Below are 57671 nucleotides of genomic sequence, written 5' to 3'. Positions count from 1 at the left end.
TCGGAAGAGGGACCGCAAGCAGGGGAAAAGCTTGCCATGCAGAGTTGCCTGTCCTGTCACTCCATCGACGGTTCCAAGTCTGCCGGTCCGTCCTGGAAGGGGTTGTACGGGTCCGAGAAGAAGCTGACGAACGGTCAGATGGTGAAAGTGGACGACGAATATATCAAGGAATCGATTACGAATCCGGGAGCGAAAGTTCCGGAAGGATATTCTCCGATGCCGCCTGTTGCCAAGTTTGACGAGAAGCAACTCAAGTCGATCACCGAATATATCAAGACTCTGAAGTAATCAATCAATTCTGAGAGGAGTGAGCAGGTTCATGGCTACTGCTGCAGTTGCGGGAACCGTGCGCCCCAAATCGTTCTGGCGTGATTGGGTGCTGACGGTTGACCATAAAAAAATCGGTATTATGTACGCAGTTACCGGTTTATTCTTTCTGATCTTTGGCGGTCTTGCCGCTTTGGCCATCCGTACCCAGTTGGCAATGCCTGGGGCCGAGGTGCTGAAACCTGATTCTTTTAACCAATTCTTTACGATGCATGGGACGATCATGATCTTCCTGTTCGTGATTCCTATGCTTGCGGGTGCTTTTGCCAACTATCTGGTGCCCATTATGGTGGGGGCTCAAGATATGGCCTTCCCGCGGATGAATGCCTTGAGCTACTGGCTGTATCTCCTGGGCGGTATAGGCTTGATGATCAGCCCTTTGTTGGGGGCCATGCCGGATGTGGGTTGGACAGCTTATCCGCCCTACAGTATTGAATCCAAGGGGATAGGACTTGATCTCTGGGTAACCGGGGTCCATATTCTCGGTCTTTCCTCCATTCTTGGTGCAATCAACACCATCGTAACAATTTTCAACATGCGGGCACCGGGCATGACCCTGAACAGAATGCCTCTGTTTGTATGGGCGATGTTGGTAACTTCTTTCATTCAGTTGTTCGGTGTGCCGGCTTTGGCAGGCGCAGTGACCACCCTGCTGTTTGACCGTCATCTGGGAACCGTCTTCTACAGCGTGGCTGCAGGCGGTGACCCGATGCTTTATCAGCATCTGTTCTGGTTCTACTCTCACCCGGCGGTTTACGTAATGGTAATCCCGGCAATGGGGATCGTGTCCGAGATCATTCCGGTATTCTCCCGGAAACCGATTTTTGGTTACCATGCAATCGCTTACTCTTCGGTAACCATCGGTTTGCTTGGCTTCCTTGTATGGGCGCACCACATGTTCGTTGCGGGCATGCAGGTAGAAGCGGGGATTCCGTTCATGGTTACCTCGTTGATCATTGCGGTGCCCACGGCGATTAAAATCTTTAACTGGCTGTCCACTCTGTGGAAGGGCTCCATACAGTTTACAACACCGTTACTATTCTCTGCTTTTGGTTTTATCTTCCTGTTTGCCATCGGCGGTCTGTCCGGTCTGTTCCTGGCAGCAGTTCCGATTGACATTCACCTGCACGACACCTATTTTGTTGTGGGTCACTTCCACTATGTAGTGTTCGGCGGAACCATGATGGCGATCATCGCAGGTTTGTTCTACTGGTATCCGAAAGCAACAGGGCGCATGTACAATGAGAAACTGGGCATCTGGACTTTCTGGATTTACTTCTTCGGCACAAACCTGACGTTCTTCCCGATGTTCCTGGCCGGATATCTGGGAATGCAACGGCGGGTATACGACTATATCCATACTCCGGAGATGTTCCTGTGGAACAAGCTGGCAACTGCAGGTTCTTTTATCATTGGATTTGCAACGATTCTGGTGTTCTACAACATTCTTGTTTCCCTTTGGAAGGGTGCCAAGGCTGAAGCGAATCCGTGGGGAGCGCAAACTCTCGAGTGGACCGTTTCCTCGCCACCGCCGGAGCACAACTTCCATGAAATTCCTGTTGTTACGGCTTATCCGTACAACTTCGGGGTTTCCGGGAAAGACCACAAGCGTTTCTCTGATGACGACGCCGTAAGAGTATAAAGATTTTTCGGTGCACAAAAAATTTTGGGTCCCCATCATAACACTCGGCATATGCTTCGAAGCTTCCAGGATGCAGCTAAGCGGCGAGCCGCTAAGTCGAATTTTAGATGGACCCGTTTAAGGAGGGTAGGAAGAATGTTAAGCCGTCTGCCTTTGCTCACAACTGTTTCAACGTATGTCCTGATCATTCTCGGGGTTCTGGTGGTTGGATTCGACGCGGGGCTTGCCTGTTCGGACTGGCCGCTTTGAAACGGCAGAATTGTCCCTCCGTTGGAGGGTATCATTCTGGTGGAGTTCACACATCGGACATTTTCTTCGTTAACTGGCATCTTGATTCTGGTCAATGCTGTTGTATTATGGAAACAAAATCGAACAGATCGTCTGGTGAGGATTCTTTCCGTTATGTCGGTTGTCCTGTTGGTTCTGGTCGGAGTGATGGGCGGCGTTAACGTTCTGCATAAACTGCCCTCCGGCCTGACGGCGATCGATATGAGTTTTGCCCTGTTACTGCTTGCAGTTCTTGTGATTCTGACAGCCAAGGCAAGAAGCAAGGATGGGTCCGTTCGTGCAGGTTCCATGCAGCGGAGCAAGGTGCAGCAGCCGCCGGTACAAGCAATGTACAAACCTGCGCTGTTCACATCTGCCGCTGTATACCTGGAGTCGGTGATCGGGGGATTTTTCAAGCACAGCAGTGCTTCCCACACTTATGTTCATCCGGAAACACCGCTTGCCAACGAACTGATCACTACCTTTAAGACAGCTGAACTGGTTATGTACGTTCACATGTTTTCGGCGTTTCTGGTTGTGCTGTCGCTGTTCTGGTTGTTGGTTTACGCCAGGAGATGCAAGGTGTATTGCCGGCAAACCCTGACATTGCTGATTCTGTTGGGACTGCAAGGATTTCTTGGATTTTTCTCGCTGATCACGAAGCTTGAATTGCTGACAACAACAGTCCATATGGCTGTAGCAGCCATGATGCTCTGGATCAGCACGGAAATCGCTTGCCGGATCAAGTTTGCCAAAGCGCCTTCAGCAGCAGACTTGCAAGATAATGGTAGAATTCCGCTAAGCCGGACGGTTGTAACTAACGGATAGGGGGTATATCGGATGGAACAACAACTGTCATATGCAGCTTCGACAAACCGTGCCATGGAGCCGGGGCCCTTTTCCGAACTAAACCGGACGGGAACTTGGCGTGATTATGTAACGGTAACAAAATTGGGGATTACGGTCGGCAACATGATTGCCGTTTTTGCGGGGTATTGGTTGGGCACGAAAACGGCCATCAAAGCCGGAATGATCCCGTCCTTGGACATCTGGACGATGATTGTGGCGATGGTTGGAACCGCTCTTGTCATTATGGCGGGTACCAGCCTGAACAACTATATTGACCGGGATCTGGACCAGCAGATGGAGCGGACACGCAAGCGTCCGTCCGCCACAGGTGCGTTGACACCCCGAAAAGTATTGATTTTTGGGTTTGTGTTGGCGATTCTGGGCACTTCAATGCTGCTTTTTGTTAATGTATTGACAGCAGTCCTGGGATTGGCCGGACTCTTCGTGTACGTGGTTGTTTATACCCTGTGGCTGAAACGGACCTCCACGCTCAGTACCGTAATTGGGGGCATTTCAGGCGCTATCCCGCCGATTATGGGATATGCGGCCGCTTCCAATACGTTGGATGCCAGCGCATGGGCTGTCTTTGCCTTCATGTTGTTGTGGCAGCCGCCTCACACCCTGGCATTGGCCATACGCCGGGTAGAAGATTACCGTGCCGCCAACATTCCATTGTTGCCGGTGGTTCGTGGTTTTGAAGCGACCAAGCGTCAATCTTTGCGTTATGTGGCGGCCATGGTGCCGGTTACCTTCATTCTGTACGGCTTGGGTACCGTTGGCTTCAGTTATTTGATTGCTGCCGTAGTTTTGGGAATCGGATACCTATATATCTCCGTTGAGGCGTTTTATGCCAAGGATGACATGAAGTGGGCAAAGAAGAGCTTTGTATACTCTCTGTTCTATTTGATTACGTTGTTTGTCATGATGATCGTGAGCGCGAACTGAAGATCTTCGATTGATTGAAAGGAGTGACTTTCATTGGCCATGCAACATCATCAAATCCATATGCCGGAGCCGGGTCCGGGTGCAAAGGACAACGGTCAGCTTGCCGCCTGGCTCGCGCTGGTTTCTTATACCTTCTTCCTGGCAACATTCGTTGCGGCAAATGTCTATCTTCGCGGCTGGCGCCCCGACAAGTTCGGCGTCAATTTGCCCGGTGACGTAACCAACCTGCACTATCTCAGCACGGCTGTACTGATTCTTACCGGTATTGTATTGTTGGTTGCCGGAATTCTGTTCCGAAACAGCGAATACAAAAAATTTGTCGGAACCATGGGGATTGGGGCCGTACTGTACTCCGCCTACCTGGTCATGCAGATTCAGCTTTTGGTAAAGTACGTTAAGCAGGGGGCTGCCATCGCGACAATCAATGCCACAATCACCGGTTTCGAGATTCTGATTACCTTGACCAGTTTGGCATTGATCGCTGCCGTCGGTTGGTATGGGGACTCCAAGAACGGAAAGGTCTTGCGTCGGCTGGTGCCGGGTGCAATGGCTGTATGGATGTACGCTGTTGTTGTCGGAATTACTGTGATGATTGTAACTGATGTAGTTTCCATCTCCGAGTTCGCAGAATGGTGCGGTACACGGATCAAGGAAATTGTGAAATAACGGGAGGGATATCGAATGGGAATGATCATGTTTGCCTTGGGGCTGTTTGCTTTCACGGGACTCCTGGGACTGATTTTCTGGTATTCTTCCTCGATGACCACAAAGGAATAAGCTCGGCGATTGCCCGAGTGTGCAATCTGGTACAAACGAGATAGCGGCACTGAGAGTGCCGCTATTTTTGCGTTGGGGGCTGGATGGCTCTTCTACGACTCCTCCTGCTGCAATTCTTGCTGAAGCTGCCGCTTGCGCATGTAAAGGAAAGCGGCCACGGTTATGACAAGAAAATAGGTTCCAAAGATGAGGAACGACATCATTTTGTTTTCCGACAGGGTGCTGCCTGCCAGGTTAAACACCAGGTTGGCCGGGAGTTTTCCCAAAGTCGTCGCCAGCAGGAAGGTAAACCAGGAAACCAGACTGACACCGGACAGAATATTGACCGCCTGGGATGGAACCACCGGTACCAACCGGACGAACAAAATACTGGCAAAGGCGTTTTTTTCAAAGATGGATTCGTATTCCTTCACTTTTGGATATTTGGCCAGCTGCACTTGTGCCCAATCCCTGAATCCGAAGCGGGACATCAGGAACATAACCATGGCGCCGAAGATGGCACCCGCCAGGGTAATGGCAGTGCCCATCATGGCACCAAACACACCGCCCACAACACCTGCGACAATGACAAAAGGAACAACGGGGAAAAAGGCGGTTATGGCAACAAACACAATGCTTACGGCTATCGATAAGGAACCGCCGGCCCGGATCAATCCCAGAAAGAGATCTTTCTGCCAGTATCCGACAGCAATAATCGCAATAAACGTGAAGATTGTAAAGAGTTTCTTGACCACCTTTTTCCCCTCGCTTTTCTCAAGATGCATTCTTAATGGCTCTTGCAGCCGCCTCCGCAGCCTCCGCCGCAACCGCCTCCGGAGGATTCCTCAAAGATTTCAGCCTTGACGTCCGGTGACAATGTATTGATAATGGTGCGGGTAATGCCCTGCAGCAGATCGTTCAATTCCTCCTGATAAACTTTGTATTCTTCCACCAGGGGAATCTCGGAAATTTGCCGCAAAACTTCGTCATATTCGCGCTTGGCCTGGACTGAAGCCGGGTGATCATACCCATAGCGAAGCGACGTTTTGGAATACTTATTGCGTTTGGCTTTGGCCACAAACACAAGCGCTTGCGCATCCGGGTGGCGATTCAATTTATCTTCGGCTTGCTGAAAACGGGCGAATGTATCGGTTGACCGGATCATATGAACCAGCTGCTCCGCTTTCTGCAATATGCGTACACGATGTCCAGAACCCATGGGGGTTCGATCCTCCATTCGCAGGCACCTCCTCATAAAAAATCCTGTCAAATAAAAGGATATAATGACATTATAACCGAAATCCTAACCGATTGATATTTCCTTTCTTTAGTGAACCCGTGCGGATAAAGGGGGATGCGGGGTTGGAAACTTTGGAACAAGGGATTCGCCGGATTGCACTCGACATGAGAAATGCGATGGGAGAAAGATATCCGGAGGAGGATTTCATCGAATTGGTGACGTCCGCGATGAGCCACACGAGTCCCGCACCCAAGAATGCGGAGGAAGCGGATGCCCTTGCACGGGAAGCGATCCAATACATGGAGGACTACCGGAAGGGACATGCCAAGTCAATTCAATATTAATGCGGTTTTTTGGTATCATCAAAAACAGGACATCCATTTTCGGAGGGATTGGAATGAGTGAAAGAATCGGCCAGGTGGTCAAAGAGTTTCGGGCATACACCCGGCGGATGAAAGATTATACAGAGACCATCGGGGTCATGAGTTGGGATATGCGAACGGGTGCCCCCAAAAAAGGGCTGGGGCAAAGGTCGGAAGTCATCGGCACCCTGTCCGGAGACCTGTTCAAGATGAGTATCTCTCCGGAAATGAAGGCCTTTCTGGATGTGTTGGCAGAACCTGATACATATGGGAAGCTCGACCCCATTACCAAAGGAATCGTGCGGGAATGCAAGAAGGAATATGAGAAAAGTCACGCCATCCCGCCGGAACTATATCAGGAGTACGTGGTGTTGACGAACAAATCGGAATCGGCCTGGGAGGATGCTCGGAAGAATAACGATTTTGCCTCGTTTCGTCCCTATCTTGAGAAGATCCTCGAATACACCAACCGGTTTCTTGAGATCTGGGGGTACAAAGGGCACAAATACAACACACTGCTCGACCATTATGAACCCGGGATGACCGTGGAAACCTTGGACTCCCTGTTTGACGGCCTGCGCCTCAAGACTGTCGACTTGCTGAAGGAGATTCAAGAGAGAGGCCAAGCCACAAACCCCTCTTTTCTCGAACAGCACTTCCGGAAAGAGGAGCAACGTCGTTTCAGCCATTTGGTTCTGCAACGAATCGGCTATGACTTTGACGCGGGACGGTTGGATGAAAGCGCCCATCCCTTTGCAACAGGCCTGAATCCGGGGGATGTGAGGATCACCACCCGCTACGACGAGAATGACTTCCGAACGGCAATCTTCAGCACCATCCATGAAGCGGGACATGCAATTTATGAACAGAACATTTCCGCCGAACTGATCGGCACCTTGTTGTCAGATGGAACCTCGATGGGAATTCACGAATCCCAATCCCGGTTCCTGGAGAACATCATCGGCCGCAGCCATGAGTTTTGGTCCTGTTTCTTTGACGATCTGCTCAAGTTCTTCCCCCGGCAATTCCAAGGAGTGTCGTTGGAACAGTTCTTCCGGGCGATCAACCAGGTGCAGCCTTCCTTGATCCGGGTGGAAGCGGACGAATTGACATACAATCTTCATATCATGCTTCGTTATGAGCTGGAGAAGGCTCTGATTGGCGGAGATTTGACAGTGGCGGAATTGCCGGGAGCATGGGAGGAGAAGATGAAAGATTATCTGGGGGTCGTGCCGCCGAATGATGCGGACGGCGTTCTGCAAGATGTCCACTGGTCTTTCGGCGCCTTCGGGTATTTTCCTTCCTATTCGCTGGGCAATATCTACGCAGCTCAGTTCGAAGCTGCATTGCTGCGGGACGTCCCTGATTACAGGGAGGCGGTTAGAAGCGGCGAATTCGGGGTCGTTAAGAAGTGGCTGACAGACAACATTCACAAACATGGCAAACTGCTGGAACCAAAGGAGATTTTGGAAAGTGTTACAGGGGAAGCGATCAATTCGGGGTACCTGGTAAGGTACTTGGAAGACAAGTACACGCAGGTATACAATTTATAAACACAAATCCCAGGCATCCGGCGGTTGCCTGCCGGAAAGGATTTTCCGGAATGAATCTCGAAGGATAAAGTAGAATCTTTATGAGTCAAGTCACAGATAAGGAGAGAACAAGGTGAGTATTGTAAAAGTATCCAACAAGGGAGTCTTCGGGGAAGGAGAAGTGACTTTTGGCGGCAGTTATGTGCCGGAGCCGCTGCAGAAGGCGCTCGATCAGGTAGAAGCCGCTTTTTACCGGTACAAGGACGATCCGGATTTCGAGCAGGAATTCCAGTATTATCTCAGAGAATATGTAGGTCGCCCCAATCCCTTGTATTTGGCGGAGCGGCTTACCAGTGAGCTTGGGGGAGCCAAGATCTACTTGAAACGGGAAGACTTGAATCACACAGGGGCCCACAAGATCAACAACACCATCGGACAGGTGCTGCTGGCCAAACGGATGGGTGCCAAGCGAATCATCGCCGAGACCGGAGCGGGTCAGCACGGCGTGGCAACCGCTACAGTCTGCGCTCTGTTTGGCATTCCCTGTACGATTTATATGGGAGAAGTGGACACCCGGCGTCAGGCGTTGAATGTGTTCCGCATGGAGATGCTTGGCGCCAAGGTGGTGGCAGCCAAATCGGGCAACCGTACCTTGAAGGAAGCGGTCGATGAAGCGCTGATGGATTTTGCGCAGAACCATGAGGATACCTTTTATTTGCTGGGTTCTGCAGTAGGACCGCACCCGTACCCGCTGATGGTGCGCCATTTCCAATCGGTGATCGGGCGGGAGGCAAAACAGCAGATCCTTGAAAAAGAAGGACGCCTGCCCGATGTGGTCATGGCATGTGTAGGCGGCGGTTCCAACGCCATCGGCCTTTTCTATCCGTTTGTCGATGACGCTTCCGTCAGGATTATCGGCGTCGAACCGGCGGGCAAGGGGCTGGAAACGGGGATTCATGCGGCTCCCTTGAATGTGGGGAAACCGGGTATCATTCACGGTTTCAAATGCCATGTGATGGACGAAGCGGAGAACTGTCACTCGATCGCCGCAGGGCTGGACTACCCGGGTGTCGGACCCGAACATTCCTATTACAAAGAAATCGGCCGGGCCGCTTATGTGGCAGTAACTGATGACGAAGCTTTGAACGCTTTCCTTCATCTATCCAAAGTGGAGGGAATTATTCCCGCACTGGAAAGCTCCCATGCGATCGCGTACGCCATGAAACTGGCACCGACCCTGTCCAAGGATCAGTCGATCATCGTCAATCTGTCGGGACGCGGCGACAAAGACGTGGCCCAAGTCTACGAAATGCTCAAGGGGAATCAATCCTAAATGAAGGTTATTGAAATCGAGGGTGTATCGTGGACCAGAAATGACAAACCGATTCTCAAACAAGTGGATTGGACGCTTCAAGCAGGCGAACACTGGGCGATCATCGGCTTGAACGGCTCTGGCAAAACGTCGTTGCTGAAGATGATTACCGGGTATGAATGGCCGAGCCGGGGCAGCATCCGCGTTCTGGGACACACGTACGGACGGTGTGAAATTCGGGAAGTACGCAAGAAGATCGGCTGGGTCAGCTCTGCGTTGAGGGATGAAATGTATCCCTCCGATACCGCTCTTGAGGTGGTGATCAGTGGAAAGTTTGCTTCCATAGGTCTATGGGATCAGACAAGTGAAGTGGATCGGGACAAGGCTGGGAATCTGTTGGAACGGTTTGGCATGGCCCGTTTGAAGGACGAAAGGTTCGGCACCCTCTCTCAGGGTGAAAAGCAGAAAGTGCTGCTTGCGCGAGCGTTAATGGCGGAGCCAAAACTGCTGATTCTGGATGAACCCTGCTTTGGTTTGGACATCAAGGCCCGGGAGGAAGTTCTGACCGACCTGGAACAAACGGGAAGACTGGAACAGGCCCCGACCATGCTTTATGTCACACACCATATCGAAGAGATCCAACCTGTCTTTACCCATGCGTTGGTGCTAAGGGACGGAGAGGTGATTGCCGCAGGGGAGAAACACCGGACGCTGACAAGCGCCAACCTCAGGGATGCATTTGGCATCGACGTCCAGGTGGAATGGTCGGACGACCGCCCTTGGATAAAAGTAGGCAATCGTGTGGAATAGTAAATTTAACACTGGAAAAAATTTCGGCAACCATGTAATATATTGTCGGATCATTTGACGGATGGGTCCAATTATGAAGTGAAGGTGGAGACAAATAATGAAAACCACAACAATGGCAAAAGTGTTTCTTGCCGGTACATTGTCCGCATCCTTGCTGCTGGCAGGCTGCGGCGGTGCGGCAAAGAATCAACCGGCTCCGGCCCCCGGCGGCGGCGCAGGCGGTGACCAAAAGCCGAAAATCAAAGTGGCAATGGTAACTGACACCGGCGGCGTTAATGACAACTCCTTCAACCAATCCGCTTGGGAAGGATTCCAAAAACTCCAAAAGGATACCGGTGTAACGGTAAAATACCAGGAGTCCAAGAAAGAATCCGAATATTTGCCGAACCTGAATGGTTTTGTCAAAGACAAGTGGGATTTGACCTGGGGTATCGGATTCAAACTGGCTGAAGACATCAAGAAGGTTGCTGCCGACAATCCGAACGCCAAATTGGCCATCGTTGACGATAACCTGGGCGGAGAAGGAAAGATTCCTTCCAATGTAACCGCCGTTACCTTTAAAGAAGAAGAAGGTTCTTTCCTCGTAGGTGTAATTGCGGGTCTTACTACGAAATCCAATAAAATCGGTTTTGTCGGCGGTGTGAAAAGCCCGCTGATCCAAAAGTTTGAGTACGGTTTCCGTGCAGGTGTGGCTGCGGTGAATCCGAAGGCGGAAGTTACTGTTGCTTACGCAGAAGACTTCGCAAACGCCGCGAAAGGAAAAACTCTTGCAAGCTCCATGTATCAGAACGGCGCAGACATTATTTACCATGCTTCCGGCGGAACCGGTGACGGCGTATTCCAGGAAGCAAAAGAAAGAGGCAAAGGATTCTGGGCGATCGGTGTGGACCGGGATCAAGCATATCTGGCTCCCGACAACACTTTGACCTCCATGATCAAACGGGTAGATACCGCTGTCTATACCGTTTCCAAAGACCTGGCTGAGGGCAAATGGAACGGCGGCAAGAATATCCAACTGGGACTGAAAGACAACGCCATTGGATATGCAAAGCCTCACAGCGCGGTATCACAAGATACCATTGCGAAGGCTGAAGACTTTAAGAAGCAATTCATGGATGGAAAACTCACTGCGCCAAAAACCAAGGAAGAGTTTGAAAAGTTCCTGACCACCGTAAAAAAATAACGCAAATCTCCAGAAAAAGGCGAGTACTACTCTCGCCTTTTTACATAATCCCGCCAAAGTGACGTGAAGCAAGGCAAATACCCCACCAGGTGGCAAGCACTTGGCGGGGACCCGAAAAGATCATAGCCATGGGGGGGAATGGTGTGGCGGCAGTAGTGGAAATGTTGGGAATCACAAAGCGGTTCCCCGGTATCGTGGCCAACGACAAGGTGAATTTGGTTGTGGAACAAGGAGAAATTCACGCGTTACTTGGTGAGAACGGGGCAGGAAAATCTACATTGATGAACATATTGTTTGGCCTCTATCAGCCGGATGAAGGGATCATTCGCATCAAGGGCCAAGAGGTTAAAGTCACAGATCCTAACATGGCGAACCGTTTGGGAATCGGTATGGTTCACCAGCACTTCATGCTTGTTCAGCCCTTTACCGTCACGGAAAATATTGTTCTGGGAAGCGAAGTGAAACGCGGGCCTTTTCTCGACATGGAAACAGCCGAGAAGAAGGTAATGGAGCTTTCGGAAAAATACGGTTTGGATGTCGATCCCAAAGCAAAGATTGAAGATATATCGGTCGGGATGCAGCAGCGTGTGGAAATTCTGAAAACGCTTTACCGGGGCGCGGATATTCTGATTTTTGACGAACCGACCGCTGTTCTCACCCCGCAAGAGATTGCCGAACTCATGCAAATCATGCGCAATCTGGTGAACGAAGGAAAATCGATCATCTTCATCACTCATAAACTGAAGGAAATTATGGCCATTTCTGACCGTATAACAGTCATACGCCGGGGAAGGTACATAGGAACGGTTACGAAAGCGGACACGAATCCCGATCAATTGGCCAATATGATGGTAGGCCGCGAAGTTATATTCAAAGTGGAGAAAAGACCTGCAAACCCGGGGTCTCCGGTATTGGAAATTAAAGATATCGAGGGAATGGGCAATCGCGGAGTTCGTGCGCTTAACAAAGTGAATCTGGAAGTTCATGCAGGGGAAATTGTTGGAGTGGCGGGTGTTGATGGCAACGGCCAAACAGAACTGATTGAAGTTCTCACGGGTCTTCGGAAAGCGACATCTGGTACAGTAAAGATAAACGGGAAAGACATTACAAATCAAACTCCTCGTAAGATCGCTGAATCGGGGGTTGGACATATCCCGGAAGACCGGCACAAGCGCGGGTTGGTTCTCGATTATTCGGTAGCGGACAACCTGGTACTGAATACCTACTATAAGGAACCTTATTCAAAATCGGGAATTCTGCAGTCCCAGGCCATCGCCGAACATGCAAGGAATCTCATCGGATTGTTTGACGTTCGAACTCCCAGCGAAACTACACTTGCACGGTCTTTGTCCGGTGGAAATCAGCAGAAGGCGATCGTTGCGAGGGAAGTGGATCGTGATCCCGATGTGTTGATAGCAGCGCAGCCGACAAGGGGCCTTGATGTGGGAGCCATTGAATTTATCCACAAAAAACTTGTGGAACAGAGGGACAAGGGGAAGGCGGTGCTATTGTTCTCTTTGGAACTGGACGAAATCATGAGTTTATCAGACCGCATTGCCGTGATATACGAAGGGCGCATCGTCGGCATCGTGAAACCCGAGGAAGTCACCGATCATGATCTGGGGCTGATGATGGCAGGCGGTACCTTGGAGAAAGAAAAAGGAGGAACGGACTAGATGGACGACACAAACAAACTTGAATCCGTATTGGTTCCTCTTTTATCAATTGCATTGGGACTGATGGTGGGTGCGGTTATGATGCTCGCCATGGGGTACGATCCGATTGCCGGATATGCGGCTCTTTTCCAAGGAATCTTCGGCAATGCCTATAATTTCGGAGAAACACTGCGAGCGTGGGCGCCTTTGGTATTTACCGGGATGGCGGTTGCCTTTGCGTTTCGAACAGGCTTGTTCAATATCGGCGTGGAAGGTCAGTTCATCATCGGTTCGCTGACGGCCGCTTATGTAGGAGCAGCATGGAATTTGCCTCCGGTATTGCATGCGCTGGTTGCAATTCTGGCAGCCATGGTTGCGGCAGGCTTGTGGGCATCCATCGCAGGATATCTGAAGGCCAGATTGCAGGTTCACGAGGTTATTACGACCATTATGCTGAACTATATCGCGATGTACACCTCCAACTACCTGATCCGAAATTATTTTATCGGCCACCAGGAGAATACACCTCCCATCCAACCAAGCGCTTCTCTGGAAATGCCGATTCTGTCGCAAGTGTTTGATAATGCGCGGATACACTGGGGAATCTTCTTGGCAATTGTCTTTGCGGTTCTGGTATATTGGTTGCTGTTCAAAACCACGAAAGGCTATGAGTTGCGGGCTGTCGGTTTTAACCCGTTTGCCTCCGAATATGCGGGGATGAATGTGCAACAAAACATTGTGTGGTCGATGGCAATTTCCGGCGCTTTGGCAGGCGTAGCCGGTTCTGGCGAAGTGTTGGGAGTTTACGGTTATTACAGCATTCAAAGCGGCTTTAGCGGGATCGGCTTTGACGGAATCGCCGTAGCTCTGATCGGCAATAACCATCCGTTTGGCATATTGCTGTCTGCCCTGTTGTTTGGCGGGCTTTCTTTCGGCGCCACCAGCATGCAGCGGCTTGAGGACATTCCATTTGAGATCATCCGCGTTGTGATCGCATTGATCATCTTCTTTGTTGCGGCCAACATGTTTGTAAAATGGCTGATCGGATTGTTCCGCCGCCGGAAAGGACAGGTGAGCCAACAATGACATGGACAGTGTTCCTGGATACGGTGCTGAATAACACTTTGGTATTTGCCACCCCTTTGATCCTGGCGGCACTCGGCGGAGTCATCTCGGAACGGGCCGGAGTCGTCAACATAGCTCTGGAAGGTTTTATGATTATGGGCGCCTTTGGAGCGGCCATCACCGCCTTCTACCTGGGAGATGAGATGGGATTGGGCGCGCTGGGGCCCTGGTTCGGATTGATTGCGGCATTTTTGCTGGGAATGTTGTTCGCGGTCCCGCACGCGGTAGCATCGATTCATTTTCGGGCTGACCAAGTGGTGTCCGGAGTGGCCATTAACTTCCTGGCTGCAGGATTTTCCATTTTCATGGTCAAGATCCTGTTTGAAGGCTCCGCACAAACCAAAACCATTCAGAATACGTTTACTAAGGTCCAAATACCGGGACTGACGGACATTCCGATCATCGGCAAAGGAATATTAATGTCCTATCCGACTACTTACATCGCGGTTGCATTGGTCATTTTCCTATACTATCTTCTGTATCGCACCGGATTTGGCTTAAGGTTGCGTGCAATTGGCGAACATCCTCACGCGGCGGCTTCAGTCGGGATCAGCGTTTACTATTATCGCTACATTGCGGTACTATTGGCTGGGGGATTTGCGGGTATTGGCGGTGCTGGCATGTCAACCGCGATCTCGAACAATTTCTCGCACAATACGATTGCCGGCCAGGGCTTTATGGCTCTGGCGGCGATGATCTTCGGGAAGTGGCACCCGGTCGGCGCCATGTGGGCAGCTTTGTTCTTTGGATTTGCCAACGCTTTGGCAGCCAACGGTCAGGTATTGGGACTCACAAAGTATGTTCCGGCCGAATTCCTGAATATGCTGCCCTTTGTCCTAACCATTCTGGCCTTGGCCGGAGTGGTTGGCAAGGCTGTCGCGCCTGCGGCGGACGGAAGACCTTACGTGAAAGGCCAGAGATAGGAGAATGGCCGACTGTCTAAAGAAAACTAGAATTTTGCAAGTGCAAAGGAGAAGCACGTTCTTTGGGACGTGCTTCTATGTTCTTTATTTTTGGCAACAGGCAACGGGTTCCGGTTCTCGTGGGCGACACCCGCAGGCAAGGAATGGAGAATACAAAAATCCTCATGATTCGGCAAATGTTCGGGTTTGACATAAGAATGCAATCCTGTTAGAGTAAACAAGGGATTTTTGCCCCCCTAAAACCGAACAATAGAGACATGCCCAACGATGGGCGGGAACTGACTATGGATGGCTGCCAAATTTTCAAAGGGTGCAGATTGGGGGAGTAGCTGGTGAAATATGACGTTATCATCGTCGGAGCAGGACCCAGCGGAATCTTTGCCGCTTATGAACTGACTGTGTTGAATCCGAACCTGAAAGTATTGATGATCGATAAAGGTCATGACATATTCCACCGGAATTGCCCGATTCTGGAGGAAAAACTGGTGAAGTGCCCACCGCCGACCAGGATGAAAGAATATGCAGGCTGCCTGCCCGCATGTTCCATCACCGCAGGGTGGGGCGGTGCCGGGGCATACAGCGACGGAAAGTTTAATCTGACGACTGAATTCGGCGGATGGATGCAGGATTACCTGGCTCCGTCCAAGGTATTGGAACTGATTGAATATGTGGACCGCATCAATCTGGAACACGGGGCAACGGAAATCATCACCGATCCAACCACCCCTGCCGTAGCCGGCATTGAGCGGAAGGCGGCGGCAGCCGGGCTCAAGCTGCTGAAAGCAAGGGTTCGTCATTTGGGTACGGAGGAGAACCTCAAAATCCTGGCAAACATTTTCCGGACTCTGGAAAATAAGATCGAAACACGGTTTAAAACGTTTGTTGAAGACATTCTGGTGGAAGAAGCACCGGGAGCCGAAGCCGGGGCAGGCGGCAAAGGGGTCAAGTCCCTACGGATTGCCGGGGTTCGTTTGAAAAATGGGGACGAGCTCTTCGCGGACCATGTGATTATCGGGCCGGGCCGGGATGGCTCCGAGTGGCTGGGAACCATTCTGAAGCGGCGAGGGGTCACCATGACCAACAACCAGGTGGACATCGGCGTCCGGGTGGAAACCTCCGATGTGATTATGCAGGAGATCAATGAACACCTGTACGAAGCGAAGTTTGTGTACAACACTTCTGTTGGGACCCGTGTGCGCACATTCTGTGCCAACCCCAGCGGCCACGTGGTTGTTGAGAACCACTCAGGGGTAATGACGGCCAACGGACATTCCTATAAGGACCCGAAGCTGGGCAGCAACAATACCAACTTCGCGTTGCTGGTGTCGCACACCTTTACCGATCCCTTTGACAAACCGATCGAATATGCAAAAGAAATCAGCCGCCGGGCCAACGACCTGTCCAACGGCTCCGTGATCGTGCAGAAATATGGGGACATTCTCAAAGGACGCCGTTCCACAGAGAAGCGGATCCGCGAAGGGTTTATCGAACCCACTCTGAAAGAGGCGGTTCCGGGCGACCTTGGCCTGGTGCTGCCTTACAACACGATGAAGTCCCTGATTGAGATGATGGAGGCGCTGGACAGAGTGACTCCGGGGATTGCCTCGGAACACACGCTGTTCTACGGTGTGGAAGCGAAATTCTACAGCGCCCGTCCGAAACTGACCGACAAGTTCGAAACGGAGATTCAAGGGTTGTTTACGGTAGGAGACGGCGCAGGCATTACCCGCGGTCTGGCTCAGGCTTCCGCTGCAGGTGTGCATGTGGCGCGGTATATTTGCGGGAAGTAGAGTATCCGACATAATTTGTTGAAATTTCGCCCTTTACAGAATTTATTGTTTTTTTGGGGTGAAAGGGTTTACATTTTTTAGAACAGTTGTATACTCTAAGCAACAAGTTTATCCATAATGCTGTGAGATTCTGAGAACAGCCAATATTCGAGAGAATTATTCTTTCTCTCGCAATATTGGCTGTTTTTGATTAGAGGGGGGTGATCATGTCCGAGTGGTAGATGATGACCGGATTGAGAAAACGGTTACATGATGAGGAGGAATAAGAATGACCCCTTTTTTGGCAGAAGTTATTGGTACCATGTTATTGATTGTTTTGGGTGACGGTGTGGTTGCGGGAGTTTTGCTCAACAAGTCAAAAGCGCAAAACTCCGGATGGATTGTGATTACCTTGGCATGGGGATTGGCGGTTGCCGTAGCAGTTTATGCGGTGGGAAGGATAAGCGGGGCGCATTTGAATCCGGCCGTGACTGTCTCGCTTGCAGCAATCGGAAAATTCCCTTGGAGTGACGTTCCTTCCTATCTACTTGCCCAAATGATTGGAGCATTTATCGGAGCCGTATTAGTGTGGATTCATTATTTGCCGCACTGGGCGGAAACTCCCGAGAAGGACCTAAAACTTGCGGTCTTTTCCACTGGTCCGGCCATTCGCAGTGCAGGAGCCAATCTGTTGAGCGAAATTATTGGAACTTTCGTGTTGATAGTAGGAATACTTGCCATCGGAGCCAATAAATTCGCTGATGGCCTTAATCCTTTAATTGTAGGTTTCCTGATCGTCAGTATTGGCCTTTCACTGGGAGGCACCACAGGTTATGCATTGAATCCGGCACGCGATCTGGGACCAAGGATTGCTCATTTTGTACTTCCCATAGCAGGGAAAGGATCATCTGATTGGGGATACTCCTGGATCCCGGTTGTGGGACCGATTATTGGAGGAGTATTGGGAGCGCTCTTCTTTACATCATTTTTTGGTGCTTAAGGATTAGAATTGAAATGGTCAAGAGATTATAAAAATGTAAATAGGGGGATATAAAAATGGAAAAGAAATATGTTCTCGCGTTGGATCAAGGAACAACCAGTTCACGGGCAATTTTGTTCAACAAATCGAGGGAAATCGTGGGGGTTGCTCAAAAAGAATTTACGCAGATTTATCCCCAGCCTGGTTGGGTCGAACATGATCCTATGGAAATCTGGGGAACGCAAAGTGGCGTTGCGAGAGAAGTTTTGGAAACCACAGGCATCCGCCCGCAAGAGGTGGCTGCCATCGGGATCACAAACCAGCGTGAGACCACAGTTGTATGGGATAAAAACACAGGTAAACCGGTTTATAACGCCATCGTTTGGCAAGACCGCAGAACGGCCGGAATTTGCGATGATTTGAAAACCAGAGGCCTGGAATCTTATATCCGCGATAACACCGGCCTGGTGGTAGACGCGTACTTTTCCGGAACAAAAGTCAAGTGGATCCTGGACAATGTGGGAGGTGCAAGGGAGAAGGCGGAGCGGGGCGACCTGCTGTTTGGTACGGTGGATACCTGGTTGATTTGGAATCTGACCCGTGGCAAAGTGCACGTGACAGATTATTCGAATGCTTCCCGGACGATGCTATACAATATCAAGGAACTCAATTGGGACGAGAAACTGTTGGATGAACTTGGGATCCCGGCTTCGATGCTGCCGGAAGTCAAGCCATCAAGCGAACTCTATGGAGTCACTGATGAACATACTTTTGGCGGAGCGCAAATTCCCATCGCCGGAGTAGCGGGAGACCAGCAGGCGGCATTGTTCGGGCAAACATGCTTTAAACCTGGGCAGGCCAAGAACACGTATGGAACCGGGTGCTTCATGTTAATGAATACCGGAGAAAAGAGGGTTGCTTCCAAGTCGGGGTTGCTTACCACCATCGCGTGGGGAATCGATGGCAAGGTGGAATATGCTTTGGAAGGGAGCATTTTCATTGCGGGGGCAGCCATCCAGTGGTTGCGGGACGGTCTGAAAATGATCGACTCGGCTGCCGATTCCGAACACTATGCCCGCAAAGTGGAAGATTCCGGTGGTGTGTATGTGGTTCCCGCCTTTGCCGGTCTGGGGGCTCCCTATTGGGACATGTATGCGCGGGGTGCCATCTTTGGATTGACAAGAGGTACGTCCAAAGATCAACTGATCAGGGCTACGCTGGAGTCTCTGGCTTATCAGACAAAAGATGTATTGGGAGCCATGGAAAGTGATTCGGGGATCCAACTGCAAGCGCTTCGTGTGGACGGTGGAGCGGTAGCCAACAATTTGCTGATGCAGTTCCAGGCCGATATCCTGGGTGTGAAAGTGGAGCGTCCAAAGGTTACAGAAACCACCGCATTAGGAGCTGCCTATTTGGCGGGAATTGCGGTCGGATTCTGGAACCAGTCGGATCTTGCGGACAACTCCCAGTTGGATGCGACATTTGAACCCCATATGGAGGAAGCAACCAGAGAAAAGCTGTACAAGGGATGGAAGAAAGCGGTCAAACGAACGATGGACTGGGAGAAGGACGAAGACCAGGACCAGGACTAAGACAAAATTTCGATCACATAATATTTATAAATGTCAGTTGTCCGTTATAATGGTATAATGAATACACCAATTAAATGCATGCAAACGGTCTGAGATCAGGAGAGGACCACGACACTGGAACTATTTGCTTTTAATAGTTTCCTTTGTTGTGGTCCTTTTAGTTTTAAAGGGAGGCTCCAGACACATGAACGCAAACAGCATGAACACCATCAAAGAGTTTTCATTTAAGGGTAGGACAACAAGGCTGGAAGAAATGTCCTGTGCACCATTGGATTTGCTGGTGGTCGGTGGAGGAATAACCGGAGCGGGAATAGCCCTTGATGCAGCTTCCCGGGGATTGAAAGTGGGGTTGGTGGAAAAGCAGGATTTTGGGGCCGGTACAAGCAGCCGCTCAACCAAACTGATTCACGGAGGGCTTCGTTACCTTAAGCAGGGAGAGATCCGATTGGTGCAGGAGGTAGGCCGTGAAAGGGATATTCTGTACCGAAACGCACCTCATTTAGTCATTCCCGAAAAAATGTTGTTGCCGCTGGTGGAAGGCGGTACTTTTGGGAAATGGGCCACCTCTTTCGGGTTGTGGGTATACGACCGGTTAGCGGGGGTGAAAAAAGAAGAACGGCGTGTTATGTTGTCAAAAGAAGAGACGGAAAGACTGGAGCCTTTGCTTCGCAAAGATATTCTTAAAGGAAGCGGGCTATATATTGAATATAGAACCGATGACGCCCGATTGACCATCGAAGTGATGAAAACAGCCAATTCCCATGGGGCTTTGTGCGTGAATTATGCCGAGGCAGCCGAGTTCATTTACGAAGATGGGAAAATTGTTGGAGCAAGAGTAAAGGATTTGATCCATGGCACAACGTATGATATATACGCAAAAAATATCGTAAATGCTGCAGGTCCCTGGGTTGATAAACTAAGGGATAAAGACAAGTCCCTTTATGGCAAACGCCTTCATCTCACGAAGGGGGTTCATCTGGTCGTTCCTCACCGGAGATTGCCTTTGCGGCAGTCGGTGTACTTTGATGTGCCGGATGGACGCATGATCTTTGCGATTCCAAGGGATGAATCCACCTACATTGGCACCACCGATACGACATACTCCGGCAATCTGGAGAAACCGAGGGTTTCCGCCACTGACGTAGAATACTTGTTGGAGGCGGTTAACAATATGTTCCCTTCCGTGCATATAACGAAGGATGACATCACCTCGAGTTGGGCAGGACTTCGGCCCTTGATCCACGAGGACGGGAAATCACCTTCCGAACTGTCTCGCAAAGACGAAATTTTCCACTCGCCGACCGGATTGATCACCATAGCCGGAGGCAAGTTGACAGGGTTTCGCAAAATGGCGGAGCGAGTGGTGGACTATGTTGCCAATGTACTTGCACAGGAAGAAGGCCGAATTTTCAAACCCTGTTTTACGGACCGTATTACTCTTTCCGGGGGAGACTTTTCGTCCCCCGATCAGATCCCGGATTTTGTAGCTAAACTGACCGAAGTGGGACAGAGATTCGGATTGGAGGAGAATCACATTCGTTCCCTGGTGGGGAAATACGGATCCAACACCGTCAGAATCCTGCAAATTGCGGAAGAGCAGTATGACGAAGGGAACTCACAACCTCCTCAAATGCTCATGACATTAGCTGAATTGACCTACGGAATCGAACATGAAATGGTTGCCCATCTTACCGATTTCTTGATTCGGAGAACAGGGAATTTGTTTTTTGAGAGAGATGCATTGGCAGATCGCTATGTGGCGGTTTTGGAAGAAATGGCCCGTAATTTTCAATGGGATGACGGGGAAAAGAATGTCCGTTTACGGGAATTCATGGAAGAATATGAGGCTGCAATTGAATTCGTGTAGAAGCTGAAGTCCCATGTCAGAACATAGGATCATTCTATTCGTGACTATTATTATGGAATAGGTAAAGGTGGTCCGGCTTATGAATAAGAATGCAGTCATTCCGGCGGTAAGAGGTTTTAAAGATCTGGAAAAAGCCATAGCGGCCCCTTCCGACACGATTTTTCTGTTGGAAGGGGAAATCATTCATCTGCGAAATATTGTTGAGAGCGTAAAGAAAAACAAAAAAAAGATCTACCTCCACATGGATTTGATCAAGGGAATAAAAGAAGATGAGGCATCCATCCATTTTCTGGCCAAAGAGATCAAGGTGGACGGAATCATTAGTACAAGAACCTCCAGTCTTCTGTTTGCAAAAAAATACGGTCTGACAACTGTACAGCGGGGATTCTTGCTGGATTCCCATTCGTTAAAAACTGTTGTAAATACAGCCATTAACTGCAAGCCGGATTATATTGAACTGCTCCCAAGTTTCTCGTATCCCAAGTTAAGGCACATCAAAGAAGAAACCGGGACGGAAGTCATTCTGGGAGGTTTTATCGACCGCACGGACGAGTTGCCGATGTTGTTTGAGGCGGGAGCGATTGCGGTTTCCACCAGCCGGCCGGCATTGTGGAATTGGTCAAAAGACTCGATAAACTGACTTGCCGTCTCCTAGCGAGGAGGTTCATTCATGTCAGTTTTGGTTACGGGAAGAGCGGGTTATATCGGCAACCATACAGTGGCGGAGTTGCTGGCCTCCGGTGAGGATGTAACCGTATTGGACAATCGTTCCACCGAGAAGCGGATCCGCGAAGGGTTTATCGAACCTACTCTGAAAGAGGCGGTTCCGGGCGACCTTGGCCTGGTGCTGTCTTACAACACGATGAAGTCCCTGATTGAGATGATGGAGGCGCTGGACAGAGTGACTCCGGGGATCGCCTCGGAACACACGCTGTTCTACGGTGTGGAAGCGAAATTCTACAGCGCCCGTCCGAAACTGACCGACAAGTTCGAAACGGAGATTCAAGGGTTGTTTACGGTAGGAGACGGCGCAGGCATTACCCGCGGTCTGGCTCCCAGGCTTCGGCTGCAGGTGTGCATGTGGCGCGGTATATTTGTGGGAAGTAAGTTGCCCCTGGATTTAAAAGCACTTTCTCATTTGAGAATGTGCTTTTTTTGCATGAAATAACCGGAATTCATTAAATGAGATTTTAGATCGAAACGGGAGGCGATACATAAACATTTCGGATTTTTTATTAAGGTTGGCAGAATAACTTCTCACAAACGAGGTGTCTATGATGGCAAGAATTAAATCCTGATGTGGAAGCAGAATTCAAGGAGAAACTGGTGGCGGAAACACACAAGCTGAAACTGGGCGATCCTTACGATCCGGAGACGGACATCGGGCCGATGATCAGCGAGAAAAAAGCGGCTGGAGCGAGGAAGGGCCGAAGTATGCAATTGAGAAAATGACGGAAGAGCGGATTGTGGTGTTTAACCTTTAGGACCCGGATTCCGGGCTGTCTCACAGTGAGGCAGCCTCTTTTTTGGGGGAGATGGCCCCTTTTTCCCCGCAATCCATGTTAATCGGGCAGATCGGGAATCCGGCTGAGGATGTCATTCATGGTGAAAGATACGCAGGGCAAGCGTTCGGATCGAACCGGTTCCTCCCCGGTGAATACTTCCACCAGTTCGTACTTGGTATCCTTCAAGACATATTGCTCCAGATAAGTACCGGATGCTTCCACGATCCAGAACTCGGGGATCCCATATTTTTCGTAGGTTTTCAGCTTGCCCACCTTATCCCTCTTGACTGAGTAGGGAGACAGGATTTCCACCACCAGATCCGGCGGACCCTCAATGCCCCTTTTGGAAACGATGGAGATGCGGCTTCGATGAACCATGATAAGATCCGGCTGCCGAACTTCATAAGGGGACAAGATTACGTCCATCGGTGCATCGAGAATAAGATAATCTTCATCGCAAGTTTGGGTCAGGAGAAACTGCATACGGGCACTGATCATCTGATGTTTTGAAGTCGGGCTGGGGGTCAGGAGTTCCAGGACTCCATCCACAAGTTCGTAGCGAACCCCTTCCACATCCGGAAGAGCGGCGTAGTCCTCGTAGGTAAGACGTTCTTCCTTAACGGTTTCTTCAGGTTTTTCTTTCTTCATTTTTCATTACCTCCTTTCGTACCTTCATTATATCAAACTTTTCAGTCTGTTCACTTCCAAACACACCAAACACTCCGGTGGTTGTCCGGCAATTGCAGGGAAGATATACTCAAAGAAGAAATGGACGTATTTGAATGCTGTTACCTGTCAAGGAGGTCTGTGCATGTCAGTTTTGGTTACGGGGGGAGCTGGGTATATCGGCAGCCACACAGTGGCGGAGTTGCTGGCCTCGGGTGAGGATGTAATCGTATTGGACAATTTGCAAAAAGGGCATTCCGGCGCAGTGCTGGCCGATACATTTTATCAGGGGGACATTCGCGATCCGCAACTGCTGGATCAGATCTTTACGCGCCATGACATTGACGCGGTGGTGCATTTTGCGGCTGATTCCCTGGTTGGCGAGAGTGTGCAGGATCCCTTGAAATACTACGACAACAATGTGGTGGCGGCACAAAGATTGCTGTCGAAGATGAAGGAACACAACGTGAAAAGAATCGTGTTCTCCTCAACGGCGGCCACCTACGGGGAACCCAAGCGGATCCCGATCCGGGAGACAGACCCGACAGAACCTACCAATCCCTATGGCGAGACCAAACTGGCGATTGAGAAAATGCTGAAATGGTGTGAACAGGCATATGGGACCAAATCCGTTTCCCTGCGGTATTTCAATGCGGCGGGCGCCCATCCGGACGGACGAATCGGGGAGGATCACGATCCGGAAACGCATCTGATTCCCATTATCCTGCAAGTTGCACTCGGGCAGCGGGAACATGTTTCGATTTTTGGCGATGACTATCCGACCGAGGACGGAACTTGTATCCGGGATTACATTCATGTCATGGATTTGGCCAACGCCCATTGGCTTGCCTTGAAGCGGTTAAGGGAGACCAACGAAAGCGGCATCTACAACTTGGGGAACGGAACCGGTTTCTCGGTCAAACAGGTCATTGAAACGGCTCGCCGGATCACGGGCCACCCCATCCCGGCACAGATGGGCCCGCGCCGGGCGGGAGATCCCGCTGTCCTGGTGGCCTCTTCCGGCAAGGCGAAGTCCGAACTGGGCTGGAAACCGAAGTATGACAGTCTGGAACAAATAATCGAAAGCGCGTGGAATTGGCATAGGAACCATCCGGCTGGCTACCGCAGCCATATATGATGAACTTATTTCAAATTTAGAATAAACGCACCGAAAGGTGCGTTTCTTTTTTTGGAGTAATCGACTGATCGGTTTCATTCCAATCGGTGTGATCGTTTTATGAACGATGAGAATTGAGTGACTTACGTCACACTTGGGCCACAAGCCCCTTTTTATTATAAACTCAACAACTCTAACAATGGTTGCCAACTACGATACAGGGAAAGGGCAAGCGAAATCTGGTTGCGGAGGGGACTGACCATGTACAAAAGTATGATGACCCGTCGATTGAGAAGATGCACACAGGTCCTGTTTCTGATCGCATTGGTGCTGATACCCGTCTTTGACCTGTTTCGCATGGATCTTGGGGAAGGGTACTTTGTGTTGTTCCGGCAGTACTTCTTTGTCAACCAGCTTTATCTTGTGGTGGTTGCCTTTGCCCTCAGCGTGGTAATGCTTGCCATGTTTGCCAGGAGCTTCGGGAGGCTGTTCTGCGGCTGGCTCTGCTTTCAAACCACCTGGTCGGAGTTTGGCGGGACTCTGGTAAACGTCATCAACAAGTTCAAAAAAGAAAAAATCACGGGAAAGAAAGCCAAACTGCTCACCAATCTCCTGTTTCGTTTCCTGGTGGTAATCCCTGTCATGTGGGCGTTTTACGCGATGCTTGTCTCCTATTTTGTCGCTCCCTCAACCATGTGGGGCTGGTTGACAAAAGGGGCGCCGGTTTGGTTCTGGGTCCTGGGGATCAAATTCAGCGTATTCGGTTTGCTTGATCTGCTGGTGATCCGCCACAGTTTCTGCCATTCGATTTGCCCTTACGGGATGCTGCAGAAGTGGGCACAAAAAAACAATGCGCTGCGAATTACCTTTGATCCCGACCAGTGCATAGACTGCAGACTGTGCGAGAAGGCATGTCCGATGAAACTGGCGCCGAGGCAGCTCACCAGGACGGATTCCTGCATCAGCTGCATGGAATGTGTGGTGGCCTGCGGGGTGAAAGCGGAGAAGCTGGCGGCCAAGGGTGTTGCAAAGGGCTCCGTCAATTCGTTATCCATGAACTTTACTCCCATCGAAAAAGACAAACCGTCCACCCGGCTATTTGACGGCATGTCAGGCATTTTTGCCGGGATATGTGCCTCATTGGCGCTGGTTATGGCTTACGGAATCGCAACAGACAACGGCGTGGAACTGTCAGTCACACCGTTGAACCCGGGCGCGGTGGCGGCTGCTTCCGGCTCAACAGCTTCGGGAAATCCGGTTAATGAATATAACATCAAAATTACAAACCGGACCAAGGAATACCAGGAATTCACCCTGATTGTGGAATCGATGGATCAAACAGGTCCCATGCCATATCCAATCACTCCGAGCAAATTTTTGGTGGGACCCATCAACCGGCACGAGGAAAAAGTGACCGTTCAATCTCCGGAAACTGCGGCAGACAGCGGACGCCGGATGATTTTGATCCGTCTTCTGGATGAGGAAGGGAGGGAACTGGAAAAGACAAAAAGCGTGTTCTACGTAAACCAATAACAACCAGCATAAAAAGGAGGTCTATGTGACATGAAGAATTTTCTGATTTACGTCGGCGGCGGTGTGTTGTTTCTGCTCTTGTTCTTTGTAACCGCTTTCACAACCGTTGATGCCGGACTCCCGGAAAATCACGGGGCACCGTTCTGGGGCAATTCGGAAATTGAAAAGAAGGGCCATGTGCTGTTCCAAACGGCAGGCTGCTACTCCTGCCACAGTTACCGGGGACAGCAAGGGCAAGTTACGGGACCGACGTTTGACAGTGTCGGCCTGCGTTTGAATGAACAGGCCATTGAGATGTTCATCCGCAAGGGCACGGCCATCATGCCTGCCTATGAAGGAAAACTGAAAGATGAGGAAATCAAAACCCTGGCCAAGTGGCTGAGCGAGATGAAAGTGCAGGAAAAACGGTAGATTTTGCATATGAATTCAAGAAAGGCGGGGATGTTATGGAAAACGTGATCCGCTATACCCATGCGGACAATGTTGCGAAAAAATTTCTGCTGACCAGCGCTTTCTATCTGATCGTGGTAGCGTTGGCCGGTATCATCATGAGCATTGCGTTGGTGTCACCCGATTCTGTGCCGAAGGCGCTTAACTTTGTGGCATTGCGGGGAATCCACCTGCAGGTCATAATCTTCGGTTGGTTGTCCATGGCCCTGATGGGAGGGATGTATCACATTATCCCTCGAATCGTGAAACGGGATTTGTACAGTCAGAAATTGGGCAATCTGCATTACTGGCTGATGCATGTGGGAATTGCACTGGTGGCTGTGACCCTGTTAATGGGCATGACCACAGGCAAGGAATACATGGAACCGATTCTTCCCATCGATCTGGCGGTAGTTGTCATCTGGGTCATCTTCTTTGCAAATATTATCATGACCGTTTTTAAAGGGGATATTCCCCATTTTTCACCGGCTCTGAACTTTATGGTCCTGTCGATTCTGTATCTGGGACTGACCTTTGTCTGGTCGAACCTGATTCCCTGGACCGGTGTCCGCGACAATCTGTCGATCTGGAGCTTTGCGCACAATGAAGTCAACGGCTGGTTCATGTTCGGGCTGCAAGGGATTTTCTACTATATCGTACCGAAGATGACCGGACTCGAAGGCAAGAATCAGCCTTATCCGGAAATATTGAGCAAGATCCATTTCTGGTGTGTGGCGTTCTTTATTCCGCCGTCCGTTCTTCACCACCTGCTTTATAAAGAAGCTCCGGTAAACGAGTTCTGGAAGACCGCCGGCGAGTGGACCAGCGTCGGCATGTTGATCCCGACATTCATCTGGTTCTACATTATTACGGTAAGCATCCGCAACAGCAAGAAACCGATTGGCGTTCCCGGCAAATTCATCATCGCCACAATGATTTTCTATGTGATGAACTGTTTGCAGGGCTCTGCCCAGTCCATTCGCGTCATCAACGATTTCACGCACGCTTCCCAGTGGGTAGTGGGTCACGCTCACCTGGCGCTGCTAGGATTCATCTCTTTCGGCTGCTTCGGATTCGTCTACTGGCTGGTACAGTCGTACTGGGGCAAAGATTGTTATAACGCCAAGATGGCAAACCTCCATTTCTGGCTTGTCATGATTGGCTTCCTCGGCATGTTTGTTCCGCTCACCATTGCAGGATTGGTGCAGGGCTCCATGGAAGGGGAGAATTTCTACAGCATCCGGGAAGCAATCCGGCCGTACCTGGTCATGCGCGGATGGGCAGGGGGCATAACTGTTCTTGCCACAATCGTGTTCGCGCTAAACATGTCCAAAGTAATCAAAGTGGCTCGCTTGCAGCCAGTGGACCTGACGGAGGCAAGAAATGCGTAAGTTTGCGCATTGGGGAGGCATTGATGAGGCAGTTTCGCAATACTCTGTTTACCTGGAATGGGGAATTATCATCACCGCTTTCATCCTGATCGGCATTTTCGCGTTTCGCAAGAAAACGGAATAACCAGGAAAACCCATGATCTTCTTTTGTGGAGATCATGGGTTTTTTCGGGTACACTATAGAAGTCTGTTATGTTTGAGAACAATGGTTGAGGAGTGTTTGAATGCCAGCAGCAATTGAACCAGGAAGTATCATTGAGGGTAGCGTGGTATCAGTCAAACCTTTTGGCGTTTTCGTACAAGTGGACGAAAACCGGCAGGGACTGGTCCATATCTCGCAAGTGTCCCATTCGTATGTGAAAGACATCAATGAGCACATTAAAGTGGGCGAGACTGTAAAAGTAAAGGTGGTATCGATTGACCCGGATACCGGCAAAATTTCGTTGTCGATCAAAGAAGCAACACCAAAGCCGGCAGCAGAAAGAACGGGGCGCCGGCCGCAGAAACAAACGGGGAAACAACCGGGATTCAACTCGTTTGAGGATCAGATGAAAAAGTGGTTGAAACACAGCGAAGAGAACCTGGCGGCTTTAAACAAAAAATTAAACCGGTAGCAAAAGTTTGAGATCGGAATCCCCCGATGCATGACAAGTTCATGGTCGGGGGTTTTCTTTTTTTTACCTTGAAAGAATAAAATGTTGTCAGGGAGGGGATCGGCATGAGATGGCTTGGCGGCAGGAGGAGCAAGAACCAGATTCATGTTCCTGAGGATTTGGCCAACTTTATTGTAAATACGGAAGCGGACGGACAACTGTCGAAGACGGGAATTTTTCAGAGTTCGGAGGGACAGTTGAAACGCATGGTTCAGAACATTGTTGCTTTCTTTCGGCAAAGGCCTGCGCCTCACCGGCTCATGTTTTACTGTCACGGAGGGCTGGTCCCGGAAACGGTGGCGTGGGAAGGGATTCGGGAACGGTATCGGACGTTTCTTGCCAATGGCATCTATCCCGTTTTTTTCATATGGGAGTCATCCCTTCAACAAGCTTTGGAAGACCATCTGCAAAGGTCGGTGGCGGAAAATTTCCGGCAGATGGCGGTCATGGATAAAGTCGTGGACACGATTGTGGATGAACTGATTGAAGAAGCGGCAAAGTTATTCCCGGGACCATGGGAAGCCATGAAACGCAGGGGGATGCAAGTGTTTGCCAGTCATGGTGGCGGCTGGCACTTTGTGCTTCTGCTTTCAAAAGCATTGAAAAAAGCGGGTCTGCACGCGGAGATCCACCTGGTGGGCCACAGTGCCGGATCCATTGTGTTGTACACCTTTTTGAAACAGCTGCTGGAAGGAAAAGGGGACTTCTATCCTTATCTCAAGGGAATCACCTGCACATTGTATGCGCCAGCCTGTACGGTGCAGCAATTTGAAGATGCCTATGTACGGGCCGTTGACCATTACCTATTGAAACGTTTTTTCCTATATACTTTAAGTGATAAGCTGGAAAGATCGGATGCCTCCGTCCCCTATTACAGCAAGTCGATTCTGTATCTGGTAAGCCGCGGTCTGGAAGCGCAGTCGGGGGAAAAACCGATCTTTGGAATGGAAATTTATGCAAAAAACAGCCCTGCCCTGAAACGGATCATGGACAGCGGCAAAGGGGCGTGGGTGGTGGCCGACGAGGAAAGCCGCCCTGTCTGCTTCGATGCGGGCCGGGAGGTACTTGAACTGATCAGTCTTGCCAAACAGCATGGAGGTTTCAGTTATGACCCGGCAACCCTGAATTCAACAGGCAAAACCATCATCAGCAGAAACTGGCTGCCCGAGCCATTTCAATAAAGAGAAATTTTAATAAAGAGAATTTGAAGGTTGAAGGTGAAACTATGCATGTCGTGACTTCCCGCGAAATGCGCGAGCTTGACCGGTATACGATCGAAACCATTGGCATCCCCTCGATTGTGTTGATGGAGAATGCGGCACAGGCGGTGGCAAAGGAGGCGCACGCCCATGCTCAAGGGCAGTTGAAGAACTGGCTGATTCTTGCGGGAAAAGGGAACAATGGGGGAGATGCGGCCGCCGTCGCCCGGCACCTCTCAGAATGGGGCCACCATGTTCACGTCGTTTATGCCGAGTCCCCCCAATTCTTGACGGGAGACGCAGCGATTCAACGGGACATTCTGCAGAAGCTGGGAATCTCTGTTACGAAGTATCAGCCAAACACATTGGACTGGCGTTCCTATGACGGGGTTATTGACGGTCTGTTGGGAACGGGGACGAAAGGAGCTCCCAAAGAGCCTTACGCTTCACTCATCAACGAAGCGAATGCAAGCGGACTGCCAATCCTCTCCATTGACATCCCAAGCGGTTTGGATGCTGACACGGGTGCAGTTGGCGATCCCTGTATCCGAGCTGTACGGACTGTTACCATTGCATTTATGAAAAGGGGACTTGTCCAGTACCCGGGAACCGGGGCGGCGGGGGAGACTACAGTTGCGGCAATTGGAATTCGCCCCGAATTTGCGGACAGACTGGGGGTTCGGACATTTCTGATCACCGAAGGCACACTGAAGGAGCGTCTGGGGGTGGACCCGACGCTTCCGAGGAATAAGGATACGCACAAAGGCACATACGGCCATCTGTTGGTTGCGGCAGGTTCACGGCGAATGACAGGGGCCGGGCTGCTTTGCTCGAAAGCAGCGCTTCGCACCGGTTGTGGCCTTGTTACATGGGCAGTTCCCGACAGTTTAATGGGACCATTGACTGGCCATTTGCCGGAAGTGATGCTGTCAGGGTTGCCCGATGCCGGGACGGGACAATGGGGCTCCGTTGTTCCGGAGGCGCTGCTCTCCCTTGCGGATGGAAAAGATGCAGTGGCCGTCGGTCCCGGACTCGGGCAGTTTGAAAAAGGGGCGCAGTGGCTTCAAACCCTTTGGGAAGGGGCGGAGTGTCCGCTGGTTCTGGATGCGGATGCATTGAACATGCTGGCGGGCGTTATTAACCGTTGGCCCGTCCGCAAAGCGCCCACTGTCTTGACACCGCATCCCGGGGAAATGGCCAGGCTTCTGAACGTGCCGGTTCGCGAAGTGCAGGCGAACCGGATTGAGGCGGCCCGGCAATTCGCTGAAGCTCATCAGGTGACCCTGGTTCTGAAAGGAGCCCAAACGGTAATAGCCACTCCCGAAGGAGCGGCTTACATTAATACTACAGGCAATCCGGGCATGGCCACCGGCGGGGCCGGTGACGTGCTGACCGGTATGATTGGCAGCCTGCTGGCCCAAGGGTATAATGCGACACAAGCTGCCTGTGCGGGAGTCTATCTGCACGGGCAGGCAGGTGACCAGGCGGCCTCCCGCCGGGGCATGAACGCCCTCATCGCCAGTGATATCATTGATGCATTGTGAAAACAGGCTGGTGGTTACCCTACCTGATCTTCGATGGTAAATTTCGGACTGGCTACGGGTTCTCTTGCTTTCACCGGCACTCCAAACACCATGTAGTTCAGTACCTGGGATACATACCGCTGACCGGGGATACCCGACGCGTAGCGAATCTGGCCGGTTCTCGACCAATCGAAGGAATGCATCTTCCACACCAGTTTCTTCACTTCGCCTTCATCGATCCATTCCTTGTCGGGGTGCCAGGCTGCTTCCAGGATGTTGCGGCCAACCATGGCACAGCTCATTAAGCCCATAACGCTGCGCAATTTGAAGGCGGTTTTGGAATTCCAGGCTTCCTCGAACACGCGGGCAATCTCGCGGAAGTAGACCATAATTGCAAGACGTTTTTTCTCCAGACTCAATTCTTCCAGAGGGGTTCCCTGAATCATAAGCTCAACTGCCCGCTTCAAATGATCAAGGGTGAAGGGACGATCCGTTGTTTTCTTTGTAACCACCACGACCAGATTATAGAAGGGCGAGTCGGACCGTTCCGCCAGGTCGATGGCAATACGGGCATATTCCTCCCTGTCCCGCTTGAGATAGACAAGCAGGGATTTGGTAAGTCCCACCTGATTGGTGTTGATCGTGTCAAAAATGGATACTTCCTCTTCCGGATACAACACATGAAATGCGAGGAACGGCACTGGCAAAGGCTGGTTGTTGTTCAGTTGCCGGTGATACTTGTCAATTCCCCCCAACCTGTGTTGTCCGTCAATCACTCGAGCGGGGCCTTGGCAGACCAGTCTCCCAAAATCAGGTGAGGCATTGTCATAAGGTTCGAACGTCCATTTGCCATCCGCATTCAAAATGATCGGGGTCAAACAGGCGTCGTCCTGCTGCAGGTACTCTGCGTAAGATAAAGCCCGGGCACTGTCAAATGGTCGCTGATATCCTGTCCCGTCCGGGTTGTTGTACAGGGGAATGGTTGACAATGCATCCGCATGGTGTGACATAAGATTTCCTTGGTAGATGACGCGGCCCTTTTGTTCCGACCTCACTACGCGTTCAATCGTCACCATTTTGGTTACTCCTTTCCGTCTTTCATCCTGAGTGTGTAGTTTAATATATGTGTGCTGGGCGCATTTATCATTTTGTCCAATAAGTAGTAGTATAAACCTTGCTTTGATTAGGAGTTTGGCGATGACAGAATGTAGACTCGCACATCCTTTTTCACGCCAAATTGAATCGCTTGTCCAAGGTTCTCCATGTAGACATCAATCCGGTTCCCCTTGATGGCTCCACCCGTATCTTCCGCAGTCCGGATTCCCACTCCTTCAATGTATACTTTGGTTCCGTAAGGAATGACACGCGGGTCAACCGCAATGGTCCGTCCTTCTGTGGCGCGTTTACCCGATGATGTAATCCCGTATGCCGGATGTCCCGGATACTTTCCTGTGGATTCCGGACCTGCCGTATAGGCAGTCAGGTGAAAAGTCAATACCTTGTCCACGCTCATGGGGGTGGAAGACTCGGCTTGTTTCCGCTCTTTGGGTATGGTCAGGATCTGGCCGATTCGCAGCGTTCGCGGATCCGCAATGTTATTGAAGGCCATTAGCGAATTCACGTCGGTTTGGAATTGCCGGGCCAGTTCAAACAGGGTATCACCTGCTTTTACCTTGTATGTCACAAAAAAATGATCATTTTTCAAACTGCCCGAGCGGGAAGCAAGTGCCGTGCCAGATGCCTGGGATGATGCCTCCCTGCCGTCTTCCTCGCCCATTGACAAGGGTTTTGCATAAGAGACAGAAACAAACGGTTGAAACAGCATTAACAACAGAGTCAGTAATCCCGGAAACAGAAAACCTTTCGATCTCAACATTTCAGTTTCTCCTCCCAAATTGGTATTACAGGAACTAGAATTGACCAATTTGGGAAAATATAAACCTCTCAGATCCAAAAACCGGGAATGATAGGGGATTGCATGCAAAAAACGAGGACCTCAAAGGAGACCTCGCTTTGCAATGGATACCTGTTATTCTGCAAATACGTTCTGAAGAATGTCCAGATTGGCAGACACTTCCCGTGCTTCCCGGGCCAATCTGCGAACCACATCGGCGGCACTGTCAATAGTATCAATCAATCCCACGCCTTGTCCGCAATTCATCCATCCTTCCTCAATCCGTCCTTCTATGGCCGCCACCCGGTTGTTCCTTCCCAATATGTAGGGGAGGAGTTCTTCCACGGTGGGCCGGGTCTTTTCAAATTCCAGAATCTTTTGCGCGAAAGGGGATTTCAGGACTCGGGTGACCCGCCCGATACTTCGTTCCATTACCATGGTGGCATCGTCTTTTGCCTCGATCAGCAGCTTCTTGTAGTTGTCATGAGCTTCACATTCCTTTGTCGCCACAAACAGGGTTCCCAACTGCACCCCTTCAGCCCCCAGTGCGAATGCGGCAACTACGCCCTGCCCATTGGCAATACCGCCAGCCGCCACCACGGGAACCTGCAATTCCCTGGATACTTGCGGAATCAAACTGAAAAGTGTCATCTCCAGGGGGCTGTTGTGCCCTCCCGCTTCAAATCCTTCGCAGATGACCAGATCAGCGCCAAGTTCCTGCGCTTTTAACGCATGTTTGACAGATGCGGTCATGATCATGATTTTCAGTCCGGCCTGTTTGAACAGGGGAACCAGCGGCTTCGGGTTGCCGGCAGACAGGCTGATGGCGGTCAGTTTGTCCTTCACCTCAAGGATTGCTTCAATGTAGGGCGTGTTGTCGGAATGCTCACTGACCGGAAGGTTGACTCCAAAAGGTTTGTCGGTCGATTCGGCAGCAATGCGAACCTGTTCCTTGAAGTTCTCGGGAGAGCGCCCAGCCGTTCCTACCTGGCCGAAGCCGCCCCCGTTGGACACGGCGGCGGCCAGCGCTCCATTGCCCACGTAGGCCAATCCCCCCTGAATGATCGGATACTGAATTCCCAACAGTTCACAAACCCGGTTTCTCATTGTCCATCCCCCTTGAAATACCTTTTTCTGTCCATTCGTTTCACTTCCGCTTTCGGAGTGCGCTTCATTCTTTGATTATAAAACATATGGAAGGGGAGTGGGGAAGGATATAAGATCGGCATTGTAGAATATTCAGAAACATAGAATGATAATGAATGAATATTCATTTTAGAAGGCGGTGGAAGAGTGGGCCAAGACAGGCGGATCTGGCTGTATGTGATAACTGGAATTCTGTTGAATGTAACCGCGTTGGGATTTGCAAGAATGGCATACGGCATTGTTATGCCGTTCATGCGGGATGGTCTGGAACTGAGTTATTCCCAGGCAGGCATGCTGGGAACTTCCACCGCCCTCGGGTATCTGGGTGTGGTAGTGTTTGCAGGACTGCTTGCCGCCCGTTGGGGAGCAAAGAAGGTCATTGTCATTGGCGGGTTTTTGATCACGGTGAGCCTGCTGTGCCTTTCCTGGGTCCCTTCTTTCGAGGGGGCGCTTGTGATGATGTTTGTTGCGGGTGCGGGAACGGCTCTTATCTTTACCCCCCTGATTGCGCTTTTGGTCGCCTGGTTTCCCCGGCGCAGAGGGACGGTAATCGGGTTTATGTCCAGCGGTGCCGGGATTGGTACACTGATCGCCGGCAGTGTCGTTCCCATTGTGATTGAAATGGTTCCCGGATCAGGTTGGCGTGCGGTTTGGGCCCTGTTTGGATTTTTTGCGCTTGTGACAACCGTTTGGGCATTCGTGATTTTGAAAGACCCGCCCCAGTCTGCCGTCACCACTCAAAGACCCCAGCTTAACTCCATCGATCTGGTATACAAGAACAAACAGGTACTTCTTACCGCTGTTGTGTACTTTTTTGCAGGCACTTCCTATATGATTCCCATGACATTCCTGCCGGGCTTTATGCTGGAATATTCAATGGATCCGGTTCTGGCCGGCTGGGTGGTTGCGTTGGGGGGCTTCTTGTCCATTTGGAGCGGTCCACTCTGGGGAATCATTTCGGACCGGATTGGAAGAAGGTTGGCGCTGTTGATGTCATCCGGGGCGATGATTGCGGGGATCCTAATCCCTGTGGCAACTCCCAGCGCCGCGGGTTTTGTTACAGGTCAGTTCGTTTTGGGAGTAACGATAGGGGGAATGCTGTCCTTGATTCAAGCCACTGCCACTGAACAGGTTCCGCCACCACTGATCAGTGTGTCCTTGGGGTATGCAACGGTGTTTTTTGCGGTTGGACAATTGATTGGACCCGGGGCGGCCGGATGGATCATTGACCATCTTGGAGGTTTCCGCAGTGCATTCCTGTTTGGGGCGATTGCCATCGCAGCGGGAACACTGATTGCCTCAAGAATCAGGAAAGAGACGGAGATTGGCGCCCCCATTCACCACGTTGAGTGCAATACAAAAGTGATGCGATAGAAAATGATGAACTGCTTTCCAGAGGTGGTGCGTTAATGTTAATCCAGCAGTTGATAAACAACTGCACGAAATAACCTTCCAAGATTGCCTTACTTCTTAATAGTGCTGCGGGGATGGAGATAGTTGCAGCAGTAGCCTATTATTTGTTCAACGGGGATTGACAGTTGAAAACACAAACGAAGGCTGCCATATAGGAAGCTTGTTTTGTTGAACGGGGCATTTTGTTGAACAATTTAGGGGAAATCCCTTCGAGCTAACATCACCCGCATAGGTAAAAAGTAATGAACATATGTATAAACCCTGATTTTGTGAAGAATGTCCTTTTGCTGTTTTCGGTAGATACCTATTTACTTGTAGAAATCCTAAGACAAACGGAGAACGGCTCCGTCGCAAACGATGCGAACAGAGCCGTTTTATTGCATTATTGATGTCCCTCAGTGTAAATTTGGAAGGTTACACCGAACTTGTCGGTTACAATACCGTAAGCAGGGCTAAAAAATGTTTCTTGCAGCGGCATGTTCACTTGACCGTCTTGCTGCAAGGCTTCATAAATTTGTTTTGATTTTTCCATGTCGTTAGTTGAAATACAAATGGTAACTTGATTTCCCTGTTGATGGGGTTGACCTGGAAACGTATCAGAAAGCATAAGGTCCGTTTCGCCAACTTTTAACATTGCGTGTGCGACACGATCCTTTGCATCTGCTGGTAAAGGAAATTCGGGGTTTTCCGGCATCTCTCCGAAAGTTTGGAGAAAGAGAACTTTGGCATCCAATGCTTTTTCGTAAAATTGGATAGCTTCCTTTGCATTTCCGTCCATCATTAAATAGGGGGTCAATCGCAATGTCATAATGAATCAGCTCCTTGGGTCCTAATTATTTTTTCGTTTCTGCTATGCTCGAAAATCGTACTGTCCACCGTTTGACACTTGCCAACGAAATCAACCACCCCCCATTATTACCCATAATTCGATTATATATCACAGAACATAAGGGACTGCCTCAAGCAGTAAAAACTACTTAGAGAGGCAGCCCATCTATCGTCAGGAAGCAAAATGATCCTGGAACTGGGAGCGAAGCGCCCGTTTCAGGAACTTGCCCACGGATGTCTTCGGAATCTCATCGAGGAAGATCACATCGTCCGGCACCCACCACTTGGCAAATCGTTCTTGCAGGTAGGTGAAGAATTCTTCTTTCGCAACTTTGCCTTTGAATCCTTCTTTCAGGACCACGAAAGCGATCGGGCGCTCATCCCACTTGGGGTGGGGCACGCCGACAACGCTGGCCTCAAATACGGCCGGGTGAGCCATCAACGCATTTTCCAGATCCACGGAAGAAATCCATTCACCTCCGCTCTTCACCAGATCCTTCGTGCGGTCCACAAGCTTGATCGTTCCTTCTTCATCGACGACCGCCACGTCACCTGAGTGGTACCATCCGTCAACGAAAGTATCTCTCGATCGTTCGTCCCTGTAATATTCATCGGCAATCCAGGGGCCGCGAAGCAGCAATTCGCCCATTTCCTGTCCGTTCCAGTTCACATCTTCCCCCGTTTGCCCCACTACCCTCATTTCAAGCCCCGGTACCAGCAGACCCTGCTTGGAACGAATGTCGAGCATTTCGTCGTCTGACAGTCCTTTTTGGTAGCTCTTCAAGCGGGATACGGTCACCACCGGGCTGGCTTCTGTCATGCCGTATGCGTGCAGGAAGGGGATGCCATATTTTTTCTCATAAGTGTGAATCAGGCTGCGGGGGGCTGCCGATCCTCCGCAAACAATTGCCCGGATGCTGGACAGATCGTAGTTTCCTTCTTCGATGGCTTTCATGACACCAAGCCAGACGGTGGGAACGCCTGCCGTAAGGGTTACTCGCTCTTGTTGAATCAATTCCAGCAGGACATTGGGAGTCGGCATGGGTCCGGGCAGGACTTGTTTGGATCCAAAACAGACGGCTGCGAAGGGCATTCCCCAGGCGTTCACATGGAACATGGGAACGACAGGCATCAGACAATCGGCCTCCGACAGCCCCAATGTGTCAGCAAGGCCCAGGCACATGGTATGGAGATAGGTGCTTCGGTGCGTGTAAACAACTCCCTTGGGGTTCCCGGTAGTGGCGGATGTGTAGCACATTCCTGCGGGAGCATTCTCGTCCAGATCTTGCGGGAATTGAAAGTTCGGATTCCCCTGAGCCAAAAGCTGTTCATAAGAATAAACAGGCGAAAGTGTGGTAGGAGGAAGTTCCGGCTTGTCAGTCATGACTACGAACGCCTTTACAGTCTTCAATTGGTCCTTGACCTTTTCGATGGCGGGAAGCAAATCTTCATCCACAAACAAAACCTTGTCCTCCGCATGATTGACGATATAGGCTATATGTTCGCCGGACAAACGGATATTGATAGTATGCAAAACCGCGCCCATGCAAGGAACTGCGAAATATACCTCCAGGTGACGGTGATGATTCCATGCGAAAGTCCCCACCCGTTCTCCCCGTTCAACCCCGAGTGATTCCAGTACACTGGCCAGCCGGCGGGTACGATTGCCGTATTCCGCATAATTGTAGCGGAATATGCCTGCACTTGTACGGGATACGATCTCTTTCTTCGGAAATACTTTTTCCGCCCTTTCCAGAAAAGAGCGGAGTGTCAAAGGAAAATTCATCATGGCAGATTCCTCCCCAAAAATTCGTAATCGAAACAATAGAAAAAATATTCAATCATAATTATACGCCTTTCCAGTCAACTCAGGTCAAAAATTTTTCGGACATGGCATTGAATGATCATTCATTTTTCAATTCAATTTTTTCTATACATGTTGTAGAATGAATTCATATAAAAACCTAACGACCGTTCGGTTCAAAAACAGGACGAAAAGATTCTGGGGAGGGGTGCCTGTGGCAGGGATTGTTTCTTACGGGGCGTACATACCTTACTACCGGCTGGAGCGGAAAAAGATGGCAGAGGCGTTTGGCGAACGTGCCATGGTCGGCGAGAGGGCAGTGGCCAATTTTGACGAGGACAGCGTGTCCATGTCGGTCAATGCGGCATTGGATTGTCTGCAGGAGTTCGCCGGAAGGGAAGTCGATGGGGTATTCTTTGCGACAACAACGGCTGCTTACGAAGAGAAGCAGGCGGCAGGCACAGTTGCGGCAGCTCTTGATCTGAAAAGCAATGTACGGGTCGCGGATGTAACCGGGTCGCTTCGGGCTTCCTCAGCCGCCATGTTATCTGCTCTTGATATGGTGCGGGCGGGGGCGAAGGGAGCGCTGGCCGTAACCGCCGACTGCCGACTGGGAGCGCCCCAGGGGCAGAATGAGCAGTTGTTCGGGGATGGCGCAGCCGCGTTTCTGTTTGGCTCCGGCGACGACGTTATTGCAAAGGCTGTTGCCGTTCACAGTCATAGCCGGGAGCAAATCGGCGGTTGGAGAAACAAGGGAGACAAGTTTGTCCACTCCTGGGAAGAGCGGTTTGTTCAGACTGTGTACGGGGAGACGGTGGGTGCCAGCGTACGGGGTGTCCTGGAAACCGCCGGTATGCAGCCGGGCGATTTTTCCAGGATTGTGATGGCGGGGCCGGCTCCCAAGGCGCAAATGGCCATTGCAGGGATGCTTGGATTCCAGAAGGAGCAGTTCCAGGACCCGTTGACGGACAGTGTGGGCATGACAGGGACGGCACATGCTCCCATGATGCTGGTGGCTGCACTTGAACAAGCCAGGCCGGGCGACAAGATTCTCTTTGTCAGCTTTGGGGAGGGCAGCGATGCCATTGTATTTGAAGTCACCGCTGCCATCGAACGTTTGCCCAGGCGGTTAGGTATCTCCGGACATCTGGCGTCAAAAAGCAACCTCATCCGATATGCCGATTATCTGAAGTGGAGAGGCGTTCTTCCTGCAGAACCCCCTCGAAGGCCGGAAACACCCAGACCCTCCGTGACCGCCATGCAGCGGAATTACCACCAAAACCTGGCCCTGTACGGTTCCAAATGCCTGGAGTGCGGCACACCGCAGTTTCCGAAACAGCGTGTGTGCGTGCAATGCCAAGCAAAAGACAGGATGGAAGACTACCGTTTCTATGGAAAGACTGCAAGAATTGCGACTTACACGATTGATTACCTGGCTGCAAGTCCCGCACCTCCCACAGTTGTCGCGGTGGTGGATTTCGAAGGCGGAGGACGGATCATGTGTGAAGTGACCGATTGCGACCCGGCTGAGGTGCGAATCGGAATGGAGCTTGAAATGACCTTCCGCAGATTGTATCAGGCAGGAGGAATTCATAACTATTTCTGGAAGGCGAAGCCGTATAGGAGGGTTGCAGAGCATGAGCAAAGGAATCACAGATAAAGTCGCGGTTATTGGAATGGGGTGTACCCGGTTTGCCGAGCACTGGGACAAGAGCGCGGATGACCTGCTGGTGGAAGCGGCTTACGAAGCGTTTGCCGATGCCGGGGTGGAACCGAGCGACATTGACGCCTGTTGGCTGGGAACCTTTGCGTCGGGGTTGTCCGGGTTAACCTTGTCCGGGCCTTTAAAGACGCAGTACATTCCGGTAACACGGGTCGAGAACATGTGCGCCACCGGGTCGGAAGCGTTCCGCAACGCTTGTTACGCGGTAGCTTCCGGGGCTTATGACATGGCGCTTGCCATTGGGGTTGAGAAGCTGAAGGATTCCGGCTACAGCGGATTGGCGGTGGCGGAGCCGCCCAATGACGGGACAACACCTCCGATTACCGCACCGGCTGCCTTTTCGTTCCTGGCACCGGCCTATTTTTCCAAATACGGATTGGACCCGGAAAAAGGGAAGGAAGTGCTGACACGGATCGCCTGGAAGAACCACCGGAACGGGTCGCTGAATCCGAAGGCCCAGTTCAGAAGTGAAGTACCCCTCGAGGCGATTGCCAAGTCGCCAATGGTGGCGGCTCCCCTTGGCATCATGGACTGTTCGGGCGTGGCGGATGGTGCGGCCGCCGCGATCATCGTGAGGACGGAGGACGCCCCTAAATACCGGAAAGATCCGATGTATGTAAAGGCGCTGACAATTGCGGCTGGTCCCGGAGATGGCGTGCTTCGGCAGGATTTTGATTTCACGTCGATCCGGGAAAATGTGATGGCCGCCAAAGAAGCCTACAGGCAGGCGGGCATTACAGACCCGCGCAAGCAGATCGATATGGCGGAGGTGCATGACTGTTTCACTCCGACAGAACTCGTGATCTACGAAGATCTGGGTTTCAGTGAGCGAGGCAAGGCTTGGCAGGATGTGCTGAACGGCGTGTTTGACCTGGAAGGGGAACTGCCGGTCAATCCGGACGGCGGGCTGAAATCCTTCGGCCATCCCATTGGGGCCAGCGGATTGCGGATGCTCTACGAAATGTACCTGCAGTTCCAGGGCAAAGCGGGCAAGCGGCAGCTTCCGAATCCCAAGATCGGATTGACTCACAACCTGGGCGGCTTCCCGTGGCAGTGCGTGTCGTTTATTTCCATTGTGGGAAAAGAACTGGGATAGGGGGTATATCCATGAGTCACCTGTACCTCAAGGAGGAACACAGGATGTTCCGCAATACGCTGCGAAAGTTTCTTGAGAAAGAAGCGGTGCCTTTCTACGATCAATGGGAGAAAGAGCGGATCGTGCCCCGTTCTTTCTGGAAAAAGATGGCCGATCAAGGATATCTGTGCCCCGGAATTGATGAGAAGTACGGCGGTGCCAACGCCGACTGGGGGTATTCGGTCGTAATCATCGAAGAACTGGATCGGGTGGGGGCAGGTCTCGGCGGTATTTCGCTGCACAATGAAATCGTGGTTCCCTATATTACCGCTTATGGAACGGAGGAACAAAAACAGCGCTGGCTTCCCGGTTGTGCCAACGGCGACACCATTACCGCCATTGCCATGACCGAACCGGGTGCAGGTTCCGATTTGGCAGCGATCCGAACCACAGCGATCCGTGACGGTGACCACTATGTGCTGAATGGACAGAAAACGTTTATTACCAATGGAATCCACGCCGATCTGGTGATGGTTGCCTGCAAGACCGATCCAAAGGCCAATCCGCCGCATAACGGCATCAGCCTGATTTTTGTGGAACGGGGTACACCCGGTTTCAGTCGTGGACGGAAGCTGGACAAAATCGGCCAACACAGCCAGGACACCGCCGAGCTGATTTTCGAAGACTGCCGGGTGCCTGTGGACAACCTGCTGGGACAGGAAGGAAAAGGGTTTTACTACATGATGGAGAAGCTTCAACAGGAGCGGCTGCTGGTTGCCATCGGGGCGGTTGTCGGTTCTGAGCGGATGCTGGAACTCACGATTGACTACGTCAAGACACGGGAAGCTTTCGGCAAACCGATCAGCAAGTTCCAGAACACCCAGTTCAAGGTGGCGGAAATGGCAACCGAAATCGCCGTCAGCCGGGCCTTCGTAGATCAGCTGATTGCCGATCACATGGCGGGGAAAAACGTGGTGACGCAGGTTTCCATGGGCAAGTGGTGGACCACCGAAATGGCCAAGCGGATCGCCGCACAATGTCTGCAGCTGCACGGCGGATACGGCTATATGGAGGAGTACGAGATTGCCCGCCGTTACCGCGACACGCCGGTTGCCGCCATCTATGCGGGCAGCAACGAGATTATGAAGACCATTATCGCCAAAAACCTGGGACTCTAGAGTACCTCAGAATCCCTTATTGGGAATAAGCAGTAAGATGGGCTGAAAGACAGGCAAAAATGAGCGAGGTGGAAAAATGACGAAAGACATTGAGAAGTTTATCGGGCAAGAGTTTGAACCGTATACGTTTCAGGTGGAACAGGGCAAGATCAAAGAGTTTGTGCAGGCGATCGGGGATGGCAATCCGATTTACACCGACCGGGAGCAGGCTGTTGCAGCAGGGTTCCGGGATGTGACCGTCCCTCCCACGTTTGCGACAGTGATTGACTTGTGGGGCGGCCGCGACTTTTTTCAGATCTGTGAGGCCTTGGAGCTGAACCCCTTGAAGGTGCTGCATGGAGAGCAGGAATACGAATACCTTGTGGAAATCAATCCCGGAGATGAGATCACCGCAAGGTCGAAGGTGACCCATGCCGTGTCCAAACCGAGCTCCAGCGGTGGAATGAACCTGCTGACAATGGAAACCGTTTACACCAATCAACGGGGTGAAACGGTCCTGATTGCACGTTCTACCGTTATTGAACGCTTTTGATAAAGGGGGTAAGCAGGATGAGCCAAGAGATGCAAGCAATTGGGGTCGGACAGGAACTGCCGTCCCTTGTAAAGGAAGAGATTACCCATGTCCAGTTGGTGAAGTATGCGGGTGCGTCCGGTGATTTTAACCCGATTCATACGGTGGTTCCGATTGGGGAAAAAGCAGGCTTGGGCGGTGTCATAGCCCATGGCATGCTGATCATGGGGTTTGCCGGTCAGGCGATTACCACTTGGTTTCCCCGTAAGAACCTGCGGCGTTTCAAGGTGCGTTTTGTTGCCATGACCCGGCCCGGTGAGGAGATCACAGTGAACGGCAAAGTGATGGAAAGAATCACTGTTGGCGGGGAGTCCCGGCTTCTGTGTGAAGTTATGGCGCAGAATTCCAACGGAGAAGTCAAACTGAAAGGCGAGTTTGAAGTGGCAGAGGAGGAGAAGGGACAATGAGAATGCTGGAAGGAAAAGTTGCGATTATTACGGGGTCCGGGCGGGGAGTCGGCCGGGCAGCCGCTGAAATGTTTGCGGAACACGGAGCAGCTGTAGTGATAAACGATCTGGATGAGGGGCCTGCTACGGAAGTGGTGTCCGCCATTAAGGAAAAAGGCGGTCAAGCCATCGCCGTAGTCGGCAGTGTAACCGATCCCGGGTTCCCCAAGCGGGTGTTTGAGGAAGCAGTCGGTGCCTTCGGACGTGTGGACATTCTGGTAAACAACGCAGGCTATACATGGGACAGCCTGATTCACAAAATGACAGACGAGCAATTCCAGGCCATGCTGGATGTTCACCTGATTGCTCCTTTCCGTTTGATTCGGGAAGCGACCCCCTATTTCGTCGGGGCTGCCAAAGAAGAAGCCGAACAGGGGCAGACTCCATCCGTCCGAAAGATCATCAATGTGTCCTCCGTGTCCGGCGTTATGGGAAATGTGGGGCAGGCCAACTATTCTTCTGCCAAAGCAGGTGTAATCGGTCTCACCAAAGCGGTTGCCAGGGAGTGGGGGCAGTTTAACATCAATTGCAACGCTGTTGCTTTCGGCCTAATCGATACCCGTCTGACCCAGGCCAAGGAAAAAGGGGAAAACATCGACGGCATTGCCCTCGGAATTCCGGAAAAAGTCCGCCAGATGATCGAAATGCAGATTCCCCAGCGCCGTGCGGGTACTCCGGAAGAAGCCGCAGGAGCGATCTTCTACCTGGCATCTCCCCTGTCCAACTATGTAAACGGCCACGTACTGAACATTACCGGCGGATCCTACACTTGATCAACGGGGGGTGCCGGGGTGGAAAAGCAGCTTTCGAAGCAGGGTCAAACCGGGGAACAGAGTCAATTCCTCAAAGGTGTTCGCGTTGTTGATTTCACCCGTTATCTTCCGGGTCCTTTTGCCACATTGCGGCTGGCGGATATGGGAGCGGAAGTGATCAAAGTGGAACCGCCGAAAACCGGCGACCCTTCCCGTTTCATGAGCGAGCAGATGGGCGGAACCGGGCTGTTGTTTCAAGCCAACAACCGGAACAAGAAAAGCGTGACCCTGGATCTGAAGCGGGAAGCGGGCCGGAAGCTGGCGTTCGATCTGGCGGCAAAAGCGGATGTGGTGATCGAAGGATTCCGTCCGGGAGTGGCTGATGCGCTTGGGATCGGGTACGAGGCCCTGAAACAAGTTCGCCCCGACCTGATTTACTGCTCCCTGTCAGGGTTTGGCCAGACAGGGCCGCTGCGGGAACTGGGGGGGCATGACCTCAACTACCTGGCTCTCAGCGGCGTTCTTGCCCAGTTGAAAGATCTAGAGGGGCGGCCGGTGCAACCAAGTTTTCAATTTGCCGATCTGATTGGCGGGTTTGCCGCATCGGAAGCGATTCTGGCCGCTCTTGTCAAAAAGAGCCTTACGGGAGAAGGCAGCTATCTGGACATTGCAATGACCGATACGTTGATCGGAATGATGCACACCCACGTCGCGTACCAGCTTGCCATGGGGTATGGCCATGGGGTTCCAATCCTTGGCGGTTCGCTTGTCTGTTACCGCATCTATCAAACATCGGACAACAGGTTTGTAACACTGGGAGCGCTGGAAAAGAAGTTTTGGGAGAACTTCTGCCGGGCTGTAGGGCGGGAGGAATGGATCCCCGCCCACTTCTCCCGGGCTGCCGATGACAATCCGGTGTTTGCTGAGCTGAGGGCCCTTTTTGCAAGCCGGACATTGTCCGCGTGGTCCCGGTTTGCCATTGAGGTGGATTGCTGCATGGCCCCCGTTCTTGAAACCGCTGAAATGATGGATCATCCCCATGTACGGGAGAAAAGGCTGATCCCGGATCAGAACACTGCAACCGCCCTGGCCCCATCCCTTGGCCAGCATACCCGCGAGGTGTTGGAGAATTGGCTGGATGCCTCGTCTGAACAGATTGACCGATGGGAACAAGAGGGTATTGTATAGAAGAAGTCATTCGTGGTCCGATCTTCTTGAGACGAAGCCGATTTTCCGAAGACACCCGGAACCTGCCACCATGACGCGACTGTTCGAGCTGAAGATGGTGGAGAAGCACATTGAAAGGCTGGTTCGAGAGGGACGGGTCAGACGGGAAAATGATTGGAACGAAATTGCATGACCGGTTTCGGTCGATAAGGGCTTTTTTACTTTCTAGGAGCTTGAACTTATGTTTCGTATTAAGTTTCATCTATTTCTGATAGATATCCATATCCACTAAATCAATGACGAATCTCCCGGAAAGAAGAATATCCAGGCCGATGATTCCGTTGATGCCGTAGTCTTTGTTGAAATAACCGAAATCCAAATAAAACTCATCTGCTTCAAATCCGTCGAATTGAATCCTGTCTATCATTTTTCGAAACGCATAGTCTTCCCCGCCAATACCGTACATCGTGGTAATTTCCGCATCCGTTGCGAAAATGCCCAAATCAAAAACAGCGTCTGACGAAATGAGAGTTTGTGCGGCTCCGGTATCAACGACTAACCGGTCAATTGACTCCGTTCGTCCACCATAGGTGATTATTAAAGACGTGTGAAGTAAGTGGTTGACTAAATCTATTTTCATTGTGGGTTATATCCTCGGTAAATGGGTTTAATTACGATAGGCATGGCAATTTCAGGTTTGGAGGTATGATAGACGAAGGTGTCCCCTTTAGATCTTACCAGCACTCTCGTGGCTTCCTGTTCGTCAGGGATTGGACGAATCACAGCCACTTCTTCCACATACTTCTTGTTTTCTTCCACGCGCGATTTGAGTGCCTGTACCAAGACAAACTGATTGGGGTATAATTGACGAACTTCCTCCCACAACATTATGTTTCACCCTCCTTCTATTTCATACCATTATTCTAGCACCGATCTCCTAGCAATGGGAATCAAAACAAAAAAGGCTGTTAACTGAGATACTTGCCTACCCGGGCTTCTGGAGACTGGCGGCCGATTATTGGAGGAAAGGAATGGAAGAGATGATTCGCTCTTTAATGCACCTTCCCCAGCAGCAACAGCTTCCATCGAAATCGGGAGAGCGATAGCGGATCGAATACCTGAGCCTGACTATCGAAAACTGATCGCTGCTTCAAGATCGAAACAAATTTCAAATTGTGAAGGAATTTTGAACTTTTGATCGAATACAATATGTAAATCTAAGTAAATAAAAGTGAACTGTTACATTCGTAGGACTTCCTGACCGGAAGCCAAAGCACGGGTGATAAGCCAGTTCAATCGTACAGCCAGAGGTTTCTTTTGTTGTGCGGTTGGGTGGCTTTTTCTTTTTCACAAAAGGAGGGGGATTCATGTCGAAGAACAAAGATCTGGTTTCCGAATACTCGAAGGATATTGATACGGATGCCATTATGCGGGAAGCGGACGCGGAATTCCGTTTTCGACGATTGACCGGAAAATGGGCGGTTGTCATTTCGTTCATTGCGGTGCTTTGGTCGTTGTTTCAGCTATACACTTCGGGATTCGGACTGTTTGAATCGATCATTCAGCGGTCAGTGCATTTGATGTTTGTACTGGTCCTGGCGTTTCTCCTGTATCCGGCCCGCAAGGGAGCCCCAAAAAGAAGGCCCAGTGTGGTTGATATCCTTCTTGTTTTGTTCAGCTTGTTTGTAAACGCTTACTTGGCGTTTCAATGGAATGAGATCGCTCAGCGCGGCGGACGGTTAAATGAGTTTGAATACTTGATCGGCGGAATCGGAATTCTGCTTGTCCTGGAAGCAAGCAGACGTGTGTTGGGGAAAGAACTGACCATCATGGGACTGGTCTTTCTGTTGTATGCTTATTTCGGCAACTATGTGCCTGGCCGGTTTCATACAAGAGGCTATTCGCCGGAGCGGATTTCTGAGCATATGTTCTGGTCGACTGAAGGGATTTTCGGTATCGCATTGGGGGTTTCGGCTACCTACATGTTCCTGTTTATCCTGTTCGGCGCTTTCCTGGGGGGCACCGGTTTGTCCAAGCTGATTAATGATGTATCACTTTCTGTTGCCGGTCACAAGCCGGGGGGACCTGCCAAAGTCGCTTTGTTGACGACAGGCTTCATGGGAATGATTAACGGGAGTGCGGTTGCCAATGCGGCCAGTACGGGAGCCTTCACCATTCCAATGATGAAAAATGTAGGCTATCGCCCGACATTTGCTGCCGGTGTGGAAGCGGCAGGGTCGACGGGAGGACAGATCATGCCGCCTGTGATGGGAGCTGCCGCTTTTATCATGGCCGAATTCCTGGGGATCCCTTACAGCCAGATCATCATTGCTGCCGCACTACCCGCGATCCTCTATTATGCATCGATCTGGATCATGGTGCATGTGGAGGCGGTAAAGACCGGTCTGAAAGGACTTCCGAAAGATCAACTGCCCAGTGTCGTCGAATCTTTGAAGGCCAGAGGTCACATGTTGATCCCGGTCGGGGTGCTGCTGTTTTTGATGTTCAGCGGAAAAACACCTCTGTATGCAGCGTTTTACGCGACCATTTCCGTATTGATTGCGGGCGCTTTCAGAAAAGAAACACGGATGGGGTTGAGACAGATCCTCAAAAGTTTGGAAGATGGCGCAAAAGGGGCCATTGCGGTAGCGGTGGCATGCGCAGTCGTGGGATTCGTCGTGGGTACCGCTTCCCTGACCAGTCTAGGCCTCACTTTCGGATCGGCGATTTTGGATATGTCAGGTAACAATCTGCTTCTGGCCCTGTTTTTGACGATGATCACTTCTATCATAGTGGGTACGGGCGTACCGACTACCGCCACCTATATCATCGTGGCCACCGTGTCCGCGCCCGTTTTGATCAAGATGGGGCTTCCTCCGCTGGTGGCGCATATGTTCGTGTTCTACTACGGCGCACTTGCGGATGTAACTCCTCCTACCGCACTTTCTGCCTATACAGCCAGTGCCATTGCAAACTGCGATCCGCAAAAGGGAACCTGGCAAGCCTGGAGATTGGCTCTGATCGGATTCCTGATTCCCTACTATTTCGCACTGCGTCCTGAAATGATGCTGATCGTGGTGCAGTCGACAATTCCGGAGATCGTATGGGCGGTGTTAATCACCACAATTGCCGCTTTGTCCCTTTCTTTTGTCATTCAAAACTTTCAGCGCCGTAAATTGACGGTGATGGAAAGTGCAGGGTTTCTATCGGTAGTGGCTGTTACACTGCCTGCCCAATTTTATCTGGATTTGCTAGGAATGGGAATCTTCATCGTTCTTCTGGTGGTGCAGCGGGTTGTCGGTATTCCTGCCAAATTGGATCGTACCAAAGCCTTGTAACGAGTTTTCTCGTGCAAGATATACACGTTTTATAGAAAAAGGGGGTAAACATTCATGAGAAAATGGTTGGTCTTGCCCGTGATTTTCACATTGGCGACAAGTATGTTTGCAGGATGTTCCACACAGACGCAAAGCGGAGGTGAAAACAATTCCCAGTCGGTCAAAGGCGAATTGGTGAATGTTGCGACAGGTACAACAGGAGGTGTCTACTACCCGCTTGGGAACGCATTGGCCCAGCTGTGGACCGATAAACTGGGGGTAAAAGGCTCTGCCACTTCAACTGCCGCTTCCCAAAAGAACATCGAGCTGTTGGAGAAGAAAGAAACGGAGGTGGCGTTTTCCCAGAATAACGTTGTCACGCAGGCTTACAAAGGGGAAGGACAGTTTAAGGACCGGGCACAGAAAGACCTGCGGGCTCTCACCTATCTATACCCGAATGTTATGCACTTTGTGGTGCGGGGTGACAGCAGAATCAAATCGATCAAGGATTTGGAAGGCAAGAAAATCGTTCCCGGAGCTGTGGGAAGCGGAACGGAAATCAGCACCAAAGAGATGATCGGCGAATACGGGCTGGACTATACAACCAAGAAGAATGTGAAAGCGGATTTCGTCGGTTTCAGCGAAGCTGCCGAGCTGATGAAGAACAACCAGGCGGATGCGGCCATGATCTTTGGCGGACTGCCAACCGCCTCCGTACTGGATATGGCAACTTCCTTCAATGTGAAATTACTGTCGTTTGAACCGGACATGATTAAGAAAATCACCGAGAAATATCCTTGGTACTTTGAATATGTGATTCCCGCAAACACCTACAAGGGGCAAACGGAGGAAGTTCATACGCTAGCGGTTGCGAATGTGCTCCTGGTACGCAAAGATCTCAGCGAAGAGCTGGTCTATCAGTTAACCAAAACTCTTTACGAGAATACAGATCGTTTGGTCATAGCTCATGAAACGGCAAAGGCGATCAAATTGGAAACAGCGCTAAAAGGGTTGACCATCCCGTTGCATCCCGGTGCCGAAAAATATTATAAAGAAAAAGGGTTGGATACAAGCAAAACGGTCAAACCATAACCACATCTGCCTGCTCCCCGCTGTGAAATTCATGGCGGGGATGTTACTATCCACCATCAAAAGCTTTTCGGGAGGCTTGACAATGAATCGGCAAACCATCCAGGAACTGATTTATTTGGAGATGTGGCCCATTATAAAGACAAAGATTTCGGTGTCTTCCTTTTCAATGTAAAGGGAGACGAAGCAGTAGCAAAATTTCATTTGTGGGTAAAAAATGTACTGCTTCCTTTACGGGATTCCGAAAATTAGGATGAGAAGATACCTCTTTACAACGAAGTGAATTCTGAATATTATTGTAGTAAGTTAATAGTGACTGTTGCATCTGTTGGACTTCCCGACCAGGAAGCCAAAGCACGGATGACAAGCCAGTTATTCCGCAGCGGGTACGTTTGGCGGTTTGGCTGGCTTTTTTATTGCCAGTTTTCGCGAAACAGCCAGGTGCGCAATCGAGATTCGAACTGGGGGAGGTGAAGCAATGGGAGCGTTAGAGGGGCTTAAAGTAATCGATCTGACACGGGTGCTGGCCGGCCCTTTTTGCACAATGATTCTGGGCGATCTGGGGGCGGATGTGATCAAGATCGAAGGGCCTGGCGGCAGCGACGAGACACGCGGATGGGGGCCTCCGTTTGCGGGGGATCAAAGCGCCTACTACCTGACAGCTAACCGAAACAAACGGGCGATAACTTTGAACCTGAAAGAACCGGAAGCGCGGAATATTCTGCGTAAGATGGTGAAGAATGCGGATGTCCTGATTCAGAACTTCAAGACCGGAACCATGGAAAAATGGGGACTCGGTTATGAAGATGTACGGAAGCTGAATCCACGCCTGATCTACTGCTCGATCACCGGTTTTGGCCAACACGGTCCCTATAAAAACTTGCCAGGATACGATTACATTGTGCAGGCCATGGGCGGCATGATGAGTATCACGGGCAGCGAGGAATCCGGCCCCATGAAAGTGGGAGTGGCAATTGCCGACATCGCGACCGGACTATACAGTGCCATAGGAATTCTGGCGGCTCTGCAGGAACGGACCGTATCAGGTAAGGGGCAGCAGATTGACATGGCGTTGCTGGATTCACAGATTTCGCTGTTGGCCAATGTGGCCAGCAATTACCTGGTATCGGGACAAATTCCGAAACGGTACGGAAACCAGCATCCCAACATCGTTCCCTATCAAACCTTCCGGGCAAGTGATGGTGAGATGGTGGTAGCCGTCGGCAATGACCGGCAGTTTCAAAAGCTGTGCCAGCTGCTGGGCCAACCGCAATGGGCGGATGATCCGGAATACAGCACCAACCCGGCAAGACTTAAGAACCGGGAGAGGCTGATTCCCATGCTGCAGAGGGAGTTTGCCAAAAAAACATGCAGCGAGTGGCAGGAACTGCTCCATGCAGCCGGTATCCCCTCAGGCCCAATCAACAACATGGAACAATTGTTTCGAGACCCCCATGTTGTCGAGCGGGAGATGAAGGTAGAGATTCCGCATCCCACCATCGGAACTGTTCAACTGGTAGGTAGTCCGTTGAAGCTGTCTCGCAGCAAGCCGGAGATGAGGCGCCATCCGCCACTGGCAGGTGAGCACACACGGGAGGTACTTAAGGAATACGGGTATGATGACACGGAGATTGACGATTTCATGGCTCGCAACATTATCTGATGCAGTTGGATTTCGTAAATTCTGTTAATCCATTTTTTCCAGGAGGAGTGGTTGCAAGATGATGAACTTTGCATTGTCCCAAGAGCAAGAAGCAGTTCGCAAGATGGTCCGTACCTTTGTAGACAAAGAAATCATGCCCTATATCCAGGAATGGGATGCACAGGGACACTTTGAGCGGGGGATTCTGAAACGGTTGGCCGAACTTGAGTTGATGGGGGTTTGCATTCCCGAGCGGTATGGGGGCAGTGGGATGGATTATAACACGCTGGCCATTGTGTGTGATGAACTGGAAAGGGGAGATACTGCTTTCCGGACGGCTGTTTCCGTGCATACCGGTTTGAACAGCATGACCCTTCTTCAATGGGGGAATGAATTCCAGAAAGAAAAATATCTTATCCCCCAAGCCCGCGGGGAAAAAATCGGAGCTTTCGGCCTGACCGAACCGGGTGCCGGATCCGATGTCGCAGCCATGGTGACCACTGCTGTCAAAGACGGGGATTCTTACATCCTGAACGGGTCCAAAACCTGGATATCTCTTTGTGACGTGGCGGATCATTTCCTGATCTTTGCATACACAGACAAGAGCAAGAAGCACAAAGGAATCAGCTGTTTTATTGTCGAGCGGACCTTCCCCGGTGTAACCACCAAGGCAATCAAAGGAAAACTGGGAATCCGTGCCGGCAATACGGGTGAAGTTTTCCTGGAAGATGTGAGGGTACCGGCTGAGAACCTTCTGGGGGAAGAAGGGGAAGGCTTCAAGATTGCCATGTCGGCCCTTGACAACGGACGTTTCACCGTTGCGGCAGGCGCTTGCGGGCTGATCAACGCATCTCTGGAAGCAAGCCTGAAATACTGCCATGAACGGGAAACCTTTGGCAAGAAAATCGGCCAGCACCAACTGGTGCAGCAAATGATCGCCAAGATGGTGGCAGGTCTCGAAACTTCCCGCCTGCTTGTTTACCGTGCCGGTTGGATGAAAAACCAGGGTCTGCGGAACACCCGGGAAACGTCCTTGGCCAAATGGTTTGCCTGTGACCAGGCTTTCAACGCGGCCAACGACGCGATTCAAATTCACGGTGCATACGGATATTCCAACGAATATCCGGTGGAACGCTACCTGCGCAATTCCAAAGCTCCTGTGATTTATGAGGGAACCCGGGAAATCCACACCATCATGCAAGCGGAATACGCGCTCGGGTACCGTCAGGACAAACCGCTGCGCCGGATGCTTCCCGCCTGGCCGTTTGAGGAATCGACACAAGTGGAGGACCTGAAAGAAATCTTGTAATTGACGAGCTTTCCGCCTTGGAAGTACCATGGAGACAAATGTTTATCGGGTCGAAAAGGCGGTGGGAGAAATGAGTTCGTGGAAATCGATCTTTATTGCTGGGCATGCAAAACTTCCTCAGGGTATGGCGGCAAAAAGTGTGTTTGAAACGCTTACCATCACTGCGGAGATTGACTGCAAGTATGGAGTGATACTGGAAGCATCCTGTACGTTGGCTACTGAACACGGGCGCAACTTCATTGGGTCACTTCTGCGGGGATACAGTCTGAGAGACGGTATTGAGGAACCGATCGCCCTGATTCAAAAACATTATCTGGGAAAAGCACAGAATGCTTTGGTGGCTGCTTTGCGGGATTTGCACATGCAGTACGAAAATCTGGGCAAGTCTTAGGATGGGGTACTTTCGAGTACCCCTTTTTCATTGCAGATGCCTTAGGATAACTGAATAAACGGATTCTCAAGTATCTATTCCTCAAGGTGAAAGGCCGGTTTTTCCCACAACGGTTCGACAGGTACTTATTCTTTAGGTGGACGCCCCACCTTAACCGGCTTTTTCGGCAGAGTCCGGCGGCTGCCTTCATCGGTCTTGATCCGCTGCACCATCATCTGAAAGGCCTCGATCTCGGTGCTGGCTTCTACTTTGTTCCATCCGTACATTTGCCGCAATTGCTGTTCCTCGGCCATAATCATAAAGCGGTCTTCCCCCACGCGGGACACTCTGATTTCCCAATGTTCCATCTGATCGGCCCGGTCTTCGGTTGAAAACAAGAAGCTTGTGATTTGATTCATGGAAGCACCTCCCTTGCTTTTATGTTGCCAAGATCGGCAATGGCTAATCCCGTTTCCCAATTTTCTGCTAAACTGGAGATATCTTTCCATCGAGGTGACAAACTTGGACATTACAAAGATCTTTCTGACACTGGCAATCGGGACGCTTGGCGGTCTGGCGGGATATAAACTGAAAATCCCGGCTGGGGCGATGATCGGTTCACTTGGCGCGGTGGCGCTTTTTAATATGTTTTACGGATCGCTTGGCAAAATGCCAGGCAGCGTAATGGTGGGGGTGCAGATTGTGCTGGGAACGGCGCTTGGGTTGTCCATCACCAGGGGAATGGTTATGGAACTAAAGACAGCCTGGCTGCCGGCGCTAATCATAGCAGGAACCTATTTGGCGGCAGGCATCGCAGTCGGCTTCGTAGTGGCGAAAGTCACCGGGTGGGACCTGTTGACTTCCATGTTCAGTGCGGTGCCGGGAGGATTGACAGACGTGGTGGCAGCTGCTCAGTCGGTAGAGGGCGTGAAACCGGTCAACATCATGGTGATCCATTCAGTTCGCCTGGTGTTGGTGCTGTTGTCGATTCCCGTATTGGTAAAAGTGTTCGGGAAATAAATTTTAAGGAATTGGAGTGCAGGTGGACAGCCCTTCCGCACTCCTTTTTTATTGGCATGATTATTGCAATAGATTGCGATAGGCAAGGAACCACTTTTTTGAATAGGGGAGATTTACTTGGAATTTCTCATCTCTGAAAAAATCGGAAAAGTCATTCATTTGTCCTTGAACAATCCGGACTCCCGCAATGCTCTCCATATTGACATGAGAAGCCAATTGTTTGCCGCACTGCAGGATGCACAGTCGGATCCGGAAATCAAAGCGATCCTTCTAACCGGGCAGGGGAGCAGTTTTTGCGCAGGCGGTGACGTGAAGGCCATGGGTGACAGTACGCCCAGACAGTCAATGGAACGGCTGCAGTCTTACAACCGCATCATCTCGCTAATGAAAGATATGGATAAGCCCATTGTAACGGCAGTTCACGGGTATGTGTTCGGCGCCGGTTGCAGTCTGGTCCTCGCAAGCGACATCGTGTTTGCGGCAAAGGATACAAAGTTCTCCTTTGGGTTTCTGAAAATCGGCCTGATGCCTGACGCGGGCTCCACTTATTATTTGCCGAGGCTGATTGGTGTCATGAGGGCCAAAGAATTGATCTTCAGCGGACGTTTCTTTGATGAGGAGGAAGCGTATCAAATGGGGATGGTCACAGAAATTTGCGAAAGTGTAGAGCTTTTTGGGCGTGCGTTGAAGTATGCGCAGTCTTTGGCGAATGGTCCGGCACTTGCCATCGGAATGGCCAAAAAAGCGTTGCAGCTTTCATTGGAAACGGGATTTGCCGGTGCTCTTGAATTTGAACGGATTGGCCAATCCCTTTTGCAGCAAAGCAGGGACCATAAGGAAGGAATCAGGGCGTTTCAGGAAAAACGAAAAGCAGAATTTGTCGGGGAATAAGGGGTTCAAGTATGCGATAAGTCATTTCATACATGAATGATGCAAGAATGACTTGCCGGGAGGAGTGTTTGCTGTGAGAACAAGAATTACGGATTTGCTGGGCATCCAATACCCGATCCTGTGTGGCGGAATGTTCAGAGTGGGCCGCGCCCCTTTGGCGGCAGCCGTTTCGGAAGCCGGGGGGCTTGGGATTATCACATCCGCCACATTTGAAACGGCAGAGGAATTGAGACAAGAGATTCGATTGGCCGCAGAACTGACCAAAAAGCCGATTGGAATCAACATTAATCTGTTCCCGAGTGTTCGCAAAATCCCTAACGAGGCTTACATCGAAGTGTTGCTGGAGGAAGGCATCCGGATTGTGGAAACTTCCGGACGGAACCCCGAAGCCTTCATGAAAATCCTGAAGGACAACGGCGTAATTGTGATTCATAAGGTGCCGGGGGTTCGGTATGCCCAAACAGCCGAACGAGTGGGATGCGATGCGGTTGCAGTCGTGGGATTCGAAACGGGAGGACATCCTGGAATGGAAGATGTCGGTCATATCGTGCTGGTTCCAAGAACTGTTAACGCGGTAAAGATCCCCGTATTGGCGGGTGGGGGAATTGCGGATGGAAGAGGCCTGGCAGCCGCATTGGCCCTGGGAGCGGAAGGAGTCGTATTGGGAACCAGATTCCTGGCCACAAAGGAATCGATGGTTCACCCGAATGTAAAGCAATGGATGGTGGAAGCTTCCGAGCTGGATACGGCCCTGATTCAGAAATCCATCGGGTCGGTGTCCCGGGTGGCCCGGAATGCGGTCGCCCTGGAAGTGATGGAGGCAGAAAAAAACAGCGCAACACTTGAGGAACTTCTGCCCCTGATCAAAGGGGAGCGGTCAGTGCGCGTCTATACGGAAGGAGATGTTGATGCCGGAGTTTGGTCATGCGGACAGTCAGTCGGACTGATCTACGATGTTCCGACTGTGAAAGAAGTGGTGGATCGGATGGTAAGGGAGGCCAAGCAAGCGATCGAGCGAATGAATGAAATCATCCGGTAAATATGTTGAGCCAATTTAGATTTTGAGAGAGGGGTTTCCGGCAATGAAAATACTGGTTCTGATGAAGCAGACGTTTGACACCGAAGAAAAAATCGTGCTTGATGGCGGCAAGGTAAAAGAGGACGGAGTGCAGTTCATTATCAACCCGTACGATGAGTACGCAATTGAAGAAGCCATCGTGCTGCGGGACAAGTTCGGCGGTGAAGTAACCGTTGTCACTCTGGGTCCTGCACGTGCCGAAGAAGCTCTGCGCAAAGCACTGGCCATGGGCGCGGACCACGGGGTGCATATTAACGATGAAGCGCTGTTTGGCGATGAGTACAAAGCGGCAAAAGTACTGGCGGAATATATCAAGACCCAGGAATATGACATCATCCTGGGCGGCAACATGTCCGTTGACGACGGTTCCGGACAGGTAGCGGTGCGTGTGGCCGAACTGCTCGGAATCCCGCACATCTCCACCATCACCAAACTTGAGATTGACGGAACCAAGGTCACCGCTCACCGGGATGCGGAGGGGGATCTGGAAATTGTGGAGGCAACCCTGCCGGTTCTGGTGACCGCTCAACAGGGGCTCAACGAGCCGCGGTATCCTTCCCTGCTGGGGATCCGGAAAGCCAACAAGATTCCGTTGCATGTGGTGGGAGCAGGAGACCTGAACGTTTCGGCGAGTGCGAAAAACGAAGTGGTCGAAACCTACCTGCCGAAGGAAAAGACCGGCGGCCGCATCCTGAAAGGGGATACCCCGACCCGGGTGAAGGAACTGGTTTCTCTCCTTCGCAACGAAGACAAGGTCATCTAACTGGGCTTGCCAAAGAGCCGGAAGGCCCCAGCCGGAGGCTTTTCTGAACCGGGGGCTCTTTAGAACAAAAGGATCTTCTAAACCAAAGGCTCTACTGAACAGAATAGCTCTTCTGAACGGAATAACGGATTTAGGAGCCTTTATTTCCAATTTGGGAAGGTCATATTTTTGGATAACGGATTCTGAAGTAGTTATTTAGATGTTCAGGATACTGCCTCCTGACAGGCAGCTTCAATAACGACATCACGATCCGCTATTTGAAAAATGGGCGCCCAAAAAAGTGAATTAAGAGCCTGAAAATCCGTTAAGCCCCAGTGGTGATGAACCAAACAACGGGCTGATCAACCAGAATGCAGGTAATCAATTGGCGTCAGTGTCAATAGCACCAAACAAATACTAATTTCGGCTCCCCATCAAAGTACGCGGAATCAGGGTCAGAGCTTAGCGTCACTTTCCCCCATTCCGGGGATAAGATGCAACCAAGCGGCAACCCGCTAAGTTGAACATTAGATGGGCGACGGATTTGAGGAGGAAATGGAATGGCACGCAAAGTCCTTGTGCTTGCAGATATACGGAATGACAAACTTCGCAACGTGACATTTGAATCTTTGAATGCTGCCCGGAAGATTGCGGAAGGCGGGGAGGTTTACGGCGCTCTGCTGGGCAAAGGAGTGGCCGGCCTGGCGGATTCTTTGGCTCATTATGGAGCGGACAAGGTGTTTGTCGTTGAGAATGAAGTGTTGGCCAACTATGTTCCGGACGCCTACGCAAAGGCATTGGAAGCTGTGGTCCGCGAGAGCGGAGCGGAAGTGGTACTGATGGCCCACTCGGCAATCGGTCGTGACCTGGCTCCGAAACTGGCTGCCCGTTTTGAAGCGGGTCAGGTGTCGGATATCATCGATGTGCAGGTGGAAGGCGGCAAAGTGGTGTTTGCCCGCCCGATCTACGCTGGGAAAGCGTTCACCAGGAATGTGATCGGAGAGGGCATGATCTTTGCCACCGTTCGCCCGAACAACCTGCCGGCCGCGGAACCGGATACATCCC

55 protein-coding genes and 4 pseudogenes (1 of these 59 running past the window's edge) are annotated in these 57671 nt (G+C 51.1%); 48 read left to right on the top strand and 11 right to left on the bottom strand.

What is annotated here, in order from left to right; translation table 11 throughout:
* The 5 genes from coxB to EFBL_RS00460 all read left to right on the top strand — a co-directional run.
* Nucleotides 1–288: the end of a cytochrome c oxidase subunit II gene (coxB, locus tag EFBL_RS00480; RefSeq protein WP_096180164.1), read on the top strand. Its footprint begins 636 nt before the window's first position; 288 of the gene's 924 nt are visible here — the last part of the coding sequence; its start codon lies beyond the left edge, outside the window; it ends in the stop codon at nucleotides 286–288.
* 31 nt (nucleotides 289–319) lie between these two features.
* A complete protein-coding gene (gene ctaD / locus EFBL_RS00475) occupies nucleotides 320–1969 on the top strand; it encodes a cytochrome c oxidase subunit I (RefSeq protein ID WP_096180163.1) in 1650 nt (549 codons plus the stop codon).
* Between the two features lie 288 nt (nucleotides 1970–2257).
* The gene (locus EFBL_RS00470) at nucleotides 2258–3064 is read left to right on the top strand and encodes a COX15/CtaA family protein (RefSeq protein WP_165912562.1); all 807 of its coding nucleotides are present in this window, start codon (nucleotides 2258–2260) and stop codon (nucleotides 3062–3064) included.
* Between the two features lie 12 nt (nucleotides 3065–3076).
* On the top strand, nucleotides 3077–4030 hold the full coding sequence (gene cyoE / locus EFBL_RS00465; RefSeq protein ID WP_096180160.1) for a heme o synthase: 954 nt from the start codon (nucleotides 3077–3079) through the stop codon (nucleotides 4028–4030).
* Nucleotides 4031–4063: 33 nt separating this feature from the next.
* On the top strand, nucleotides 4064–4696 hold the full coding sequence (locus tag EFBL_RS00460) for a hypothetical protein (protein ID WP_096180159.1): 633 nt from the start codon (nucleotides 4064–4066) through the stop codon (nucleotides 4694–4696).
* 203 nt (nucleotides 4697–4899) lie between these two features.
* Here the strand turns inward: EFBL_RS00460 and EFBL_RS00455 are convergent, their stop codons facing one another.
* Entirely contained in the window at nucleotides 4900–5571 is a 672-nt protein-coding gene (locus EFBL_RS00455) for a TVP38/TMEM64 family protein (protein ID WP_096180157.1), read from the bottom strand.
* A 2-nt stretch (nucleotides 5572–5573) separates the two neighbouring features.
* A complete protein-coding gene (locus EFBL_RS00450; protein WP_165912561.1) occupies nucleotides 5574–6023 on the bottom strand; it encodes a YlbF/YmcA family competence regulator in 450 nt (149 codons plus the stop codon).
* A gap of 125 nt (nucleotides 6024–6148) precedes the next feature.
* Here EFBL_RS00450 and EFBL_RS00445 point away from each other — a divergent pair, with 125 nt between their 5' ends.
* The 16 genes and pseudogenes from EFBL_RS00445 (at nucleotide 6149) to EFBL_RS20200 (ending at nucleotide 22587) form a co-directional block, all read left to right on the top strand.
* Entirely contained in the window at nucleotides 6149–6370 is a 222-nt protein-coding gene (locus EFBL_RS00445; protein WP_096180155.1) for a hypothetical protein, read from the top strand.
* A gap of 53 nt (nucleotides 6371–6423) precedes the next feature.
* Nucleotides 6424–7941: a carboxypeptidase M32 gene (locus tag EFBL_RS00440; RefSeq protein WP_096180154.1), complete on the top strand. Its 1518-nt coding sequence runs from the start codon at nucleotides 6424–6426 to the stop codon at nucleotides 7939–7941.
* A gap of 112 nt (nucleotides 7942–8053) precedes the next feature.
* Entirely contained in the window at nucleotides 8054–9253 is a 1200-nt protein-coding gene (gene trpB, locus EFBL_RS00435) for a tryptophan synthase subunit beta (protein WP_096180153.1), read from the top strand.
* Complete coding sequence (locus EFBL_RS00430) at nucleotides 9254–10042, top strand: ABC transporter ATP-binding protein (protein WP_096180151.1); 789 nt, start codon at nucleotides 9254–9256, stop codon at nucleotides 10040–10042. It begins immediately after the preceding gene.
* A gap of 97 nt (nucleotides 10043–10139) precedes the next feature.
* Nucleotides 10140–11225, top strand: coding sequence for a BMP family lipoprotein (locus tag EFBL_RS00425; RefSeq protein WP_096180150.1), 1086 nt, complete (start codon nucleotides 10140–10142; stop codon nucleotides 11223–11225).
* A 128-nt stretch (nucleotides 11226–11353) separates the two neighbouring features.
* Complete coding sequence (locus EFBL_RS00420; RefSeq protein ID WP_424955039.1) at nucleotides 11354–12901, top strand: ABC transporter ATP-binding protein; 1548 nt, start codon at nucleotides 11354–11356, stop codon at nucleotides 12899–12901.
* Complete coding sequence (locus tag EFBL_RS00415) at nucleotides 12902–13966, top strand: ABC transporter permease (protein WP_096180147.1); 1065 nt, start codon at nucleotides 12902–12904, stop codon at nucleotides 13964–13966.
* A complete protein-coding gene (locus EFBL_RS00410; protein WP_096180146.1) occupies nucleotides 13963–14928 on the top strand; it encodes an ABC transporter permease in 966 nt (321 codons plus the stop codon). The genes EFBL_RS00415 and EFBL_RS00410 overlap by 4 nt, the downstream gene beginning before the upstream one ends.
* Before the next feature lie 329 nt (nucleotides 14929–15257).
* The gene (locus tag EFBL_RS00405; protein WP_096180145.1) at nucleotides 15258–16718 is read left to right on the top strand and encodes an NAD(P)/FAD-dependent oxidoreductase; all 1461 of its coding nucleotides are present in this window, start codon (nucleotides 15258–15260) and stop codon (nucleotides 16716–16718) included.
* Nucleotides 16719–16986: 268 nt separating this feature from the next.
* Nucleotides 16987–17697, top strand: a complete 711-nt coding sequence (locus tag EFBL_RS00400; protein ID WP_096180143.1) for an MIP/aquaporin family protein — start codon at nucleotides 16987–16989, stop codon at nucleotides 17695–17697.
* A gap of 56 nt (nucleotides 17698–17753) precedes the next feature.
* On the top strand, nucleotides 17754–19268 hold the full coding sequence (gene glpK / locus EFBL_RS00395; protein ID WP_096180142.1) for a glycerol kinase GlpK: 1515 nt from the start codon (nucleotides 17754–17756) through the stop codon (nucleotides 19266–19268).
* A 253-nt stretch (nucleotides 19269–19521) separates the two neighbouring features.
* Entirely contained in the window at nucleotides 19522–21135 is a 1614-nt protein-coding gene (locus EFBL_RS00390) for a glycerol-3-phosphate dehydrogenase/oxidase (RefSeq protein WP_424955038.1), read from the top strand.
* Nucleotides 21136–21214: 79 nt separating this feature from the next.
* Complete coding sequence (locus EFBL_RS00385; protein WP_096180141.1) at nucleotides 21215–21775, top strand: glycerol-3-phosphate responsive antiterminator; 561 nt, start codon at nucleotides 21215–21217, stop codon at nucleotides 21773–21775.
* A gap of 30 nt (nucleotides 21776–21805) precedes the next feature.
* A pseudogene (locus EFBL_RS21760) lies at nucleotides 21806–21871 on the top strand (hypothetical protein); the annotation flags it as partial.
* A gap of 30 nt (nucleotides 21872–21901) precedes the next feature.
* Nucleotides 21902–22242, top strand: a pseudogene (locus EFBL_RS00380) (FAD-dependent oxidoreductase); the annotation flags it as partial.
* A gap of 219 nt (nucleotides 22243–22461) precedes the next feature.
* Nucleotides 22462–22587: a hypothetical protein gene (locus tag EFBL_RS20200; protein ID WP_207907590.1), complete on the top strand. Its 126-nt coding sequence runs from the start codon at nucleotides 22462–22464 to the stop codon at nucleotides 22585–22587.
* 110 nt (nucleotides 22588–22697) lie between these two features.
* On the opposite strand, the gene EFBL_RS00375 is transcribed toward EFBL_RS20200, so the two are convergent.
* Nucleotides 22698–23288, bottom strand: a complete 591-nt coding sequence (locus tag EFBL_RS00375; protein ID WP_096180140.1) for a Uma2 family endonuclease — start codon at nucleotides 23286–23288, stop codon at nucleotides 22698–22700.
* A 163-nt stretch (nucleotides 23289–23451) separates the two neighbouring features.
* Between EFBL_RS00375 and galE the strand changes: the two genes are divergently transcribed.
* From galE to EFBL_RS00340, 8 genes are all read left to right on the top strand, one after another.
* Nucleotides 23452–24444, top strand: a complete 993-nt coding sequence (gene galE, locus EFBL_RS00370) for a UDP-glucose 4-epimerase GalE (RefSeq protein ID WP_096180139.1) — start codon at nucleotides 23452–23454, stop codon at nucleotides 24442–24444.
* A 240-nt stretch (nucleotides 24445–24684) separates the two neighbouring features.
* Nucleotides 24685–25956 (top strand): 4Fe-4S dicluster domain-containing protein, encoded by a 1272-nt coding sequence (locus EFBL_RS00365; RefSeq protein ID WP_096180138.1) that lies wholly within the window; start codon nucleotides 24685–24687, stop codon nucleotides 25954–25956.
* Between the two features lie 30 nt (nucleotides 25957–25986).
* Complete coding sequence (locus tag EFBL_RS00360) at nucleotides 25987–26367, top strand: c-type cytochrome (protein WP_096180137.1); 381 nt, start codon at nucleotides 25987–25989, stop codon at nucleotides 26365–26367.
* A 35-nt stretch (nucleotides 26368–26402) separates the two neighbouring features.
* On the top strand, nucleotides 26403–27776 hold the full coding sequence (locus EFBL_RS00355) for a cbb3-type cytochrome c oxidase subunit I (protein WP_096180136.1): 1374 nt from the start codon (nucleotides 26403–26405) through the stop codon (nucleotides 27774–27776).
* Complete coding sequence (locus EFBL_RS21585; protein WP_269432666.1) at nucleotides 27769–27900, top strand: hypothetical protein; 132 nt, start codon at nucleotides 27769–27771, stop codon at nucleotides 27898–27900. The genes EFBL_RS00355 and EFBL_RS21585 overlap by 8 nt, the downstream gene beginning before the upstream one ends.
* Nucleotides 27901–28000: 100 nt before the next feature.
* Entirely contained in the window at nucleotides 28001–28390 is a 390-nt protein-coding gene (locus EFBL_RS00350) for a CvfD/Ygs/GSP13 family RNA-binding post-transcriptional regulator (RefSeq protein ID WP_096180135.1), read from the top strand.
* A gap of 104 nt (nucleotides 28391–28494) precedes the next feature.
* On the top strand, nucleotides 28495–29610 hold the full coding sequence (locus tag EFBL_RS00345) for a hypothetical protein (protein WP_096180134.1): 1116 nt from the start codon (nucleotides 28495–28497) through the stop codon (nucleotides 29608–29610).
* A gap of 44 nt (nucleotides 29611–29654) precedes the next feature.
* On the top strand, nucleotides 29655–31172 hold the full coding sequence (locus tag EFBL_RS00340) for an NAD(P)H-hydrate dehydratase (protein ID WP_096180133.1): 1518 nt from the start codon (nucleotides 29655–29657) through the stop codon (nucleotides 31170–31172).
* 14 nt (nucleotides 31173–31186) lie between these two features.
* Here the strand turns inward: EFBL_RS00340 and EFBL_RS00335 are convergent, their stop codons facing one another.
* From EFBL_RS00335 to EFBL_RS00325, 3 genes are all read right to left on the bottom strand, one after another.
* On the bottom strand, nucleotides 31187–32227 hold the full coding sequence (locus EFBL_RS00335; protein ID WP_096180132.1) for a DGQHR domain-containing protein: 1041 nt from the start codon (nucleotides 32225–32227) through the stop codon (nucleotides 31187–31189).
* A 107-nt stretch (nucleotides 32228–32334) separates the two neighbouring features.
* Entirely contained in the window at nucleotides 32335–33027 is a 693-nt protein-coding gene (locus tag EFBL_RS00330; RefSeq protein ID WP_096180130.1) for a 3D domain-containing protein, read from the bottom strand.
* Between the two features lie 153 nt (nucleotides 33028–33180).
* Nucleotides 33181–34152, bottom strand: a complete 972-nt coding sequence (locus tag EFBL_RS00325; RefSeq protein WP_096180129.1) for an NAD(P)H-dependent flavin oxidoreductase — start codon at nucleotides 34150–34152, stop codon at nucleotides 33181–33183.
* A 186-nt stretch (nucleotides 34153–34338) separates the two neighbouring features.
* Here EFBL_RS00325 and EFBL_RS00320 point away from each other — a divergent pair, with 186 nt between their 5' ends.
* A complete protein-coding gene (locus EFBL_RS00320; protein ID WP_096180128.1) occupies nucleotides 34339–35565 on the top strand; it encodes an MFS transporter in 1227 nt (408 codons plus the stop codon).
* 421 nt (nucleotides 35566–35986) lie between these two features.
* Here the strand turns inward: EFBL_RS00320 and EFBL_RS00315 are convergent, their stop codons facing one another.
* Complete coding sequence (locus EFBL_RS00315) at nucleotides 35987–36412, bottom strand: VOC family protein (RefSeq protein WP_096180126.1); 426 nt, start codon at nucleotides 36410–36412, stop codon at nucleotides 35987–35989.
* A gap of 192 nt (nucleotides 36413–36604) precedes the next feature.
* Nucleotides 36605–38221, bottom strand: a complete 1617-nt coding sequence (locus EFBL_RS00310; protein ID WP_096180125.1) for a long-chain fatty acid--CoA ligase — start codon at nucleotides 38219–38221, stop codon at nucleotides 36605–36607.
* Nucleotides 38222–38450: 229 nt separating this feature from the next.
* On the opposite strand from EFBL_RS00310, the gene EFBL_RS00305 reads away from it, so the two are divergent.
* The 7 genes from EFBL_RS00305 to EFBL_RS00275 all read left to right on the top strand — a co-directional run bounded on the left by EFBL_RS00305 (nucleotide 38451) and on the right by EFBL_RS00275 (nucleotide 45169).
* A complete protein-coding gene (locus EFBL_RS00305) occupies nucleotides 38451–39896 on the top strand; it encodes an OB-fold domain-containing protein (protein WP_096180124.1) in 1446 nt (481 codons plus the stop codon).
* Nucleotides 39874–41055 (top strand): acetyl-CoA acetyltransferase, encoded by a 1182-nt coding sequence (locus tag EFBL_RS00300; protein WP_096180123.1) that lies wholly within the window; start codon nucleotides 39874–39876, stop codon nucleotides 41053–41055. Before EFBL_RS00305 ends, EFBL_RS00300 begins: the two co-directional genes overlap by 23 nt.
* 11 nt (nucleotides 41056–41066) lie before the next feature.
* Nucleotides 41067–42212, top strand: coding sequence for an acyl-CoA dehydrogenase family protein (locus EFBL_RS00295; protein WP_096180122.1), 1146 nt, complete (start codon nucleotides 41067–41069; stop codon nucleotides 42210–42212).
* Nucleotides 42213–42288: 76 nt separating this feature from the next.
* A complete protein-coding gene (locus EFBL_RS00290) occupies nucleotides 42289–42744 on the top strand; it encodes a MaoC family dehydratase N-terminal domain-containing protein (protein ID WP_096180120.1) in 456 nt (151 codons plus the stop codon).
* A gap of 17 nt (nucleotides 42745–42761) precedes the next feature.
* A complete protein-coding gene (locus EFBL_RS00285) occupies nucleotides 42762–43190 on the top strand; it encodes a MaoC/PaaZ C-terminal domain-containing protein (RefSeq protein WP_231705621.1) in 429 nt (142 codons plus the stop codon).
* Nucleotides 43187–44002, top strand: coding sequence for an SDR family NAD(P)-dependent oxidoreductase (locus tag EFBL_RS00280; RefSeq protein WP_096180119.1), 816 nt, complete (start codon nucleotides 43187–43189; stop codon nucleotides 44000–44002). Before EFBL_RS00285 ends, EFBL_RS00280 begins: the two co-directional genes overlap by 4 nt.
* Before the next feature lie 18 nt (nucleotides 44003–44020).
* Nucleotides 44021–45169 (top strand): CaiB/BaiF CoA transferase family protein, encoded by a 1149-nt coding sequence (locus EFBL_RS00275; protein WP_096180118.1) that lies wholly within the window; start codon nucleotides 44021–44023, stop codon nucleotides 45167–45169.
* A gap of 241 nt (nucleotides 45170–45410) precedes the next feature.
* On the opposite strand, the gene EFBL_RS00265 is transcribed toward EFBL_RS00275, so the two are convergent.
* On the bottom strand, nucleotides 45411–45788 hold the full coding sequence (locus EFBL_RS00265; RefSeq protein WP_096180116.1) for an aspartyl protease family protein: 378 nt from the start codon (nucleotides 45786–45788) through the stop codon (nucleotides 45411–45413).
* Nucleotides 45785–46036, bottom strand: coding sequence for a hypothetical protein (locus EFBL_RS00260; RefSeq protein WP_096180114.1), 252 nt, complete (start codon nucleotides 46034–46036; stop codon nucleotides 45785–45787). Before EFBL_RS00260 ends, EFBL_RS00265 begins: the two co-directional genes overlap by 4 nt.
* 479 nt (nucleotides 46037–46515) lie before the next feature.
* Between EFBL_RS00260 and EFBL_RS00255 the strand changes: the two genes are divergently transcribed.
* The 5 genes from EFBL_RS00255 (at nucleotide 46516) to EFBL_RS00235 (ending at nucleotide 52896) form a co-directional block, all read left to right on the top strand.
* Complete coding sequence (locus tag EFBL_RS00255) at nucleotides 46516–48486, top strand: TRAP transporter permease (RefSeq protein ID WP_096180113.1); 1971 nt, start codon at nucleotides 46516–46518, stop codon at nucleotides 48484–48486.
* A gap of 54 nt (nucleotides 48487–48540) precedes the next feature.
* Complete coding sequence (locus tag EFBL_RS00250) at nucleotides 48541–49557, top strand: TAXI family TRAP transporter solute-binding subunit (protein ID WP_096180112.1); 1017 nt, start codon at nucleotides 48541–48543, stop codon at nucleotides 49555–49557.
* Nucleotides 49558–50032: 475 nt separating this feature from the next.
* Nucleotides 50033–51217 carry a CaiB/BaiF CoA transferase family protein gene (locus tag EFBL_RS00245; RefSeq protein ID WP_096180110.1) on the top strand — a complete coding sequence of 395 codons (1185 nt, stop codon included), beginning with the start codon at nucleotides 50033–50035 and terminating at the stop codon, nucleotides 51215–51217.
* A gap of 61 nt (nucleotides 51218–51278) precedes the next feature.
* On the top strand, nucleotides 51279–52505 hold the full coding sequence (locus EFBL_RS00240; protein WP_096180220.1) for an acyl-CoA dehydrogenase family protein: 1227 nt from the start codon (nucleotides 51279–51281) through the stop codon (nucleotides 52503–52505).
* Nucleotides 52506–52575: 70 nt separating this feature from the next.
* Nucleotides 52576–52896, top strand: coding sequence for a DUF3870 domain-containing protein (locus tag EFBL_RS00235; protein WP_096180219.1), 321 nt, complete (start codon nucleotides 52576–52578; stop codon nucleotides 52894–52896).
* Between the two features lie 125 nt (nucleotides 52897–53021).
* Here the strand turns inward: EFBL_RS00235 and EFBL_RS00230 are convergent, their stop codons facing one another.
* Nucleotides 53022–53294, bottom strand: a complete 273-nt coding sequence (locus EFBL_RS00230; protein WP_096180109.1) for a hypothetical protein — start codon at nucleotides 53292–53294, stop codon at nucleotides 53022–53024.
* Between the two features lie 103 nt (nucleotides 53295–53397).
* On the opposite strand from EFBL_RS00230, the gene EFBL_RS00225 reads away from it, so the two are divergent.
* The 6 genes and pseudogenes from EFBL_RS00225 to EFBL_RS21755 all read left to right on the top strand — a co-directional run.
* On the top strand, nucleotides 53398–53895 hold the full coding sequence (locus EFBL_RS00225) for an AbrB family transcriptional regulator (RefSeq protein WP_165912560.1): 498 nt from the start codon (nucleotides 53398–53400) through the stop codon (nucleotides 53893–53895).
* Between the two features lie 117 nt (nucleotides 53896–54012).
* Nucleotides 54013–54786: an enoyl-CoA hydratase/isomerase family protein gene (locus tag EFBL_RS00220; protein WP_165912559.1), complete on the top strand. Its 774-nt coding sequence runs from the start codon at nucleotides 54013–54015 to the stop codon at nucleotides 54784–54786.
* Nucleotides 54787–54859: 73 nt separating this feature from the next.
* Nucleotides 54860–55825: an NAD(P)H-dependent flavin oxidoreductase gene (locus EFBL_RS00215; protein WP_096180105.1), complete on the top strand. Its 966-nt coding sequence runs from the start codon at nucleotides 54860–54862 to the stop codon at nucleotides 55823–55825.
* Nucleotides 55826–55868: 43 nt separating this feature from the next.
* Nucleotides 55869–56627 carry an electron transfer flavoprotein subunit beta/FixA family protein gene (locus tag EFBL_RS00210; RefSeq protein ID WP_096180104.1) on the top strand — a complete coding sequence of 253 codons (759 nt, stop codon included), beginning with the start codon at nucleotides 55869–55871 and terminating at the stop codon, nucleotides 56625–56627.
* A 539-nt stretch (nucleotides 56628–57166) separates the two neighbouring features.
* A pseudogene (locus EFBL_RS00205) lies at nucleotides 57167–57607 on the top strand (electron transfer flavoprotein subunit alpha/FixB family protein); the annotation flags it as partial.
* A pseudogene (locus EFBL_RS21755) lies at nucleotides 57562–57671 on the top strand (hypothetical protein); the annotation flags it as partial. The pseudogenes EFBL_RS00205 and EFBL_RS21755, both read left to right, overlap by 46 nt.

This window comes from Effusibacillus lacus (assembly GCF_002335525.1).
Lineage (GTDB): Bacteria > Bacillota > Bacilli > Tumebacillales > Effusibacillaceae > Effusibacillus > Effusibacillus lacus.
The sequence above is the reverse complement of the archived record's forward strand: the minus strand, read 5'-3'. Positions and strand labels throughout refer to the sequence as shown.

Excerpts from the sequence above, each read along its gene's own strand:
- EFBL_RS00400 (WP_096180143.1), top strand. The coding sequence starts at position 16,987 with ATGACCCCTTTTTTGGCAGAAGTTATTGGTACCATGTTATTGATTGTT.
- EFBL_RS21585 (WP_269432666.1), top strand. The coding sequence starts at position 27,769 with ATGCGTAAGTTTGCGCATTGGGGAGGCATTGATGAGGCAGTTTCGCAA.
- EFBL_RS00340 (WP_096180133.1), top strand. The coding sequence starts at position 29,655 with ATGCATGTCGTGACTTCCCGCGAAATGCGCGAGCTTGACCGGTATACG.
- EFBL_RS00455 (WP_096180157.1), bottom strand. The coding sequence starts at position 5,571 with ATGCATCTTGAGAAAAGCGAGGGGAAAAAGGTGGTCAAGAAACTCTTT.
- EFBL_RS00365 (WP_096180138.1), top strand. The coding sequence starts at position 24,685 with ATGTACAAAAGTATGATGACCCGTCGATTGAGAAGATGCACACAGGTC.
- EFBL_RS00255 (WP_096180113.1), top strand. The coding sequence starts at position 46,516 with ATGTCGAAGAACAAAGATCTGGTTTCCGAATACTCGAAGGATATTGAT.
- EFBL_RS00355 (WP_096180136.1), top strand. The coding sequence starts at position 26,403 with ATGGAAAACGTGATCCGCTATACCCATGCGGACAATGTTGCGAAAAAA.
- EFBL_RS00230 (WP_096180109.1), bottom strand. The coding sequence starts at position 53,294 with ATGAATCAAATCACAAGCTTCTTGTTTTCAACCGAAGACCGGGCCGAT.
- glpK (WP_096180142.1), top strand. The coding sequence starts at position 17,754 with ATGGAAAAGAAATATGTTCTCGCGTTGGATCAAGGAACAACCAGTTCA.
- EFBL_RS00425 (WP_096180150.1), top strand. The coding sequence starts at position 10,140 with ATGAAAACCACAACAATGGCAAAAGTGTTTCTTGCCGGTACATTGTCC.
- EFBL_RS00360 (WP_096180137.1), top strand. The coding sequence starts at position 25,987 with ATGAAGAATTTTCTGATTTACGTCGGCGGCGGTGTGTTGTTTCTGCTC.
- EFBL_RS00235 (WP_096180219.1), top strand. The coding sequence starts at position 52,576 with ATGAGTTCGTGGAAATCGATCTTTATTGCTGGGCATGCAAAACTTCCT.
- EFBL_RS00325 (WP_096180129.1), bottom strand. The coding sequence starts at position 34,152 with ATGAGAAACCGGGTTTGTGAACTGTTGGGAATTCAGTATCCGATCATT.
- EFBL_RS00240 (WP_096180220.1), top strand. The coding sequence starts at position 51,279 with ATGAACTTTGCATTGTCCCAAGAGCAAGAAGCAGTTCGCAAGATGGTC.
- EFBL_RS00385 (WP_096180141.1), top strand. The coding sequence starts at position 21,215 with ATGAATAAGAATGCAGTCATTCCGGCGGTAAGAGGTTTTAAAGATCTG.
- EFBL_RS00335 (WP_096180132.1), bottom strand. The coding sequence starts at position 32,227 with ATGGTGACGATTGAACGCGTAGTGAGGTCGGAACAAAAGGGCCGCGTC.
- EFBL_RS00375 (WP_096180140.1), bottom strand. The coding sequence starts at position 23,288 with ATGAAGAAAGAAAAACCTGAAGAAACCGTTAAGGAAGAACGTCTTACC.
- EFBL_RS00330 (WP_096180130.1), bottom strand. The coding sequence starts at position 33,027 with ATGTTGAGATCGAAAGGTTTTCTGTTTCCGGGATTACTGACTCTGTTG.
- EFBL_RS00285 (WP_231705621.1), top strand. The coding sequence starts at position 42,762 with ATGAGCCAAGAGATGCAAGCAATTGGGGTCGGACAGGAACTGCCGTCC.
- EFBL_RS00280 (WP_096180119.1), top strand. The coding sequence starts at position 43,187 with ATGAGAATGCTGGAAGGAAAAGTTGCGATTATTACGGGGTCCGGGCGG.
- EFBL_RS00410 (WP_096180146.1), top strand. The coding sequence starts at position 13,963 with ATGACATGGACAGTGTTCCTGGATACGGTGCTGAATAACACTTTGGTA.
- EFBL_RS00315 (WP_096180126.1), bottom strand. The coding sequence starts at position 36,412 with ATGACATTGCGATTGACCCCCTATTTAATGATGGACGGAAATGCAAAG.
- EFBL_RS00300 (WP_096180123.1), top strand. The coding sequence starts at position 39,874 with ATGAGCAAAGGAATCACAGATAAAGTCGCGGTTATTGGAATGGGGTGT.
- EFBL_RS00295 (WP_096180122.1), top strand. The coding sequence starts at position 41,067 with ATGAGTCACCTGTACCTCAAGGAGGAACACAGGATGTTCCGCAATACG.
- EFBL_RS00440 (WP_096180154.1), top strand. The coding sequence starts at position 6,424 with ATGAGTGAAAGAATCGGCCAGGTGGTCAAAGAGTTTCGGGCATACACC.
- ctaD (WP_096180163.1), top strand. The coding sequence starts at position 320 with ATGGCTACTGCTGCAGTTGCGGGAACCGTGCGCCCCAAATCGTTCTGG.
- EFBL_RS00210 (WP_096180104.1), top strand. The coding sequence starts at position 55,869 with ATGAAAATACTGGTTCTGATGAAGCAGACGTTTGACACCGAAGAAAAA.
- EFBL_RS00420 (WP_424955039.1), top strand. The coding sequence starts at position 11,354 with ATGGGGGGGAATGGTGTGGCGGCAGTAGTGGAAATGTTGGGAATCACA.
- EFBL_RS00265 (WP_096180116.1), bottom strand. The coding sequence starts at position 45,788 with ATGAAAATAGATTTAGTCAACCACTTACTTCACACGTCTTTAATAATC.
- EFBL_RS00250 (WP_096180112.1), top strand. The coding sequence starts at position 48,541 with ATGAGAAAATGGTTGGTCTTGCCCGTGATTTTCACATTGGCGACAAGT.
- EFBL_RS00415 (WP_096180147.1), top strand. The coding sequence starts at position 12,902 with ATGGACGACACAAACAAACTTGAATCCGTATTGGTTCCTCTTTTATCA.
- EFBL_RS00290 (WP_096180120.1), top strand. The coding sequence starts at position 42,289 with ATGACGAAAGACATTGAGAAGTTTATCGGGCAAGAGTTTGAACCGTAT.
- cyoE (WP_096180160.1), top strand. The coding sequence starts at position 3,077 with ATGGAACAACAACTGTCATATGCAGCTTCGACAAACCGTGCCATGGAG.
- galE (WP_096180139.1), top strand. The coding sequence starts at position 23,452 with ATGTCAGTTTTGGTTACGGGGGGAGCTGGGTATATCGGCAGCCACACA.
- EFBL_RS00245 (WP_096180110.1), top strand. The coding sequence starts at position 50,033 with ATGGGAGCGTTAGAGGGGCTTAAAGTAATCGATCTGACACGGGTGCTG.
- EFBL_RS00450 (WP_165912561.1), bottom strand. The coding sequence starts at position 6,023 with ATGGAGGATCGAACCCCCATGGGTTCTGGACATCGTGTACGCATATTG.
- EFBL_RS00350 (WP_096180135.1), top strand. The coding sequence starts at position 28,001 with ATGCCAGCAGCAATTGAACCAGGAAGTATCATTGAGGGTAGCGTGGTA.
- EFBL_RS00345 (WP_096180134.1), top strand. The coding sequence starts at position 28,495 with ATGAGATGGCTTGGCGGCAGGAGGAGCAAGAACCAGATTCATGTTCCT.
- EFBL_RS00310 (WP_096180125.1), bottom strand. The coding sequence starts at position 38,221 with ATGATGAATTTTCCTTTGACACTCCGCTCTTTTCTGGAAAGGGCGGAA.
- EFBL_RS00430 (WP_096180151.1), top strand. The coding sequence starts at position 9,254 with ATGAAGGTTATTGAAATCGAGGGTGTATCGTGGACCAGAAATGACAAA.
- EFBL_RS00260 (WP_096180114.1), bottom strand. The coding sequence starts at position 46,036 with ATGTTGTGGGAGGAAGTTCGTCAATTATACCCCAATCAGTTTGTCTTG.
- EFBL_RS00390 (WP_424955038.1), top strand. The coding sequence starts at position 19,522 with ATGTCCTGTGCACCATTGGATTTGCTGGTGGTCGGTGGAGGAATAACC.